62 protein-coding genes and 1 other RNA gene are annotated in these 55,951 nt (G+C 36.2%); 13 read left to right on the top strand and 50 right to left on the bottom strand.

The genetic code is table 11. From position 1 onward, the window contains the following. Positions 1–30: 30 nt before the first annotated feature. The 4 genes from ACFPVY_RS04140 to pyrR all read right to left on the bottom strand — a co-directional run bounded on the left by ACFPVY_RS04140 (position 31) and on the right by pyrR (position 2,970). On the bottom strand, positions 31–936 hold the full coding sequence (locus tag ACFPVY_RS04140) for a ribonuclease Z (RefSeq protein WP_379790502.1): 906 nt from the start codon (positions 934–936) through the stop codon (positions 31–33). A gap of 69 nt (positions 937–1,005) precedes the next feature. Further along, positions 1,006–1,338 carry a ribonuclease Z gene (locus ACFPVY_RS04135; protein ID WP_379790501.1) on the bottom strand — a complete coding sequence of 111 codons (333 nt, stop codon included), beginning with the start codon at positions 1,336–1,338 and terminating at the stop codon, positions 1,006–1,008. A gap of 79 nt (positions 1,339–1,417) precedes the next feature. Next, positions 1,418–2,347 carry an aspartate carbamoyltransferase catalytic subunit gene (locus tag ACFPVY_RS04130; RefSeq protein WP_379790500.1) on the bottom strand — a complete coding sequence of 310 codons (930 nt, stop codon included), beginning with the start codon at positions 2,345–2,347 and terminating at the stop codon, positions 1,418–1,420. Positions 2,348–2,430: 83 nt separating this feature from the next. Beyond that, the gene (pyrR, locus tag ACFPVY_RS04125) at positions 2,431–2,970 is read right to left on the bottom strand and encodes a bifunctional pyr operon transcriptional regulator/uracil phosphoribosyltransferase PyrR (RefSeq protein WP_379790499.1); all 540 of its coding nucleotides are present in this window, start codon (positions 2,968–2,970) and stop codon (positions 2,431–2,433) included. 200 nt (positions 2,971–3,170) lie between these two features. On the opposite strand from pyrR, the gene ACFPVY_RS04120 reads away from it, so the two are divergent. Further along, positions 3,171–3,335, top strand: coding sequence for a hypothetical protein (locus tag ACFPVY_RS04120; protein WP_379790498.1), 165 nt, complete (start codon positions 3,171–3,173; stop codon positions 3,333–3,335). 308 nt (positions 3,336–3,643) lie between these two features. Here ACFPVY_RS04120 and ACFPVY_RS04115 read toward each other — a convergent pair whose 3' ends face one another. Then, positions 3,644–5,260, bottom strand: coding sequence for an ABC-F family ATP-binding cassette domain-containing protein (locus ACFPVY_RS04115; protein WP_379790497.1), 1,617 nt, complete (start codon positions 5,258–5,260; stop codon positions 3,644–3,646). 224 nt (positions 5,261–5,484) lie between these two features. Between ACFPVY_RS04115 and ACFPVY_RS04110 the strand changes: the two genes are divergently transcribed. Next, complete coding sequence (locus ACFPVY_RS04110) at positions 5,485–6,897, top strand: TlpA family protein disulfide reductase (protein WP_379790496.1); 1,413 nt, start codon at positions 5,485–5,487, stop codon at positions 6,895–6,897. Between the two features lie 152 nt (positions 6,898–7,049). Here ACFPVY_RS04110 and fsa read toward each other — a convergent pair whose 3' ends face one another. The 4 genes from fsa to ACFPVY_RS04090 form a co-directional block, all read right to left on the bottom strand. Beyond that, positions 7,050–7,706 carry a fructose-6-phosphate aldolase gene (gene fsa / locus ACFPVY_RS04105; protein ID WP_379790495.1) on the bottom strand — a complete coding sequence of 219 codons (657 nt, stop codon included), beginning with the start codon at positions 7,704–7,706 and terminating at the stop codon, positions 7,050–7,052. Positions 7,707–7,746: 40 nt separating this feature from the next. Further along, positions 7,747–8,283, bottom strand: a complete 537-nt coding sequence (locus ACFPVY_RS04100) for a hypothetical protein (RefSeq protein ID WP_379790494.1) — start codon at positions 8,281–8,283, stop codon at positions 7,747–7,749. A 169-nt stretch (positions 8,284–8,452) separates the two neighbouring features. After that, the gene (locus ACFPVY_RS04095) at positions 8,453–8,965 is read right to left on the bottom strand and encodes a M15 family metallopeptidase (RefSeq protein WP_379790493.1); all 513 of its coding nucleotides are present in this window, start codon (positions 8,963–8,965) and stop codon (positions 8,453–8,455) included. Positions 8,966–8,975: 10 nt separating this feature from the next. After that, complete coding sequence (locus tag ACFPVY_RS04090; RefSeq protein WP_379790492.1) at positions 8,976–9,611, bottom strand: hypothetical protein; 636 nt, start codon at positions 9,609–9,611, stop codon at positions 8,976–8,978. A gap of 183 nt (positions 9,612–9,794) precedes the next feature. On the opposite strand from ACFPVY_RS04090, the gene ACFPVY_RS04085 reads away from it, so the two are divergent. Next, positions 9,795–10,166, top strand: coding sequence for a hypothetical protein (locus tag ACFPVY_RS04085; RefSeq protein WP_379790491.1), 372 nt, complete (start codon positions 9,795–9,797; stop codon positions 10,164–10,166). 16 nt (positions 10,167–10,182) lie between these two features. Here the strand turns inward: ACFPVY_RS04085 and ACFPVY_RS04080 are convergent, their stop codons facing one another. From ACFPVY_RS04080 to ACFPVY_RS03995, 18 genes are all read right to left on the bottom strand, one after another. Further along, positions 10,183–10,410 (bottom strand): hypothetical protein, encoded by a 228-nt coding sequence (locus ACFPVY_RS04080; protein WP_379790490.1) that lies wholly within the window; start codon positions 10,408–10,410, stop codon positions 10,183–10,185. Then, positions 10,388–10,885, bottom strand: coding sequence for a phage holin family protein (locus ACFPVY_RS04075; RefSeq protein ID WP_379790489.1), 498 nt, complete (start codon positions 10,883–10,885; stop codon positions 10,388–10,390). The genes ACFPVY_RS04080 and ACFPVY_RS04075 overlap by 23 nt, the downstream gene beginning before the upstream one ends. Next, positions 10,885–13,434, bottom strand: coding sequence for a hypothetical protein (locus ACFPVY_RS04070; RefSeq protein WP_379790487.1), 2,550 nt, complete (start codon positions 13,432–13,434; stop codon positions 10,885–10,887). The genes ACFPVY_RS04075 and ACFPVY_RS04070 overlap by 1 nt, the downstream gene beginning before the upstream one ends. Before the next feature lie 16 nt (positions 13,435–13,450). Further along, complete coding sequence (locus ACFPVY_RS04065) at positions 13,451–13,936, bottom strand: DUF6712 family protein (RefSeq protein WP_379790486.1); 486 nt, start codon at positions 13,934–13,936, stop codon at positions 13,451–13,453. Beyond that, on the bottom strand, positions 13,929–15,050 hold the full coding sequence (locus ACFPVY_RS04060) for a hypothetical protein (protein ID WP_379790485.1): 1,122 nt from the start codon (positions 15,048–15,050) through the stop codon (positions 13,929–13,931). The genes ACFPVY_RS04065 and ACFPVY_RS04060 overlap by 8 nt, the downstream gene beginning before the upstream one ends. Further along, positions 15,051–15,440, bottom strand: coding sequence for a hypothetical protein (locus ACFPVY_RS04055; protein ID WP_379790484.1), 390 nt, complete (start codon positions 15,438–15,440; stop codon positions 15,051–15,053). It lies immediately after the preceding gene. Positions 15,441–15,507: 67 nt separating this feature from the next. Beyond that, positions 15,508–16,068 (bottom strand): hypothetical protein, encoded by a 561-nt coding sequence (locus ACFPVY_RS04050; RefSeq protein WP_379790482.1) that lies wholly within the window; start codon positions 16,066–16,068, stop codon positions 15,508–15,510. Between the two features lie 79 nt (positions 16,069–16,147). After that, positions 16,148–17,023, bottom strand: coding sequence for a hypothetical protein (locus ACFPVY_RS04045; protein ID WP_379790481.1), 876 nt, complete (start codon positions 17,021–17,023; stop codon positions 16,148–16,150). Between the two features lie 13 nt (positions 17,024–17,036). Continuing rightward, positions 17,037–18,647 (bottom strand): XkdF-like putative serine protease domain-containing protein, encoded by a 1,611-nt coding sequence (locus ACFPVY_RS04040; protein ID WP_379790480.1) that lies wholly within the window; start codon positions 18,645–18,647, stop codon positions 17,037–17,039. A 46-nt stretch (positions 18,648–18,693) separates the two neighbouring features. After that, positions 18,694–20,871 carry a hypothetical protein gene (locus ACFPVY_RS04035; protein WP_379790479.1) on the bottom strand — a complete coding sequence of 726 codons (2,178 nt, stop codon included), beginning with the start codon at positions 20,869–20,871 and terminating at the stop codon, positions 18,694–18,696. After that, on the bottom strand, positions 20,834–21,019 hold the full coding sequence (locus tag ACFPVY_RS04030; RefSeq protein ID WP_379790478.1) for a hypothetical protein: 186 nt from the start codon (positions 21,017–21,019) through the stop codon (positions 20,834–20,836). The genes ACFPVY_RS04035 and ACFPVY_RS04030 overlap by 38 nt, the downstream gene beginning before the upstream one ends. 16 nt (positions 21,020–21,035) lie before the next feature. Then, positions 21,036–23,549 (bottom strand): fibronectin type III domain-containing protein, encoded by a 2,514-nt coding sequence (locus tag ACFPVY_RS04025; protein WP_379790476.1) that lies wholly within the window; start codon positions 23,547–23,549, stop codon positions 21,036–21,038. A 2-nt stretch (positions 23,550–23,551) separates the two neighbouring features. Continuing rightward, positions 23,552–24,541, bottom strand: coding sequence for a hypothetical protein (locus ACFPVY_RS04020; protein WP_379790475.1), 990 nt, complete (start codon positions 24,539–24,541; stop codon positions 23,552–23,554). 15 nt (positions 24,542–24,556) lie between these two features. Beyond that, entirely contained in the window at positions 24,557–25,024 is a 468-nt protein-coding gene (locus ACFPVY_RS04015) for a hypothetical protein (protein WP_379790474.1), read from the bottom strand. Then, positions 25,015–25,293, bottom strand: coding sequence for a hypothetical protein (locus ACFPVY_RS04010; RefSeq protein WP_379790473.1), 279 nt, complete (start codon positions 25,291–25,293; stop codon positions 25,015–25,017). Before ACFPVY_RS04010 ends, ACFPVY_RS04015 begins: the two co-directional genes overlap by 10 nt. A 274-nt stretch (positions 25,294–25,567) precedes the next feature. Further along, positions 25,568–26,230, bottom strand: a complete 663-nt coding sequence (locus ACFPVY_RS04005; RefSeq protein ID WP_379790472.1) for a hypothetical protein — start codon at positions 26,228–26,230, stop codon at positions 25,568–25,570. 26 nt (positions 26,231–26,256) lie between these two features. Further along, positions 26,257–26,832, bottom strand: coding sequence for a hypothetical protein (locus ACFPVY_RS04000; protein WP_379790470.1), 576 nt, complete (start codon positions 26,830–26,832; stop codon positions 26,257–26,259). Between the two features lie 713 nt (positions 26,833–27,545). Then, positions 27,546–27,890, bottom strand: a complete 345-nt coding sequence (locus tag ACFPVY_RS03995) for a hypothetical protein (RefSeq protein ID WP_379790468.1) — start codon at positions 27,888–27,890, stop codon at positions 27,546–27,548. 114 nt (positions 27,891–28,004) lie between these two features. Between ACFPVY_RS03995 and ACFPVY_RS03990 the strand changes: the two genes are divergently transcribed. Beyond that, on the top strand, positions 28,005–28,616 hold the full coding sequence (locus tag ACFPVY_RS03990) for an SOS response-associated peptidase (RefSeq protein WP_379790467.1): 612 nt from the start codon (positions 28,005–28,007) through the stop codon (positions 28,614–28,616). On the opposite strand, the gene ACFPVY_RS03985 is transcribed toward ACFPVY_RS03990, so the two are convergent. Genes ACFPVY_RS03985 through ACFPVY_RS03975 form a run of 3 tightly spaced genes read right to left on the bottom strand, consistent with a single transcriptional unit; the run spans position 28,608 to position 29,716 of the window. Beyond that, entirely contained in the window at positions 28,608–29,075 is a 468-nt protein-coding gene (locus ACFPVY_RS03985; RefSeq protein WP_379790466.1) for a hypothetical protein, read from the bottom strand. The two genes, ACFPVY_RS03990 and ACFPVY_RS03985, sit on opposite strands and share 9 nt — an antisense overlap. Before the next feature lie 37 nt (positions 29,076–29,112). Further along, positions 29,113–29,493, bottom strand: a complete 381-nt coding sequence (locus tag ACFPVY_RS03980; RefSeq protein ID WP_379790465.1) for a hypothetical protein — start codon at positions 29,491–29,493, stop codon at positions 29,113–29,115. Beyond that, on the bottom strand, positions 29,486–29,716 hold the full coding sequence (locus ACFPVY_RS03975; protein WP_379790464.1) for a hypothetical protein: 231 nt from the start codon (positions 29,714–29,716) through the stop codon (positions 29,486–29,488). The genes ACFPVY_RS03980 and ACFPVY_RS03975 overlap by 8 nt, the downstream gene beginning before the upstream one ends. Positions 29,717–29,951: 235 nt before the next feature. On the opposite strand from ACFPVY_RS03975, the gene ACFPVY_RS03970 reads away from it, so the two are divergent. Both ACFPVY_RS03970 and ACFPVY_RS03965 read left to right on the top strand, forming a co-directional pair. After that, positions 29,952–31,118, top strand: coding sequence for a hypothetical protein (locus ACFPVY_RS03970; RefSeq protein WP_379790462.1), 1,167 nt, complete (start codon positions 29,952–29,954; stop codon positions 31,116–31,118). Between the two features lie 69 nt (positions 31,119–31,187). Then, complete coding sequence (locus ACFPVY_RS03965; protein ID WP_379790460.1) at positions 31,188–31,958, top strand: hypothetical protein; 771 nt, start codon at positions 31,188–31,190, stop codon at positions 31,956–31,958. A gap of 233 nt (positions 31,959–32,191) precedes the next feature. Here the strand turns inward: ACFPVY_RS03965 and ACFPVY_RS03960 are convergent, their stop codons facing one another. After that, entirely contained in the window at positions 32,192–32,488 is a 297-nt protein-coding gene (locus ACFPVY_RS03960) for a hypothetical protein (protein WP_379790459.1), read from the bottom strand. A gap of 104 nt (positions 32,489–32,592) precedes the next feature. Here ACFPVY_RS03960 and ACFPVY_RS03955 point away from each other — a divergent pair, with 104 nt between their 5' ends. Then, the gene (locus ACFPVY_RS03955) at positions 32,593–32,961 is read left to right on the top strand and encodes a hypothetical protein (protein ID WP_379790458.1); all 369 of its coding nucleotides are present in this window, start codon (positions 32,593–32,595) and stop codon (positions 32,959–32,961) included. Between the two features lie 43 nt (positions 32,962–33,004). Further along, positions 33,005–33,544: a hypothetical protein gene (locus ACFPVY_RS03950; RefSeq protein WP_379790457.1), complete on the top strand. Its 540-nt coding sequence runs from the start codon at positions 33,005–33,007 to the stop codon at positions 33,542–33,544. Positions 33,545–33,550: 6 nt separating this feature from the next. Here ACFPVY_RS03950 and ACFPVY_RS03945 read toward each other — a convergent pair whose 3' ends face one another. From ACFPVY_RS03945 to ffs, 16 genes are all read right to left on the bottom strand, one after another. Continuing rightward, positions 33,551–33,883 carry a hypothetical protein gene (locus ACFPVY_RS03945; protein ID WP_379790456.1) on the bottom strand — a complete coding sequence of 111 codons (333 nt, stop codon included), beginning with the start codon at positions 33,881–33,883 and terminating at the stop codon, positions 33,551–33,553. Positions 33,884–33,936: 53 nt separating this feature from the next. Continuing rightward, positions 33,937–34,149 (bottom strand): hypothetical protein, encoded by a 213-nt coding sequence (locus ACFPVY_RS03940; RefSeq protein ID WP_379790455.1) that lies wholly within the window; start codon positions 34,147–34,149, stop codon positions 33,937–33,939. Positions 34,150–34,166: 17 nt separating this feature from the next. Further along, positions 34,167–34,454 carry a hypothetical protein gene (locus ACFPVY_RS03935; protein ID WP_379790454.1) on the bottom strand — a complete coding sequence of 96 codons (288 nt, stop codon included), beginning with the start codon at positions 34,452–34,454 and terminating at the stop codon, positions 34,167–34,169. Continuing rightward, entirely contained in the window at positions 34,454–34,777 is a 324-nt protein-coding gene (locus ACFPVY_RS03930; protein WP_379790453.1) for a hypothetical protein, read from the bottom strand. Before ACFPVY_RS03930 ends, ACFPVY_RS03935 begins: the two co-directional genes overlap by 1 nt. 157 nt (positions 34,778–34,934) lie before the next feature. Further along, complete coding sequence (locus ACFPVY_RS03925) at positions 34,935–35,327, bottom strand: hypothetical protein (RefSeq protein WP_379790452.1); 393 nt, start codon at positions 35,325–35,327, stop codon at positions 34,935–34,937. Next, entirely contained in the window at positions 35,314–35,826 is a 513-nt protein-coding gene (locus ACFPVY_RS03920; RefSeq protein ID WP_379790451.1) for a Panacea domain-containing protein, read from the bottom strand. Before ACFPVY_RS03920 ends, ACFPVY_RS03925 begins: the two co-directional genes overlap by 14 nt. 102 nt (positions 35,827–35,928) lie before the next feature. Next, positions 35,929–36,612 carry a recombinase family protein gene (locus ACFPVY_RS03915; RefSeq protein ID WP_379790450.1) on the bottom strand — a complete coding sequence of 228 codons (684 nt, stop codon included), beginning with the start codon at positions 36,610–36,612 and terminating at the stop codon, positions 35,929–35,931. A gap of 340 nt (positions 36,613–36,952) precedes the next feature. Next, positions 36,953–37,369, bottom strand: a complete 417-nt coding sequence (locus ACFPVY_RS03910; protein WP_379790448.1) for a hypothetical protein — start codon at positions 37,367–37,369, stop codon at positions 36,953–36,955. Positions 37,370–37,419: 50 nt separating this feature from the next. Continuing rightward, on the bottom strand, positions 37,420–37,764 hold the full coding sequence (locus ACFPVY_RS03905; protein ID WP_379790447.1) for a hypothetical protein: 345 nt from the start codon (positions 37,762–37,764) through the stop codon (positions 37,420–37,422). 1,246 nt (positions 37,765–39,010) lie between these two features. Next, positions 39,011–40,207 carry a PBSX family phage terminase large subunit gene (locus ACFPVY_RS03900; protein ID WP_379790446.1) on the bottom strand — a complete coding sequence of 399 codons (1,197 nt, stop codon included), beginning with the start codon at positions 40,205–40,207 and terminating at the stop codon, positions 39,011–39,013. A gap of 16 nt (positions 40,208–40,223) precedes the next feature. Next, entirely contained in the window at positions 40,224–40,541 is a 318-nt protein-coding gene (locus tag ACFPVY_RS03895) for a hypothetical protein (protein WP_379790445.1), read from the bottom strand. A gap of 689 nt (positions 40,542–41,230) precedes the next feature. Then, a complete protein-coding gene (locus ACFPVY_RS03890; protein ID WP_379790444.1) occupies positions 41,231–41,455 on the bottom strand; it encodes a hypothetical protein in 225 nt (74 codons plus the stop codon). Continuing rightward, the gene (locus ACFPVY_RS03885; RefSeq protein WP_379790442.1) at positions 41,455–41,910 is read right to left on the bottom strand and encodes a hypothetical protein; all 456 of its coding nucleotides are present in this window, start codon (positions 41,908–41,910) and stop codon (positions 41,455–41,457) included. The genes ACFPVY_RS03890 and ACFPVY_RS03885 overlap by 1 nt, the downstream gene beginning before the upstream one ends. A gap of 405 nt (positions 41,911–42,315) precedes the next feature. After that, positions 42,316–43,644 carry a tyrosine-type recombinase/integrase gene (locus tag ACFPVY_RS03880; protein ID WP_379790440.1) on the bottom strand — a complete coding sequence of 443 codons (1,329 nt, stop codon included), beginning with the start codon at positions 43,642–43,644 and terminating at the stop codon, positions 42,316–42,318. 156 nt (positions 43,645–43,800) lie between these two features. Continuing rightward, positions 43,801–44,604: an SDR family oxidoreductase gene (locus ACFPVY_RS03875; RefSeq protein ID WP_379790438.1), complete on the bottom strand. Its 804-nt coding sequence runs from the start codon at positions 44,602–44,604 to the stop codon at positions 43,801–43,803. A gap of 902 nt (positions 44,605–45,506) precedes the next feature. Beyond that, positions 45,507–45,605, bottom strand: an RNA gene (gene ffs / locus ACFPVY_RS03870) — signal recognition particle sRNA small type. Positions 45,606–45,693: 88 nt separating this feature from the next. Between ffs and ACFPVY_RS03865 the strand changes: the two genes are divergently transcribed. From ACFPVY_RS03865 to ACFPVY_RS03855, 3 genes are all read left to right on the top strand, one after another. Further along, entirely contained in the window at positions 45,694–46,755 is a 1,062-nt protein-coding gene (locus ACFPVY_RS03865; RefSeq protein WP_379790437.1) for a glutaminyl-peptide cyclotransferase, read from the top strand. 4 nt (positions 46,756–46,759) lie between these two features. Continuing rightward, positions 46,760–47,446, top strand: a complete 687-nt coding sequence (locus ACFPVY_RS03860) for a carboxypeptidase-like regulatory domain-containing protein (RefSeq protein WP_379790435.1) — start codon at positions 46,760–46,762, stop codon at positions 47,444–47,446. 101 nt (positions 47,447–47,547) lie between these two features. Continuing rightward, positions 47,548–48,381, top strand: coding sequence for a prolyl oligopeptidase family serine peptidase (locus ACFPVY_RS03855; RefSeq protein ID WP_379790434.1), 834 nt, complete (start codon positions 47,548–47,550; stop codon positions 48,379–48,381). Between the two features lie 35 nt (positions 48,382–48,416). Here the strand turns inward: ACFPVY_RS03855 and ACFPVY_RS03850 are convergent, their stop codons facing one another. The 3 genes from ACFPVY_RS03850 to ACFPVY_RS03840 form a co-directional block, all read right to left on the bottom strand. Then, the gene (locus ACFPVY_RS03850) at positions 48,417–49,055 is read right to left on the bottom strand and encodes a hypothetical protein (protein WP_379790433.1); all 639 of its coding nucleotides are present in this window, start codon (positions 49,053–49,055) and stop codon (positions 48,417–48,419) included. Between the two features lie 122 nt (positions 49,056–49,177). Next, complete coding sequence (dnaK, locus tag ACFPVY_RS03845; RefSeq protein WP_379790432.1) at positions 49,178–51,064, bottom strand: molecular chaperone DnaK; 1,887 nt, start codon at positions 51,062–51,064, stop codon at positions 49,178–49,180. Positions 51,065–51,651: 587 nt separating this feature from the next. Further along, complete coding sequence (locus ACFPVY_RS03840; protein ID WP_379790431.1) at positions 51,652–52,620, bottom strand: endo alpha-1,4 polygalactosaminidase; 969 nt, start codon at positions 52,618–52,620, stop codon at positions 51,652–51,654. Between the two features lie 302 nt (positions 52,621–52,922). On the opposite strand from ACFPVY_RS03840, the gene ACFPVY_RS03835 reads away from it, so the two are divergent. Both ACFPVY_RS03835 and ACFPVY_RS03830 read left to right on the top strand, forming a co-directional pair. Further along, on the top strand, positions 52,923–54,347 hold the full coding sequence (locus ACFPVY_RS03835) for an L-serine ammonia-lyase (RefSeq protein ID WP_379790430.1): 1,425 nt from the start codon (positions 52,923–52,925) through the stop codon (positions 54,345–54,347). A gap of 203 nt (positions 54,348–54,550) precedes the next feature. Beyond that, positions 54,551–55,903: a sigma-54-dependent transcriptional regulator gene (locus ACFPVY_RS03830; RefSeq protein WP_465254361.1), complete on the top strand. Its 1,353-nt coding sequence runs from the start codon at positions 54,551–54,553 to the stop codon at positions 55,901–55,903. The last annotated feature ends 48 nt before the right edge of the window (positions 55,904–55,951 follow it).

Below are 55,951 nucleotides of genomic sequence, written 5' to 3'. Positions count from 1 at the left end.
ACCAATTTAGTGTCTTTAAAACTTAGCGTCTTAAAAAGAAAAACTTTCCCCATCATTTCCCAATAAAACATTTGGGAAAACTGTTTCTGCTTCTTCTTTAAACTTTAAAATTGACTCGTATCGCGTGGAATAATGACCGAGAACTAAATTCTTGGCATTTGCTTTTAAAGCGATTCTTGCAGCTTCTTTTGCCGTGGAATGCATTGTTTTTTCGGCAAGAAGAGCTTCTGTTTCGAGAAAAGTTGACTCGTGATACAAAACATTTACGTCTTGAATCAACGGCAAAATATCTTCGTTATAAATTGTATCTGAACAAAACGCATAACTTTTTGCAGGTTCTGGATCAAAAGTCAAATCAGAATTTGGGATCACGCGCCCATCTTCTAAAGTGATGTCGCCCCCATATTTTATTTTTTGGTAATAAACTTGATCGATTTCATAATTTAAAACTGCGTTGATGTCTAATTTTCGCTCTTTGAATTTTTCTTTGAACAAAAAACCATTCGTATAAATTCGGTGTTTCAACGGAATTGTTTTCACGATCACATTATCATCTTCAAAAACAGTTTCTGATTCCGTTGAAGTCAATTCGTGAAAATATAAATTATAATTGGTCCAAGAATTTGACAATTTTAATTGAAGCGTGATGATTTCTTTGATTCCTTTTGGTCCATAAATATGAAGGTCGGCAACGCGCCCCAAAAGCATATACGTGGAAACCAAGCCCACCAAACCATACATGTGATCGCCGTGAAGATGCGAAATAAAAATGTGGTTAATCTTTGAAAACTTAATTTTATTCTTGCGCAACTGCACCTGAGTTCCTTCGCCACAGTCGATCAAAAACATTCTGTTTCTGATTTCTAAAACCTGTGAAGTTGGATTCGTGATTGTTCTTGGTGTTGCGGCATAACAGCCTAAAATGGTAAGCTTCAAAATAATAATGAGTTATGAATTACAAGTTATGAGTTGAAAATCTAGTTTCTAACTACTCAATTTAAAATACTAAAAACCTAAATCACGTTCAATTTCTTCCATTTCAATAATATCGTGCGCTTCCTGAACTGTTGGCACGACATTCATCTCATCTGGAACTTCATTAAAATCGAAATCTTTGACTACGATTACAAAAGATTTCTTTGCTTTTCTATGTTTGTTTGAAAGCGATAAAAAAGACAAAACATTTTCTAAAGTAACGCTTTTATCTTCTGAAATATCTAAAACCAAATTCTGATTTTTGAAATTTGCGTAGTCTTTTGTTATGTTTTCAAGGAAAGATTTTACGTTTCCTTCAGTTTCTTTTATTGTGGTTGTATGTGATTTTTTTTCTATGTTCATTTTTTAAAGTTTCTAATTACAAAGTATCTAAGTCGCTAAGTTCTCCACTTTTGCCTTTTGCCTAATTTCTCTTGCCTAATTACTGCTTAATCTTTGAAGCCAGTAAGTAAATCACCGCCATTCGAACAGCAACTCCATTTTCCACTTGGTTCAAAATTACAGATTGTTGTGAATCAGCAACGTCAGAAGAAATTTCAACACCACGATTTATCGGACCTGGGTGCATAATCACGATTTCTTTATTTAATGAATCAAGTAACGCTTTGTCCACGCCATATTGCTGTGCATATTCTCTTGTGGAAGGGAAATAATTCACGTCCATTCTTTCATTTTGAACACGAAGCATATTCGCAACATCGCACCATTCTAAAGCTTTTCTCAAGTTTGGTTCCACCGTAACTCCAAGTGATTCGATGTATTTTGGGATCAACGTTTTTGGTCCGCAGACTTTCACTTCAGCGCCTTGCATTTGCAAAGCATAAATATTAGAAAGCGCTACTCTTGAATGCAGAATATCTCCAACGATTACTACTTTTTTTCCGGCAACTTCTCCTAATTTTTCTCTAATTGTAAAAGAATCCAGCAAACCTTGAGTCGGATGTTCGTGTGCTCCGTCACCAGCGTTTACTATACTTGCATTCACATTTTGGGACAAAAAATAAGCCGCACCAGGATTGGAATGTCGCATCACAACCATATCCACTTTCATCGAAAGAATGTTGTTTACGGTATCGATCAAAGTTTCTCCTTTTTTAACCGAAGACTGTGCTGCAGAAAAACTGATTACGTCAGCAGAAAGTCTTTTTTGGGCAAGTTCAAAAGATAATTTTGTTCTCGTACTATTCTCAAAAAATATGTTGGCAATGGTAATATCTCGAAGCGAAGGCACCTTTTTAATCGGGCGATTGATGACTTCCTTAAAATGATCGGCAGTTTCAAAAATAAGGTCAATATCTTGTTTGTTGATATATTTTATTCCTAATAAATGATTTACGCTTAATTCTTTCATTTTTTGTTTAAATGTTAATTTGTAAATCGTTTAATCGTTAGCGTTGCGGTTAAACAAATTAACGATTTAGCGATTAAACGTTTTTAATTCGTTATTAAGTAAACTAAATCTTCGCCTTCTTGCTCTTTCCAGCTCACTTTGACTTTTTCATTATTAATGGAATCGACTTGGCGTCCGCGATAATCGGGCTGAATTGGCAAATGACGGCTAAAACGACGGTCGATTAAAACCAAAAGCTCTATTTCTGAAGGTCTTCCAAAAGATTGAATGGCAGTCAATGCCGAACGAATGCTTCGGCCAGTGTACAAGACGTCATCGATAAAAATGACTTTTTTATTTTCTACCAAGAAATTGATTTGGGTTTTATTGGCTTCCAAAGGCTTTTCGGTTCTTCTAAAATCGTCTCTAAAAAAAGTGATGTCTAAATAACCAAGTGCTATTTTTTCTACCTTATATTCTTGCTCTAAAATTTCTTTAAGACGTTCGGCCAAAAAAACACCACGAGGCTGGATTCCCACAAGAATCGTGTCTGAAAAATCAAGATGTTTTTCAATTAATTGGCAGGCCAAACGATGCAGAATGATATTGACTTCTTTTGAAGTAAGCAATATTTTTTGACTCATAATGAAGTGTTGTGTTTGGTTTGTAAAAGTAGCTAAAAAATGGTTTTGAGAAAAATTAAATGTTGCTTTTGACTTGAAATTATATGTTATTGGAATTATATAATCTAAAAATTAAATCGTGTAATCCTTTTCTTTGTAAAACAAGAGACCTTTATAAAACAAATAATAGAACATTTATAAACCTTTTAAAACCAAAAATTATGAACAAGATACAAAGAATGTGCGTTATTCTTTTGATACTTCTTTCTTTCTCAAGTTGTGAAGTTGTTGAAGGAATTTTTAATTTTGGCGTTGGCGTTGGCGTATTTATTGTAATTGCGGTTCTTGCCATCATCATTTGGATCATCAGCAGATTTAGAAAATAATATAAAAGAAAACCACCAAAAACCAACCAACTCTTTTAAACTAAAAAATCCCGTACTTGATTGTTACGGGATTTTTTTATTTTATAAATTTTGATAATCTGTGTTGCTAAAAGTTTTATTTTGGAACACGGATTCGAGAAATTTGTAAAATTTATTTTTTTATAATATAAAATTACTGCTGATTACTTCATCGATTTGAATTTGGTTCTCGGGTCGCAGATTGAAAGCGAAAAAAATCTGTAGATCTGCGGAAAAAAAATGCCACAAACAAACGTCTGTGGCAAAATATTTTTAAGATCTAAAGAAATTTAAGAATACATTTTCTTTCTCAATTCTTGTACTTTTTCATCATCAAGATAATCGTCAAACGTCATGTATCTGTCAATAGCACCTTTTGGTGTCAATTCAATAATTCTATTTCCCACCGTTTGCGAGAATTCGTGGTCATGAGTTGTGAAAATCACAGAACCCTTGAAATTTTTCAGAGAGTTATTAAAGGCCGTGATCGACTCTAAATCTAAGTGGTTTGTTGGTTCGTCAAGCATTAAAACATTGGCTCTTTCCATCATCATTCTTGAAAGCATACAGCGTACTTTTTCTCCTCCAGATAAAACGCGGCTGGTTTTCAAAGCTTCTTCTCCAGAGAAAATCATTTTCCCCAAAAATCCACGGATGAAAACTTCATCACGCTCTTCTTCGGTTTTTGCATATTGACGCAACCAATCTACCAATGTCAAATCATTTTCAAAAAACGAGTGATTCTCAACAGGTAAATACGCTTGATTTGTGGTAATTCCCCAATCAAAAGTTCCGGCGTCTTGCGTTTGATTTCCGTTTAAGATTTCATAAAAAGCGGTTGTTGCACGAGAATCTTTTGAGAATAAAACGATTTTATCGCCCTTTGCCATGTTCAAATCTACGTCTGTGAACAAAGCTTCTCCGTCAACCGAAGCACTTAATCCAACAACATTTAGGATTTGATCTCCTGCTTCTCTTTCTTGTTCAAAAATAATCGCAGGATAACGACGGCTTGAAGGCTTGATTTCAGAAATATTCAACTTGCTAATCATTTTCTTACGAGAAGTCGCTTGCTTTGATTTCGCTACGTTGGCACTAAAACGACGAATGAATTCTTCCAATTCTTGTTTCTTTTCCTCAGCCTTTTTGTTCTGTTGTGCTCTCTGTTTTGCCGCCAATTGGCTAGACTCATACCAAAAAGTATAGTTTCCAGAATAATGGTTGATTTTGCTGAAATCGATATCTGAAATGTGCGTACAAACTGCATCTAAAAAGTGGCGGTCGTGTGATACAACGATTACTGTATTTTCATAATTGGCAAGGAAATTTTCTAACCAAGCAATGGTTTCAAAATCCAAATCATTCGTCGGCTCATCCATAATCAGAACGTCAGGATTCCCGAAAAGCGCTTGCGCCAAAAGCACACGAACTTTCAGTTTTCCTTCTAAATCGCCCATTAAAGTATAATGATTGTCTTCGGTAATTCCCAAACTTGAAAGCAATGAAGCTGCGTCAGAATCTGCATTCCAACCGTTCATTTCTTCAAATTGAACTTGCAATTCACCGATTCTATCTGCGTTTTCATCAGTATAATCTAAGTAAAGCGCGTCCATTTCTTTTTTAACGGCATACAAAACTTTGTTTCCCATCATCACAGTTTCTAAAACCGTGTGTTCGTCAAACATATTGTGGTTTTGGTTTAAAACCGACATACGTTTTCCTGGTTCCAAGAAAACATGACCAGATGTGGGGTCAAATTCTCCGGCTAATATCTTTAAAAATGTAGATTTTCCAGCACCGTTTGCTCCAATAACTCCATAAATATTTCCGTCGGTAAAGACTGTATTTACTTCGTCAAACAAGATTCTCTTGCCAAACTGTACTGATAAATTATTTACTGTTAACATTGATTGTAATTTTTTATAAAAAGTTTTGCAAAAGTAGAAAATTTAGTGCAATTTTCGGCATTCGATTTGATATAGTTTTGAATCAAAAAGAATTAAAGTATTTGTTCAAATAAAATTCCCCTATTTAATTACATTCTAAATAAATACGCCATTTTACATTTAACTATGCCTTAACAGAGAAATCGTTTTCAACCTAATATTTTTGTTTACTAGATCCAAACTAAATGCACAATTTGAAAGTTATTAAAGTATTATCCTTTTCAATTTTGAACTTGCTACTACTTACTTCTTGCAATAAAAAATTTGATCGTGATGATTATAGCGCCTATTTTGGTGGCGAAGTCACAAATCCTTTGAATCGTTATGTTTTATTTTTGAAGGACAATAAAGTTATAGACACAATTCCGCTTGATAGAAACAATCGTTTTTTTAAGAAATTTGACTCTTTAGCTCCTGGTCTTTATACGTTTAAGCACGAACCAGAATATCAATATGTATACTTCGATAAGAACGACAGTTTGATGGTTCGGATGAATTCAAGCGACTTTGACGAGTCTGTGATTTTCTGTGGAAGAGGTGAAGAAAAGAACAATTATCTGATGGAAATGTACCTCAAAAACGAATCAGACAAAGATAAAATGTTTGCCGTTTTTGATTATGACGTAGTTAAATTTAACAAATACATCGATTCTTCGTTTGCTGTTCGCAAGAAATTTTATGAAGCCAAAAAAGAAAAAGCCAAGTGGAATGATGAGTTTGATTATTACGCACTTTCGGCTTTATACTTTCCTTATTATACCAAAAAAGAAATTTATCCGGTTGTTCACGAATTCAGAACCGGAGAAAAAATTACCGGTAAACTTCCAAAAGATTTTTATGATTACCGAAAAGAAATTGATTACAACAATAAGCAATTGACCAACTTTTCGCCTTTTGTAAAGTATCTGACATATATGTTGAACAACAGAGCTTCCGAAAAAATCTCTAACGAAAATTCCTCTCCTTCTGATAAAGCATTGGAATTAAATATTGCAAAACTAAATATAACCGATACTTTATTTGAAAGCCAAGAAATAAAAAATACGGTTTTAAATAATATTGCGTTCGCCTATTTACTTGAAGATCAACACATTATAAACAACAAGAAATTCCTTGATCGTTATAATGAACTTTCTACTGATAAAAGCAATCAGAACGAAATCACGAAAATTGGGAATTCCATCCAAATGCTTAAAGAAGGTAATCCTTTGCCAAGCGTGGAATTGCTGACTTTGAATGGTGAAACTGTTGATAGCAAATCATTAATCAAAGGAAAATCAGTAATTTTTTTCTGGACAGAAAATGCGGAATCTCACTTTGTGGCTGTTCACAAAAAAGTGATGGATTTGAAGAAAAAATATCCAAACTATAATTTTATCGCTATCAATGTTGATGATAATCAAGCAAAATGGACCAACGCTCTAGACAATTATAAATTCGAAAATGTAACTGAATTAAGAGTTAAAAATTTCGAAGATTTAAAAGAAAAATGGGTCATCACAAAAATCCACCGAGCCATAGTTACCAACGCAGACGGCACAATAAGCAACGGATTTGTAAATCTGTTTGATGTAAAATTCGCTGATAATTTAAAGTAAATTTTTAGGCGCTAAGTAAAGAGTTTCTAAGGCTCGAAGTCAAAAAAAATAAAAAATCCCGCTTAGTTTTAAGCGGGATTTTTTTATAATTTGAAATCTGAAAACTATTTACTGCAACTAAAAACTGATCACTGCAAACTGCGATCTGCCAACTATTTGTTTCCTTTTTCAAAATCAGCGACAAACTGCGCCAAACCAATGTCTGTCAAAGGATGTTTCAGTAAACCTTCAATCGCAGAAAGCGGTCCGGTAATGACGTCAGCGCCAATTTTTGCACAGTTCACAATGTGCATTGTATGTCTTACTGAAGCTGCCAAAATTTCTGTTTCAAAACCATAATTGTCATAAATCTCACGAATTTCTTGAATTAAGTTCAAACCGTCTGTTGAAATGTCATCCAAACGCCCGATAAATGGCGAAACATAAGTCGCTCCCGCTTTCGCCGCCAACAACGCTTGTCCGGCAGAAAATACCAAAGTCACATTTGTCTTAATTTCTTTATCAGAAAAATATTTTGCAGCACGAACACCTTCTTTTGTCATTGGCAATTTCACCACAATCTGCGGATGAAGATCAGCCAACTCCTCGCCTTCCTTGATCATTCCGTCATATTCAAGCGCATTAACTTCAGCACTCACATCGCCTTCAACAAGGTTGCAAATGTCCACATAATGCTTTAAAATATTGTTTTTTCCTGTAATTCCTTCCTTTGCCATCAATGACGGATTCGTAGTTACACCATCCAAAACGCCAAGCGATTGCGCTTCTTTAATTTGAGCTAAATTAGCCGTGTCAATAAAAAATTTCATCTGTATATTGTTTGTTTTGTTTTAATTATTTTGAGCTTTTTTATTTACGAAATATTTCTTTCAAGTTATTTTCATAATCAGCTCCAGCTTCAACTTTTGTAATTTCGTCAATATTTATCATAAGCATTTTTCGATCTAGCGAAGAATAGGTACCAAATTCATTAATCACAATTACATCTTCGTCCATTTCAACAATTTCTCCAATAAGAGAAATTCCAGAATCTAAATTTTGGACATTTATTGTGACATATCCAAATTTTTCGGATACAGATTTCAAAACTTCCGTAATTGACCCAACTTGAATTTCTTCTAAATTCTCTATTCTTTTTTCTTTCAAGGCAAATATTTCGGTAGTTGAAATATCATTTCCTTTCCATCTTATTCTGCTAATATCTTCTCTCTTAAAAACTGAAATTCCATTCACTTCACCAATATTTGTAAACTGTTCTAATAAAAGAAATTCGTCGCTAAACTTAACAATGAATCCAAAAGTAGAATCTTCAAATTGATCAGTGTAAATATCTACAAAAGTTTTATCATCTGTGAAATTCTTCAAATATTTCTCCTGCAAACTCATTACTAGTTATTTAAATTTTAAGTAACGAATTTACAATTTATAATGATTCATCAGCATACAACTATTTGAAAACCAATTAATTAATTGTATTTTTTCAGCATGGGTTGGCGTTTGGGTTGATATTTTATCAATACTTATTAACATCCTTCGTTACGCTATGCAAAGATAATTATAATTTGATGTATATAGTACCACTGATATAATCTTTCCTATTATATTTTTCAAAGCATTTTTGCCATGTCAGACCAAAGTCTTTTTGGAAATGAGGAAAATCCCATTTCTTGCCGTTGGTGATGAACCCATTTGTAAATCCAATTGAAGTCAGATACTTTGTGATTTCCAACCAATCAGCGATTCCATCCCCATCCCCATCCCTTTTCATATCCCACGATACTTCTTTGAATAAACCCGAACCATCATCATACAATAAGCAGATATCAAACGCCAACCCATAGTTATGCAGTGATTGACCACCTTTGGCATTTGACACCTTTGGTCCGGGTTTGGTTCGCCCCTGTGCGAAAAGTTCATCTTGTTCTTTAAAGGTTCGAAATCCTTGTGTTATTCGCATTCTAACGCCTTTTCCAAGGATGTTTTTATTTATGTGGTTGATTGCATTTTGCACTTCTAATCGTATCGCAGGATGTAGCAATAGGATTCTTTCATTTGATATTTTGTCCATGTAATATATATCAAAAAAAGTTGAGCGGATCCGGGTAATTTTTCTTCACATCAGATTGATAAACCGTTCTTGATTTGTCGGCAAACTTCTTCACCTCAAATCGCAATGGAATTTCGACAGTCCAATCTTTAATCTTACCACCAGCTTCAATGAAATCTAATTCGAAACTATCTTTATTAATCACATATCCGAATACCCTTTGACCGTCACCACCGTATTGTAATGAATGTTGGTATTTTTCATCTAGCAGTTGCATCAATTTTTTAGGTTCAATTATGAAAAAGTTTCGAGTTTGATACCTTGGTAAGATATATATGAAATAATCTGCTTCTGTGGCATATACACCACTTGGTGACTTGCTGCATGTTTTCTCAAAAAACAAATTTGAACTTTCATACTTGTCGCTTTTGATTTCGAATGTCAAAATCTTTTTGCGTGATGCGGTTAGCGTATCAATTATTTCAAATTTCGAGTCCCATTTTTTCATTTCTGAAACTTTTGTGCTTTCATTCATTTGCAGGAATCGAATTCTTTTTTCTGATGGATTTAAAACTTTATTGAAGCATTCTTGTATAAAACTAATTGATTCCCATTCCCAATACTTTCCCCACTCGCTGTCGCTGTCGAACTTTTTTGTATTTGCCATTTTTATATTGTCTTTTTCTTATATATTTTTTCAGAATGACAACTTTTCAAAAGGGTGGATTTTTTACAGAAAATAATAATTTTAAAATTGTGCGGGTTTTCTCACTTTAATTAAAATATTGCTCGTATGTTTGCTGTAATCAATGAGTTGAAAAATTAATATATACATAAAACAAAAAGGAATATGAAAAAAGTAATACTAATAGGAATCGCAATTTTGGCGATGGCAAGCTGTTCATCATCAGATGATGGGTTTGTGGAAGAAGTTCAAGGAGGCGTAGAAAACCCAACGGCTGGCAATCCAAACAGTGATGGCAATGGCGGGTACAACCAACCATCAAATCAAGGATTTTTAAACACAGGCAATTGTAACGTCAAAATCACAAAATATCGAGTTGATTATTTCAGACATCACAATGATACAACAGTAATAGATATTACGACCGTGCCAATAAATACCATTCCAACTTCGAATGTTCTGATAAGCTGCGGTCAGATAAAGACATCTACGATACAAGCCACTAACATGTTTCGAAAATATGATGCCAACTACTAACTGAAAAACCACTCAATTAGAGTGGTTTTCTTTTTTGTATTTCATCCCGAACTACGCATGCATAGTTATAAAGTTCTTCTTCAACAAAATATTCTAGCATGTTATCAAGCATTACATCGACATCCCTTGTCAAGGGTTGTGCTCCCAAAATTATTTGAAGTTCCCAATCATCAATCATTTCAACCAAGTCAGCTACTGGAACTTCATCAATCTTCACGGTATTAATTGTTAATTTTTTTTTCATCTTTCCCAATTATTTCTTCTACATCCCCTTTTATTTCCTTTGTTCGCATCAATAATTCTTTCAACATCTTCCAAAGATTTACGTTATATATTAATTCGAAGTTTTCCTTGATAGACTTTAATTCTATGTAAATTAGAGTTAAAGCAGCAGCCTTTGTACTAACATAAGGGATATTGAAAATGTGCATCCCTATGTCGTGAAGAACATGAAAATCGATGACAAACAATGAAATCAACACCATCTGATAAAGAAGCATTTTACTTGCTAATCTTGATAGCTTTCTTGATGTAAAAGATTTCCAACCGTTTAATTTTAGTGTTCGAGCAACCCCGAACACCGTGTCTAAAAAAATCGCTACACCCACCGCAATAAGAAGTGGTTTAATCGGTAAGAAAAAAATGAAAAGCGAACTACAAAAGTAGCTTATGCCAGCTTTGGATTTCGCCCAAAGTGCAAGCCAAAATAACTTGTCCATTATTCTATCACCCCCGAAAATGTTCCAGCGTCATCGATTCTAACTCTCCACCTTGTTCCATTAGGGGAAGTCATAATTATTTCATCTGTTGCGACCGAACCCGATGGGAAACTTACCACCCCTGTCGAATCTTTTCGCATTGCGATATTACCCTCACCATCAGCAATGACAACATTATTGGAAACATCACCTAAACCACGGACGGTTCCAACAATTGTATTATTATTTCCACCAATTATTCCAGAACCTTCGGCAATGAAATTACCTGCTGCCAAAACTAAATTCGATGACCCGGTTGTTATGTTTGCGCCTGCATTTCTTCCAACAAATGTGTTATTTTCGGCAGAAGTCAATTGGTTCCCGGCCGCCTGTCCAAGAATTGTTGAACCGTTTAGATGGGTCGCAATTTGCCCGGCACCCATACCTGCGATTAGGTTAAAACCACCTATGGTATTTGCGGAACCCGCATCAACACCAAGAAATGTATTTCTTGTTCCTTCGGTTGCATTTCTTCCAGCGCGATATCCAACTGCAACGTTATAAACGGCATTAGTTTGGTTTCTCAAAGCTTCCATTCCGATAGCAGTATTCCATTCACCAATAGTGTTTGTTCGCATTGCATCATATCCAACAGCAACATTGAAGCGCCCTGTTGTATTGGCACCCAGAGCATTATATCCAACTGCTGTTCCTTGCTGCCCTGTTGTATTGAAACGGAATGTGTTTTGTCCCAAAGCGGTGTTCGCTTGCCCGGTCGTATTTGCATTTAATGCTCTTATCCCCAAAGCAGTATTGAATCCACCTGTCCCACCTTTTAGGGCATCATATCCAAACACAGTATTATCGCCATTATTTGACAAACCGTTGAAAGTGAATCCATTTTTGTTCAGTTTCAATATTGAAGTGGTTGGCAAAGCTGGGTCAGTTGTATCAGTTGTTTGAATTCCTGTTGGTATTATTTCAGTTTTTGAAGTTTCTGATTTCGCTTCAAAAGCTTGTCCAAAAATCTTACCACTAAATTTACCATTACCATCCACATCCAATCTCTCGGTCGGAACTACGCCAAGACCAAAAAAACCGTTAGCACCATTCATCCTTGCATGTTCAGTGAATGATAGGTCAGCGGCTCTTGCACCAAACCTTACATTATCAAAAGTTGCGGAATAAATTTGTAAGCCAGCATCGGGCGTTCCTATCCCGTATCTCTCATTGAAAAAATTAATCGATTTCGAACTTGCTATAAGCTTATTATCTTGTATAGTTTCGACCCCGGTTTTATGCAAAACATCAGTATCATTAGCTAAAAATACCCAATTACTCCAAACACCACTTTGTTGTTTTCTTGTTGCTGTTCTTCCATTAACTACATCAACAGCCAATTGTGTGCATTCATCAAGGGCCATTCTTGTAGTTAAAATGGTACCAAAACTGAAAGGTCTATTTAATGTTGAGTCTGTAAACCTTCTAATACAAGATAAAGGAATGTCATTCAAATCAGATGATAGTATTCCTGTTCCCTGTTCCCATCCTGATATGGCCTTATGTACAACTTTTGCATCATTATCTGCAACAAATTCTTCGCTAGCAAGCTTATAGATTCCATCGACCGTCGGTTGAGGATATTGAATGGTTGAATTTGATAGCGGGTACGGTGTGGTGATGTTTGTTATTTTATTATTCCCACTCGTTTGAATCGTGAATGCTCCATCAGTCAATGATATTCCAGCATTTAATCCAGCTATTCCAGATGATAGCAATATATAACCAGGTTGCACATTAAAACCGCAACTCATGTCATAGCCAGGATATGGCTCAATATCACTCAAAAAAGTTATTCCCGGAACACTCCCGGCAACATCGATTTTCAAATTTGAATTTTGTTCATTAACAACTCCGCCAGCTTGTAACACTCGCCTTAAATTTGGTGCTGGGATGTTACTTAAATTATCATTCACAAATTGTTCAGTAGCCAAAACATAATCATTATCGATAGCTGGCTGAGGAAAGTATATTTTAGAATTTGAAATTGCTGGCTGGGTTGAAATTTCTACAACCTTTCGGTCTTGCTGCCTGATATCGCTACCAGTAGTCAATAAAAAACTACCATTCGCTAACTGCAAATTTGCAGTTTGATATAGGGATTGTGAAGCGAAAAAAACTGAACCCATATAAAGTTCCATGGCCGTTAAGTTGGCACCACCGTAAGCAGAAGATTCTGAACTTTCCGACCTATAAGAAACTATTGGGTAGTCATTTGAAAAATTGACTGTGAAATTGCTACGACCATCGGGTGAAAGGACTTGGTTTCCTTGGTTGACTACTTGTTGGAAAGTTGGAATTTCAGGTGCTGGAAGATTAGCGATTTGTTCGTTGATATCTTGAATCTGAATGTTGATTTCGTTTGAAAGTTCCACCAGATCAGCATTCAACGAATAATCGAAAAATTTGTCTTGTAGTTCCGAAAAGTTATCGTTAACGATAATCATAGCATCACGCAATTTTGCACCGTTGCCACTATTAGGCGTTGCGCCTACATTAATATTTTGCATTTAGGGTTAGTATTTTTTATAGTTGCCAAGGAAAGTTGAAAGAATCAGTATCCACACATCTTCGCTTGTATTCCGGAATACTTTTCGATTTCATGTATTCATAAAATTCCAACTCGAAATGTGCTCCCAAATCCCTGTAATGTTTGGAAATTCTATCGGTCTGTTTAAAGTCAGGAATTGTCGAATTTTCAGGGGTGTGGATGAAATTTCCACCGTTTGCAATCATTATAGTATTCTTCATTATGAAGTCGCTTGTAGCATAGAAAATCAGCATTTGCGAAACATAATCTTCGAAGATTTTTAAGTATTCACCAGCTAGATTGTTGTTATCAAAATCCGTTAAAATCTTGTCATATAATGGCTTGGTCAGAATTCGTTGAATGTCTGTAATTTGCGCTGTCCAAATGGAAGGTGTTAGCTTATCCATATCAACATTCCCACTTATAGCGGTCAATCGGTTCATTAGATTGTCGCCCGGCTGGATTAAAAGGGTATCAAGCATTTTCTATATCATTATTTTTGGATACTTTCAATTCCTCAAAATCATCAAAAACAAGCTCGGTGTTTGGGATGTCTGTATATTTGAAAAGTATTTGGAGTGAATCCAAAATATCCTCACGCATTGGATTTATTGACTGTCGGTAAAGTATTTTTAAAGCCTGTTGCATTTCATCGCTGTTTGAACCTGAACCCAAGCCATTCCCGGACCTATCTCCAAAAAGGATAGGGGAAACGACTTCATGGGCCGCAAATAATTTCTTCTGTGCTTCAAGACTGAAATAGTCAAGTTGAGCATCCAATTGACCTACTTCAATGTTTTTTACTTCTATATCAGTGCCACTATCCATACCATTCGAAAAAGAAACAATGACCTTATTATTATTGCTACTACCTGTAAGTTTTTTAAGAATTTTGTTCTTGTATTCTTCGCGCAGTTCCTCGGTTGGCGGGACACCTCCCCGGCAGTTTATAATCTTTCCTGCACTGAAACCATTCAAGATGTGATTGATTGCAGAATTGGACATTTCTTCCTCGATATGAGCCCATTGAAGTCCAGATAAATAGTCAGGATTTGCGAAATAATCTTCATCAGAAGTTCTTGAAAATGTGATAACCTCAATTGGGTTATCCTTATAAATCCCATCGAATTTTGGATAGAATTTAGGCTTGTATTTGGAAGTGTTTTCCCAATCGTAAGAGTAAAAATAACCATCCACCTCACCGATGGTGTTTAGTGATAAACCGATTTTCGCGGTGTTCATGTACTTAAACTGAATAGGCTGTGGCTCTTGCTTTAACAGTTTGGAACCCTGTGACCAAATCACTTGCAATGTGAACTGACCATACATCTTATAACTTTCGCATATCAACTTCACATCTTGTTTAGATATGAACTTATGGATGTTATTACCTTTCAAATCAGCTAGACCATTACCGTATATGTATTTGGAATAAGCTTTTATGATTCCAGCATTTGTTGGTGAGCCATTAAACCTTTCTTTGATGTATTTAAAGAACGAATTTTGCTCACCATTCAATGTCCATTTTTTTCCAAACTGTGGGGATATTTCAGGAAGAACATAGTTGTTTAAGTTGAATATTTCAATATCATTCATTTAGAATTTTACCTTATTTTGCGTGGATGTATTCAGTTGATAATCCTGAACATCCTTGGTCGTGTGCATCCCGGCACCAAACCAGATGATGCCACCCGGTCCAGACAATGTGATTTCGTATCTTGTGTCTGCGATTGGTTGAAAATCTCCCATCGAAACGTGCAAAATTCCCCTTTGCGTAATTGCATCCAGTTCAAATTCTTGCACTTCATTGGTTATCATTTCACGGATTTTTGCAGTTACTGTTGATGCGTAATATCGTGGTACAACTGCCAGGAAAAACAAATTATCATAAAGTGTCATATCCACAGTAATTACATCTGAATCACAGGTGATTAATGTGCTATCGATAGTCAAATCAAGTCCGAAATCTACATCTAGTATTGTCATATCCTATATATAAAAAAATGACAACCCCATAGGGATTGCCATTTTAAGAAAAAAAGAAAAAAGATTTTTATGAACCAGATGGAAACCCAGTACCCGGCGTGATGACATCAGTAGAGTTGATTGCATCTTGGTAAGCTGTTATTCCAGCAGGCCCAACGAATACCAAAGGTTGTTTTTCTTCGGTGTTAAAAGTCAAGGTGATACCGTTCATATCTTTCCTTGCCCCACCTGTCGCAAACTTCGCAGAAGTCAATTCACATCCGTGTTCAAATCCAGCAATAACCACCTGACCATCGAAAAGTTCAAGGAAGATTTGCGGACGGCCATAAGCCATTTTTTTAACTTCATCCCTTGTTGCCCGGTCCAAAAGTGGAAGAACAATTGTCAATGCTCCTGTATAGACAGTAGTTGAAGTATTTCTGTCAGATACACCATCTTCTTCATAGGTGTTTCCGTCATTTTTTAATTCGTATCGATAGATTTCTTGTGTCGCAAGACCAAGACCATTGTAGATATCTTCCGATGCTAGTGTTAGCGGGGTGTAGTTCAAAAACCCTACTGCTTTTATTCCAGAAAATCCTATCTTGCAAGGAAGATTTCTTGAACGTGATAAACTTTCGCATGCCATGTTGTTTTAAATTATTTTTATTAAAAAAAGGTGGTGATTATAATGCACCACCTTTTTGTTTTTTTTTGCTTGGTTAAGATTAGACCGTTCTGTAATAAACGATTTCTAAACCGCTTGCATATCCTTGACCCATAACAGTTTGAAGTCTGTAACGAACCATTCCATCCAAGTTTACGTCATCAGCAATTTCGATATTTGTTGAATCACCATCTGCCCCAAATCCGAAAACCACGTTAGATTTTCTGTAAGCCGCGATTGTTCCATTTGGCCATGTTCCAATAGATTCAAGTCTTTGACCCATGTAGTCCATTTCTTTATCACCGACAGTTGTGTTCACACCCATCGAAGCTTGTGCAGATTTATATCTTTTCATAACATCACGTGATACAACTATTAGTACATCATCTTTGTCATCAAGTTCAGGTATGATTGCATCATAAACTTTTTCGATTTCATCAACTACATTTGCTTTTGTGATTGTAGTTCCTGCAATTTTCTGAACTGTTGCATCAGCTTCCCATTGGTCGAAAAGACCAGTTGTAGTTGAATTCCAGATGTACTTGTCGATAGCCAATGCAGAATTTTCAAGAATCGCAACAAGAATTGCTTCTTTAATTTCAGTTGGTATTTCTCTGTTTGCAGAAAATAATCCTTGGTTAGCCGCTTGGTGCGTAAAAGCAAAATCTTTTTTACAGAATTCGTGTTTGATTTCTTTATCCGCAACGTAAAGTTTTCTTTCGGTTAATGATAGACTTCCAGAAGGAGCCCATCCGCAACTTGCATCTGAAAATTCCGCAGAATAATTCATTTTCGGGATGATAGTCGCTCTTAACACACCCGGCATAGGTGTGATTAAGTCTTTCGCTAACGTGTCAGCGCTTTGGAATAACTGAACGAATAATTTAGCATCGTTTCCAGCGTCATAAGAACTTGTGATAGTTGTGCTTGTAGCCATTTTTAGTTAATAATTATTTTTTTAGGGTCGCCCTAACTACGTCTAGCGTAGATTGAGGTTTTGAAGTGTCAACTTCGTTTTTTAGATTGATTGGTTCCACTTTCGGTTGTTTCGACAGGGCCACAGCTTCCTCCTTTACAGAAACTAATTCTGCTTTCAAGGCTTGGTTTTCGATTTCCAATTCTTCTATTCTTTTCTTTGCTTCGTCAAGTTCTGCTTGGATAGCGGAGTTGTCTGCTGCTGGTGCTTCTGCTTCTTCTGCTGCTTCAACTTCCGCTGGTGCAACATCCTCGACAGAAACGATTTCACCTTGTTCACCTGTTTTGATAGACTTTCCATCGTAAACGAATTCAGTATTCGCTAATGGAGTGTTTTCACCATCAAAAACAACGTAATCAAGTTCAAGTACTTCGGCAAAAACAGTTAGATTTTCATCTATTTTAAACTCTTTTAAATCTGTGTTTAAAAGAATCTGTTTCATCACCTCTGCTTTAACTTTCGATAAATTCATTCGTTGATTTTTATTTTTTTGTTTTTTGACCCCAAGTCGGGAATCGATTGAAAAGCCTTTCACCTTCCCAGTTTTTATGTAGTCATTCCAAATTTCATCGGAATCTATTTTCATGGACATCATCCAAGTTCCTGCTGGAACATTGAAACCAAGTTCTTTTGCTTTATCGTTTTCACTATTTTTTACTATCCAGCTTTCGAAGAAAAAAACACCCTCAATAATTTCGTTATGTTCAAGCGTTGAGTTCTTTTGATATTGGTTTTTAAAGAAGTTTTGTTGCAGCTGTTCGATAGTGTTTGCTGTGAAATACACGTTGCACTCTTCACCGTTAAAATTTCTATATATGTCTTGTTCGGGTAGTAAAACTGGACTTGTCAAAATCCTTTTTTCTTCATTTGAAAGTTTTACATCAAGCTGTTCGGATGATAATTTCCAGTAGTTGTTTGATGCACTTGCAACTTGTCCAACTTCGGGTGGGTTATTCCCTATGTTTGCTTTTTTAGCAGTTTCTTTATCAAGATTTCCGATGTATTTAAGTGCTTCGAAAACAGACATTTTTTTATTGTTCTTCTGTAAATAGATTTTTCTTAACCAAAAATGTTTGCAATTCACACCACCCTTAAATTTAAAAATCGAATAGCTTCTTGCACCACCTTCCCCGAACCCCGGATTAGCATTGGAAAATTCTAAATCTTCCTTTTTGTATGACAGTCCAGCATTAACCATTTTTCGGCAAAACTCACGACTGTTCCCAGATGCATAATCGGGTGAATATTCATATCGAACACGCAAAACTTCATTATCTTGTTCGCTTGAACCTTCACTTGGAATGATTACAGAAGCAAAATTCATTTGGAAATCTTCTTCACTGTTGATTGCTTTTTCATCTATTAATTCCCATTGTTCCATATCAACCTTTTCACCTTTCCCAATTAATTGGTCGGTTAGTTCAATACTTATATCTTCATGTGAAAAGTTGCAGTCGTGTGTGGTGTGTTTAGAAAATCGGATTGCATCTATTTCGATAGCTGGATTCTCAACCAGTGAAACGCCATAAACACCTTCCATTTCTTCGGAGTTGAAAATCAACTCATAGCGTGGTAAATCTTGCATTATGGTATATATTATTTTTTACGCTTCCCCTTAAACTTTTTCGTTTTTAGTTGTAGCGGGCATTTGAAATCGTTTCACTATCGACACGTTGTGCGTTTGTGATTTCGTTCGATGAAACTTGAACCTGAATCGGTTGTGCATTTCGATTAGCAGAAGTTTGTTGGATAGATTCCGAAACCTGCCCCTGTTGGGTATTTTGGAAACTAACGGATGGTTTTGCGATTGAAACTCCACCACCTGTTGCTGCACCGCCACCGCCTGCACCACCTGCTCCGCTTTTACCTACCCGGACTGATAAAATCTTCTTTACGGTAGCAAAACCTGATGCAATACTGGCAGCAGCAGCAACCGCTCCCGCTGCGATTCCGACTGGGCCAGGTACGGCCGCAACCATCCCTTTATAGGCACTTATCGAACTTTGATATGTGTCAATAGTTGTAGCAGCAATTGCCATAGCCTTACCAGCAACTGTGTGCTCACCGAGTAGGCTTGCGGCGGTTGCCAAAGTGTCTTTAATTGCGGATAGTTTCTTTTTACGTTCTTGGTCTTCCAAGTCAGAAATTCTTTTATTCGAATCGGCTGCATCTTCATTATTAGCAATCTCTTGGTCTTTAAAATTTGTGTGGATTGATGCTATTTCTTCTTCTGATGCCCCAAGTTTTTCGGCCGCAAGTATATCATCGTTTTCTTGCTGAATCAATTTTTGTTCGTTTGCATACCTTATTGCTTCAACCTCCGCAACTGTCTTTGCATCTGCAAAAACTTTTTCGACAGCATTTTTATCAATTAAATCTTGGATAGCTTTTTGCCTATCTTCCTCCTTTTTCGCAGCTTCTTCCTTGGTCTTTTTATCCAAATCAGCTTGGCGAATTTTGAATTGTTCATCCAATGATGCAATCAGAATTGCTTTTTCTTCTGCGGTTTTTCCTTTAAGGGCGTTGATTTCTTCAACATACCTAGATTTCATCCTGTCCAACTTCTGCTGGTCAGTCGTGTCTTGAAGGTCTTCTAATTCCTTGTTTAATTTTATTTGAGCGTTTTTGTATGCTTCATCATTTCTTTTCCTTTCGGCAAGTTCATCTGCGGCTGCTTTTTCCCTTGCAGCTTTTCGGTCTGCTGCGCTTTTCTTGGCATCTTCGACGGCTTTATCCCTTGCTTCTTTTGCCTTATCTTCCGCAATTTTCTGTACCCTTAAATCCGCAAGAATTTGGTCATTTTTGGTCTTATTAATAAGCTCCTGATTGGCGTTCCAAGCCTTGATTTGGTCTTGGGTTGCCTTTCCAGAATTGATAAGTTCCCGGTTCAAGTCGTTGTAAGCTTTTGCAGTATTAAGAATCGCTTCACGCTTAACTTGTTCTAGTATTACAGTATCTTTTCCAAGTGCATTTGCTTTGGCAATTTCGAAGTCCATGTAGTCGCTGATGACCTGTCTTTGTTTCATCACAGCCTTGGTTGCTTCTGCATTTCGCTTTTGTCTGTCTTCCCACGCTTTTCTTGACTTTTCCTCGGCTTCTGTTTCCATTATGCCAAGCATTTCCAAAGCTTTTATAATAAGGTAAATCGGGGGTGCTATGAACATTAAGACATTTCGCCAACCACCGAACTTATCGGTGATATTTGACACCCATTTGGATACAGTTTCAAAGTTCATAATTAGCATCGTTAGGCCGACGACCAACAATCCCACCCCAGACGCGGCCATGGCAATTCTGAACGCCTTCCACGCACCTGTGGAGGTTCCGACGACTGTGGTCATTATTGCTTGTTGTATGGATTGCAATTTCAATTGACCTGTGAATAAGGAAGACATTTCCCATAAATCACGCAGACTTGTGGCCATTCCATTGCTCAAACTATCAAGGATGGCGATAGCGCCACCATTCGAAGCAATGGCATTAGTATTCTCATGTGTGATTGATGTCCCCCTTGCTTGACTTGCTGTTAATTCTTCTAGCTTTTCAGTTTTTGCAACCACTGCCAGCCTTGCTTTGGCAACGTTATTTTCCATATTTTGGATGGCAGTAGCAGTATGATTTGAAGAATCTGCAACTGCTTTTTCTGCCAGTTCAAGCTTGTGTTGTGCTTCCGCTAATTCCCGAATTGCAACCTCATTTGCTAATGCAGCTTTTGAATTCGAATCGAGGGCTGCATTTAGATTTTGTAATTCTGCTTTCGCTTCGTTTGCATTAGTGTTGATTTGGATTTCTGCTGTCCGTTTTATCATTTTTAGGGGTTAGTAATTTTCTTTTGACCATTTTGAAAACTTCCGTAAAAGTTTCAGGGTATCGGTCTATCCCTTTGGCGATGTCGATGGCCTTGGATTCTTTATAAAAATCATCCAGTTGCAACATTTGGTGTATTATTTTGAACATGTCTTTTTTCTTCTTTTTAGATTCTTACCTCAATGGCAAGTGGCATCCCATCGTTCTTGTAAAAATCCTGAACGGTAATCTTATAGGTATATATTTGTTTTTCGTCTATACCTTCATGGACATACTCCCCGAAAGGTTCATTCGTTCGAATAAATGCCAACTTTTCATATTCCTTTTCATCGACTTTAAAATCGATTTGATATCCAAATATTCCTTTTTCCTCCGACTGACCATCCCACGATATTTTGATGTTATTTCCATACCGGCTTGCGGAAAAGATTTCAGGTGGTGGCACCAACCTTTGTGCATTTGCAGAAGTATCTTCCACAATGTTGGATTCTTCCACTATATTGTTGAGTTTCAATTTGCATTGCCCGGTAATTAAATTCAGGGTGATGTCAGTAATCGAATAGCGTGCGTCCTGAATGATAAGGGTGGTTCCCAATGAAAGATTTGTATAAATATTTTTCGGTAAAACAGCTTCAATTTCAAATTCCCTTGCATAAGAACTATAAACACCGCTTACAAGATTTTTATAATAATTAGCATAAAGGGTGTTTGCATATACACCATTCCCAAACATATTTTCTTCGGAAAAGGTCAATGTCGTTGTGTAGTTCAAAAGGTTATCGATATTAGTCATTGCATTAAACCGATACACAGGCTGGTCGGTGCCATTGGAATTTACATACGACAAGTATCTTTGGTCAATCGGCGCAACTAACCCGGATTTGAAAAAGACAATAGGCTTGTTGAATACGCCTTTTGTGTAATCTTCGTTCAAGGCATCCGCTGTAATCCAATACTGGTTGTCAAGGGGATTACCTGAAAATTGAACATTCGCCAATTCATGCCAGATCAGCAGACCAAACTTGGTTTCAACTTTAAATTCATTGGTTCCGTTTGGAAATTCTTGCAAGGTTGAACCATATTCACGTGCTGGAAGTTGGGCATTTTTGTAGTCAATGTTTGTCCCAAATTGGCTGTCTGCGTGTTTGAACTCGATTTTTTTAAACGTTGGAATCTTGTTGATTTTCTTACCAAGTTTGGTGTATTTTGTGATGTCAAGCGTGTTTGTTGAACCGTAATAAACGTTGAAGTATTCCAACTTGTATATGTTCTGCGTTCCATATTGGCTTGCCAAAAAAGGGTCGTAAATTGGAATAACAACCAAGTTGAAAAGCTTCATCAAAGATGACATGAAATCAGCTACTGATAAATCGGGCAGACTTTTTGGAACGTTAAAACGTGCCACCAAGGTGTTATCAACTGGACTTTGAAGTCTATGGACAACCGTGTTCGATGTGAAATTAGCGTTCGAAAGTAAATAATGTTGAACGGTGATATCCAAATCTGTGAAAGTAATTCCACCCTGTGATTCCCCAATTATTCGAAAATATTTAGTCGTTAAATTTGGCTCATTGGATTGCAAATTCCACACGTAGTTTGCGGCATTATCTTGCGTTCCAGAAACCCACTCTAATGTACCACCAACAAAACCATTATTTTCTTGATTCGATGTTGCTGGCTCATTGACTGTTAAGTCGGTATTTAAAATAATTTGCTGTAAGAAAATCTTATAAGGTGTATTATTATTCGGAATAGAACGAACATTCAACCTAAATTTCATGTTTATATATGCGCCAAAATTCCGCTTTGTCAATTTGATAAGGTTCCTACCAATATCGAAATAGCAATCCAAGTTGGATGAACCCCAGTTTGGCGATGAAATAGTTGGCGTTCCTGATAAGTCTAATATCTGCCCCGCATTTGAATAGGCTTCTTCATTTTTGTTTAGCCAAATATGAAGCTTATTTAATGGTGAAGATTGGTTGTCTAAAATATCGCCAATAAATTTTATCCCATATTCCTTTTCGATTGTACTGATGATTTGGCGACATCTTAACGCTGGTCTTAATTCTTCCTTCTTAATTCCATTCGCATTTGTTGAACCATTAGTATATTTTAGCGTTTGAAAATCGTTCCAAATTCTTTTAACACTCACCAGTGGCATTTCAATTCCTGTGTTGTTGGAACTGTGAAACATGTTCATTATTTTGGAATCACTATACTCAAATTCCGTGTTTGTTAAAAGTGTTGTTGTGTAGTCTAATGCACCAATTAGCTTATCCCCATAAAGGTCTTTTAAGCTTTTTAGGTTGGAATAAAATTGAACGGTGAAATTTTTTAAATTTCCGTTGTCATCAAAGTTTGCGTTATCAATTTTCAGAACTCCCATTCGAAAAAGGATACCATCAACATCAATTCTTGCTGGGATTTCAACATCGTTTGGCCATTGGTCATCGTTCTTTACGTCATTCCAATATTTCAAAGCACGCTTATTTACACGACTTGCAGGTATGGTAAATTTCTTTGTATAATCTGCGTAATTCGCTGATAAATCCCGTATGTCGGTCTGTTTCAAAGTGATTTCGATGTTTTCATTTCCATCAAGGTCAAGTGCAGTTCCGTTAAGGATTATATTTCTATTGTTGATGTCATTTCCGACGTATAATTTTATTCCATTCATTTCTATTTTACATTGTTTATATATTCCGCTGCTTGTTCGAACTTAACCGTATATTGCATTTTTGCCATATTTCTGACCGATGATTTTTCTTCGAAATCGTCATCTGTAAGTGTCAATGGTATGAATCGTTCGTTTTCGTAATCTGCAAGCCAATGGCGACTGGATGCAAGCAATTCTTCTATCAGATACACATTCGACTCGTCTAATAAATCCGTGTTAAATTCCCATACGACCTTGCCATTTCGATTTTGCAAAATTGTGGTGTGCCGGCGGATGTCATGGTTATAAGGGTGTGTTGGTAAAACGCTGTATTTTTCCCCCGAAAATTTAATGTTCCTTTTTGAAGCTTTTGGAAAGTTAAAAGCGTCCATTATTCCATTTTTATTTAGAAATAGAACTTGATAGGGTTTGTTGATGCCGGGACAAGATATTTTACCTGTATTATCTGTGAATCGAGTAAGCATATCGGCTGTGCCTTGCTGTTGGAAATTGGAAATTTTGGCGTAATAGGTATTCATCCCCTCAACCTTGTATTTGACCCCACCCTTAACCACATCTTGTGAGGATAATTGAGGATTTGAACCTTGGTCATAATATCCATAACCCAAAGTAGCCATCGCACGTGGTGATTCGTATTCTTGAAATAGCAGGTCTGCTTCGCCGGGCGTTCTTTTCCAGCTTTGGACTTTCCATTGAACATGAACAAACTCCTTGCAATCGATAAGATTCGCTTGTGCGGAATTAAACCAAAAAGGACTTGGGATAGGGTCTAAATAGTCGGAAATGTAGTCTTGGATGTTTGCATAGACGGTCTGTTGGTCAGCGGTTGCGCGTGATGATGTCAATGTATAAGTCGGTAGAACTGGTTTAGAAAGAACAAGACCGTCCCATACCCAAAGTTCGATGGTTATATAATCAAAATCCGTAGTTGCTGCGGTGTATGTGATGTAAAACGGTGAGCCCGAAAGTATTATATCGCTGTAAGTAATCATTCATAGTAGTTATTTTTAGTCGTTGTCATCGAAACCATTCAAAAGGGCATCCGCTTGTGCTTCTGCCAAATAATCGAGCAAATGTTTTTCTTCTTCAATCATGGTTTTTTCCAAAAAGTAAATTGGTTTTATACCTTTCATGTATATCGACCTTTGAACTGCATAAGGGTTGATTCCTTTACTATCAGCCCAAGGTTTAATGGCACTTATAGGCGGCATCTTATCACGGAATGAGAATTGGGAACCACGTCGTGTTTTTTTACCATTTACACCTTGGTCTAGGTAGTGTGCGTATTCTTCCGCGTCTAACTCGACAAAATATCCTTCACCATCCCGCAAAATGCTCCCTTCGATACTGGCAAGCATTCGGCCTGACCATACCCCACGCTTGCTTTTTCGAAGTTTATCCCCTGCTTTTTTCTTGAAGCCAGCAACGAATAATTCGAACGCTTTTTTCATTTCAGCATCAGTAATTATTGACATGTTTCTATGATATTTTGAATAGATAGAACAAGCGTGCATTCGAATCCATCAAGCACATTCTTATCAGCATAGATTATCGGTTGCGCTGGTGTTGAACTTGCAATTGTGATGTCAAAATCGTTGTATTGCATTTCGATTTTCGTTATTTCCTGTGTAAGGATTGCAGAAGTCAGATTTAAGTTATCAATCAGGTTATTACCAAAGATTTTATCCGTTTGGGTATGATTTGGTGTTTGTCTTTGATTTACAACTGCTATTTCGAATGACATTTCAAGTCGGTTTTCATTCAAAGACATTTCACCGGGAAAAATATGCACCAGTGGAAAGATATTAGTCTTGTTTATGTCCATGTCCGCACCGAAAATCACCGTATTAACCAATGGATTAGCTTCGAAAAGTTCGGTAAGAAATTTGGCTGTTATCGCATAAGAATTAAGCATTAGTAGTTGTTATTTTTATTTCGGGCGTTTATCAGTTTTTGCTTGTCTATTCGGAAAGCAGACCAATAAAGGAAGTCATGGCAATTGAACTTGTAGATTTCCCTTATTTTGAGGACATCGCCATCGGAAAGAAGGAATAAAAGTTCGGTATATCCACCCCATTTAGCAACGAATTGACTTTCTCGGTCAAGGCCAAGTCCTGCACCTTCATTTTCTTCATTAATTGGGGGATACACCTCAGGGAAGCTGCTATGCAGTCTCTGTACAAAAGAAAAAAAAAACCTATAACACCCTCGAAAATGTCGTATCTGATGTTCAAAAAGTTCGTGTGTGTAGCTGAATAGGGTTCGATTTGGTATAGTCCTGCTTCTTCTTTCGTAATTGGTCGGTAAAGAATGGACAAAAGTCTTGGATAGTCCTTTATTTCTAGGTATTTATCGAGGTCAATCAGTTCGCCAGCAGTGATATTTTTATCGAAATCAGGAATTAAACCATATTTTTTGCCCTCAAAATCGAAAGTCTGATGCAATTCTGACTTGGTTCCAAGTACCTTGTTCAAATATCCAAGAATTTCATCAATTTCAACCTGCTTCATTTTGGAACTAACTTCATATTTGAGGTCGCAAAAGATTTCCAGCATTTTCTTTTGTAAAAAATCCGGGTCAATATCTTCTTGGGTTGCGATTTTTTCGAATTTCAACCAAGTTTCAAGTGTGATATCCGATTTTTGGTCGGGAATCGAGTAATTAATTTCTATTTTTTCCATTCTCTATATATTAAAAAGTGAATGGTCTAATTCAATTTGATTCCAAGCTTTATACCTACCTCGGGTTGCTTTGTATTTGAATTATAACCAGCTGAACCACCGATTATGACATTCCCATGGACTATGTCCAAATTAACCCTGTAAGTGGCTTGATTTAAGCTAATTGGACGTATGTATTCGCCCGACAAGAACAATCCGCCTGCGTTCTTCACAATGGTTTTTTCGATGGTTGTTGTTTCGGTTATATAAGCAGTGGAATCGGCTTCGATGATGGTATAATCCATGTTTTTGATGTTTCCCCAACCTTCCACTTTTACATCGATTCTAAATCGGTTGTCCTGGCCGTAGATTGACCTTTGATAAGTGTAATCGTAATAGGTTGAATCGATGTCGGTCCGGGTGTCGGATGTCGTGTGAAGTGTTCTATTGACATAGCGTACTTCCGGGTATGATATCGAAATGGTATCAGTTGTAGTTTTTATTTTCCACTTTGTTTCAATTTTAGTGGTAGTTTTTTCAGAAGGGATTGATGATCTGGAACACGTGAATAGTAATCCAAAAAGAACACCAACAATAAAAATAATAATGTATCGTTTAGTCATACATTATATATTCCAATAAGCTATCTTGACTTTAAAATAATGCTTATATTGATGTTTTCATGCAATATAATGTTTATTTTTTCCTAAAAGGATATACCAAAATTGATATATTAAATTTAATGTGCATATATTTGTGCAAGTATAATTGCAAATATATTTGTAAAAGAAAAGACCCACAGTTGTGTGAGTCTTTTGCTAAATTAATTTTTCAGTTCTGCTATTTTTAGTATTATGCACAGTAAGTAATATACCGCCTGTGCCAATAAAATAGTCTTTTGTACAATAATTCTTGATTGTCTTTTCATCCGTTCCGGGCTTGAAAGATTAATTGTTTATTATAATTGAGTTCAGACAAAATTGCTGAACCGTTTCTTACACAGCTATTCGAGTAGCTGTTAACATTCTTAAAGTCCGAGCCTGCAAGCTTGGACTTTTTTGTTTTCCAACATTACTACAAATGTAATACAACCTTACGGGGCTACCAAGTTTTGAGTTAATGTATTAATATAGGATTAACAAAAACATTACCTTATTGCCATCTAATTTGTAATTCTTAACAAAGATACCGCTATCAACGACATCACAACTACACATTTCATGAAATCTATTAGTTGTTTTTGTTGATAAGTAGTCTTTTTTTGTTTATAAATGGCATGGTTGCCAATGATTTAGGAACTATTGAAATACGTAAAAGCGAAATAAGTGTTGATACCTTATCTGTCCCTTTCTCTTAACTTTCGTTCTATACTCGGAATCTTTAATGGTGTGCTGGCCCTGCGCGCGTATTCTGCTTTTCGAACTTGTTCAGTAAGTTGTGCCAGCTTATCATTCCAATCCAAATGCATTTGCGCAAGATGGACGTGGGTGTGCTTGCCATAATACGTTTTTTGGTGGATAGTTTTTTCACCAAATCTTATCGAAGCAACTATTTTTTCCTTCACGAATCCCCAATGAAGTGTTAGGCGTAGTCTTGTGGCAACTTCAATGTTGGACTCAATCATCAATGATACATCTTTCAGCCGCATTTCCAACATAAGTTGTTCGTTTGTCCCGTTCATGTGTGTAATTTTTAGGTTATAAAATTAAACATTAAGACAATACGATTTGGTTATAAATTGTAACATTAACTTTTGTTTCAAATTTTTTATATCTTTAAAGTAAAAAGGCGTAAAATGTGCTATTCATATAAAATATCCCTTGGAAAAAAACAGTTGGAAATGGCTTTCGCTGCCATCTTGGATTCTGATGAAGATATTTTCAATGGTGCTGTCAGTGGCTTCACCCATCCAAGAATGCCAATAATACGGAATGAAAACCCGAAGGAAATTGAACTATCTACTTGGGGACTTATACCAAATTTTATTAAGGATGACCGGAACGATTTTTGGAAAAAGACAAATACGCTTAACGCAAAAATTGAAACTTTAAAGGAAAAGCCATCATACCGACAATCAGCAGAAAATCGTTGCTTGGTCCTGGCGACCGAATTCTTTGAATGGAAACACATCGGAAAAGAAAAATACAAACACCGCATCTGGACAAAAGATGAAAAACCGTTTGCGTTCGCTGGAATTTATCAGGATGATTCTTTTACCATTCTAACGACCGAAGCAAATGAACTGATGGCTGACATTCATAACTCTAAAAAACGAATGCCTGTTGTACTTCGAAAAGAGGAAGAAGAACTGTGGCTATCGGGCGAACCATTGGAAAACTATCATAATAGAAAAGAGGTTGAACTACTCGCCCAACCCCTTGATGATATGCCAATGGAATTATTTTGATTTTGGTGTTCTTTTGAACATGTCTATTTGCTTGTTTTCCACTTTCTTTGGTGCCACCTTTTTTTCGGTTGTTGCTGGTTCGATGAAGTTTTCGAAAATGAAATGACCTGTACTAACATGGATGCTTTTTTCATCTTCCCAAATATACAAATAGCCATTTTTCTTTTCCAATTCTTTGTCGATGTAAAGGTAAAAATCACTTCCCCTTTCAGCTTGTTTTTCAGTTAGCAAAGTTGAAAATTCAACGTAGATGTCTTTACCGACTTTTGCTTTCCATTCTGGGAAATTTCCATGTCCATTAGGCTTTTCGAATGTGTCATCTTCATTCATTTCGAACACGGTGATTTCCGCTTTTTTTCCAGCAATTAAATCGCGGATGTTTTTCCATTGAACATCTTCATCCCGAGTCTTTTCCAATAGCTTTTTCGCTATCTTGAACTGTATATTATAGTTTTCCATATTTTTTATTTAGAGCGCATCCGCTGGGGCGGTGCTTTTAATCATAGTCATTGATGAAATAATAGTTGGCAACGTTCTTATACACGCTGAATGTCCGCAAATTTAATTCATGTTCGCCTAATGCCATCAACACCTTCTTCTTTATTTTTTCTTTGTTGTGGCGCCAATCAAAAATGTCAAATTCAGAAAGTCGAATTGAAACGGTTAAGTTTGTCCCTTCCATTTCCCATCCTTCTTCATCTTCTTCTATTTCACCATGATAGTCATAAACATCAACAATGTTAAGCACACCAGCATCAATCATTTTTGACATCTGTTGGGTGATGTTTTCGATTGCAGATTCTTCGGGAAAGGCACGGTCTTTTATCACCAATTCCGAGTTCAGTTTCACCAATGCGTATGTAGTTATTCTAGTCAATGACAATATATGGTTTAGTTATAGATTCATTTTTTAGTACTTGATATAAATGCTGGTACTGGGCCCACTCAACTTCCAAAAAATAAAACGTATGAAAGATGTTATCTGTTGGTTCGAGTTTTCTTCCAAGGTATGTTTCCACCAAATCGATTATCCGGGCAATATCCTTGTCCTGCTCTGGTGTAGTTGTCTTTTTAACTTTGAAGTTTAATGGTAATGCCATAAGATAAAGATATAAAATAATTAGATATAAGACAATTAGAAGTATATAATTATAAGAAATATAGAAGCATACTTTTTTTTCACAGAAACCTTGCGAAGCCTTACTATCACTGACCTTACACGTTTTCATTTTTTCACTTATTCTTTTTTTAAACTTTTTTCAAAAAAAGCCTTAAAACAGGATATATCAGTTTTCGAAACTAATATATACAGTAAGAAAAAAAGTAATAATAAAAATGGAAATATATGAAGTAATCGCACTCAACGATAATGACATCGCAAAGGAAATAAAGAAACAGACAAATGTGTATTGTACTGGTATCGATTTTCTTGGGAACTTGTTGGCGCTGGAAAAATACCCGATAGCAAATAAACGAATAGCAGTAAAAAACATCCTTTCATTCCTTGCGCACCTCGATGAATCACTTAAAAAAAATAGCACAACGGTTGTCGCAATAAATCAGGAAATTTTAATAAAGTATTTCTCACGTGATAAGTACGTTGATTATGTCAATTTATTAAAAAAGATGAAAGTTATGACGGCCGTTCCCTATGAAAATGGCACATTCTACAACTTTGTGGATAAGAAGAAAAGCAAACAATACAGAATTCATAGCGAATTCTTGAACCAAGACCTGGCCCTGCTGATAATAAACGCAAAAAATGACATTGAAGTAACTATTGATGGGAAGTTTGACAAGAAAATGGTGAAAACAATCCTGAATATCGAGGTCGATTTAAAGGCGGCGATTTTAGATGAAGTGGCAAACAAGCAATCTAACAACTCTTTGCGTTGCAGGCTGTCAATTTTGCTTCGATTGTACAGTGTAAGATGGGTTAAAACTGGGCAAAATGTGGATAGAATCTACCATTCACTATCGAATGTATCAAGAATTAGCCGAAAACACATCCATATAAAAGGAAATCACTTTCATAATATAGATATAAAAAACTGCCAACCGCTTTTGCTATGCTACCTACTACTTAAAAACGGATTGGAAGTAGATGAATCGTACAAAAAAGATTGCGAAAACGGACGTTTATATGAGCGATTTATAGAAGAAGGGGCGTCAAGGGAAGAAACGAAAGTTCTTCTTTATAAAGCCATCTATTTCGCTTTTAAGCCTAAAAGGGACATCGCTTTAAAGTTCAAAGAATTATATCCAGCAACCTTTAAAAGTTTGCAAGTTATTTCAAGTGATGAAATTAAAATGGCAACGAAATTACAGAATCTGGAAGCTTCGATTTTCAACAAATTAGCACCACAAAAGTCAAAGAATTATTTCACCCTTTTTGATGCGATTTACTTCACCGATGGAAATGACATCCTGCATTTGACAAAGGATATTGAAGATAAGTTTGCGGCATTTGGTATCAAGCCAAAATTGTCAATTAACGAATAAGTGATGAAAGACATTAAAAGTGCAGAAAATCACTTTTGAAAATTAATATATAAAAAAAAGAAAAAAGAAATGAAAAGACTACAACTATTATTCACCAAAAAGGAAATTAAGGAAATGCAGTTAGATGAAAAAAATCTGACTACTTTTCTACCATCTGATTTTTCACGACAAGATTATCCCTTTGGAAAGGATCTGGAATTTAGAAATAAACGTGTTTATATAGAAACAGAAGGTATGAGTGATGAACACCGTGATGAACTTATTGAAGAATACAAGAATAACATTTATGAAAAGCTTACTGGAAGCCTTAATAGAAAAGTCATTGTATCATTCGCCAACCTAAACGAAATCGAAATCGAAATCACGCCCGATAGGTTTAAAAAATATTGCTCGAAATACCATCTACCATTTGCTATTTATAAAGATGATGATTTGGAAAAATACAGATATTTCGCCAAGCTAGAACCTGAAATAGATTTATATGGCGATTGGGATTTTCCAATTATAAAGACCAATCCACCAAAACTTTCAACAGATGAAGAACAACAGGAACTTATGGAAAACAAAAAATGGCAAATTAGTATGCAATACGACATCGTGTATAAAAAAGAATTCGAAAATTATCTGTTTAAAATGGAGTTTGAAGGTAGTGTTTGGGAAGATATATTTTCAAAAGATACATTTAAAACAACAGTGTTTTATCCATCAAAGGAATGCATGACATTTGAACAATGGATGAAATTCAAAGGAAGTCCTATAAGACAATGGACTGATGAAGAACGGCAAGAATTTATGAATTTAGCGAAAGAAACACCACAGAAAAAATGGTGGCACATCTGATAAGTTGAAAATCTACTACAAACACCTATTGCGGAACGATGCCACTTCCCTATTCAAATACACCAAGCATGGCATCATCCTAAACAGCGGGGGAACCACTTGGAACCTGTCCGAAAAAAGCCGGGATGATCTGGAATTCACTTTGGACTATTTGGAAGAAATGCTCGATGGTGAATTGACATTCCAGCAAAGACAAGATGTCATTGAAATAATAGAAGAATTAAAAAACCCAATCAATTGATTGGGTTTTTCGTGTTTAAATATTCTTGATGTAAAATTCCTTGATAGTTAATCATATCATTGTACATTTCGCCGAAATTTGATAATATGATAACTCCGTTTTTTTGAGTGGCGTACATGTCTAAAACACCGTGAAAGTTGTGGTGGAAGTAAAGAAAATCGTTTTTAAATTCTTCATCAATTAAATCAGTAAAATTTTCCTGTTCTTTCACATCTTCAAAGAAGTCCCTGATTTTCTTTTTCGTGGTTTCATATACATTGACCATCTCCTTATTTTCTACATTTGTCATAATTTAAAAATTCAATTGGTTATCAGACAAATATAAAAATAAAACGTAAGAAATATTTTAATACTTATCAACATTTATTTTTAAATTTGGAAAAAAACTACACCATGGAAAGTTTCAAAGCATACTATAAAATTAGATTTCGTAAAGACTACGTTAGACAAAGGGAAGAAATTGCCAAAAAATTAGAAGTCGATGGATTTGTGAATACTGTTGACTTTTTAAAAGCCCTTGCTGGTGAAAACTTGTTGGACACCGAACACAACATTAGATTGAAGTTCGACACATCAAAAATAATTGATGTTGACCCTAAAAATTTTGCAATTTATGAATATCCAAGCATTTCGTATACGCTGGAATCTGAAAGGTTTGAAGTCTTAAATTTCGGGAATCACGTGACAATACTTCGTGAAGATAATTCGATATTTTTTCTTGATTATTTCTACCACATGCATAAGGTCGTTGATAGCGAATAGTTAATGGATTTTCCTATATTTGGAAACTAAACGATTGTAGGCTATGGAATGGTATATAATGAAGGATGAACTGCCAACTTGGACTGATGTGGCTCAAACTGTCATTGGTACCCTAGGAATCGCGGCGACCGTTATCACGTTATGGAAGCTGATGAAAAAGGATAAGGAAAGGGAATCGGAAATTGCAAATTTGACTCTGATAGCACAGAAATTCGCTGAACTCACAGAACTTAATAATACTCGTTATAAGGAGGGAAAAATGCCTATCATGCAGATTATTACTTCGACTGATACTGATGGCTATTATCTTATTGAAATCAAAAATCTTAATAAAAATGGCAAGGTCACAAATTATTCAAAAATGGATAGCAGAGGTTTAAAAAATACACTTGAAACTGGCCTTATTGAAAACGAAGGTGAACAGGAGTTTGCATTTTACATTGACACATCCGATGATGAACCTTTTATATTGATTATGAGTTATACAGTCGAGCATAGATTGCTTTATAGTCAAAATTTAGAGGTATATAAAAGTAATGGTAAATGGATTGCATCACCGGGAATAATCACCCTTTTAAACTAGAAAAATTTAGGATAAAATATCTGAAATAATTGCATTTCTTTCCTCGGTGTGCATAGTGTGAATGATCTGGAAATCACATTCGGGATAGAAGTTGATGTAAAACTTTGTATCAAATTCCAATTGATGTACAAAAGAAGTTCCATTAAGATAGTCATCTGGTGCATCACCAAGGTAGAATTCTATCCTGCTTTCAAGCGGAACTGATACGGCAACCGCACCAAGTCCGAATCCTAAACTTTGCATTTCGCGCGTGTATTGCTCTGCTATTTCACCAAGATATAATTTCCTTCGCTTATATACTTTTAAAGCATCAAACTTCTCGTAATTAGGTTTCTCCATTATGATAAGATGTTTTTGATTATTACATTACGTCGATGTGCTTCAAGGCTATCTCAGACATCGAGGATACATTTTAGATTATCATTCTTGCCACCATCAATGAATTGTTTTAAAAGATTTACACAAATGTTTTTATTGTCTTCATCCATTTTCAAAAGTTGCATTCGCAACTCGATAAAAGTCAGTTCAACATCATCTTGCTTTATATTTCCTATTTTACCTTTGTCAATATATGATTGAATAATGGTTCCGCTAGAATACCTCATGAAATTCGGCTTTACCATTATGATAAGATATTTTTTATCGTGAAATCACGCTTGCCACGGGTCAGCTGGTCTTTGATAAGTTTCATAATTGCATCCCCTTTTTCTTCTTCAAGTCCATTAATATATTTCTCTTGTGCGTAACATTCCATTTCAAGCTTTCCCAATTTTTCACGTGCTTCACGTAATCTTTGGCTAAACTTTTCATCCTCTAATCTGACTTCTTCTGCCCTCGCTATTTTTAGTTCAGAACTATTCCACCATTGCATAAACTTGTCATTGATAATGTAGTCATCATTTTCTTCCATTACACTAAATTTATTTTTACACCATACCAATGCTGGTATTGTTCAAACGCTTTTTCGAATCCGGGTACTTGGTTCCACAAGTCATAACTTTCTTTGTCCAAATCCCAAGCATCCCAACGTGAATAATAGTACCACGCTTTTCCATTTGGATGCTGTCCGAAATATTCGACTGTATAATAATCATCCATTGAATAAACCATGCAGTCGTATGGGACGTCCCCAATTTGGTAATTTATGATAATGTAGCCGTTGTAAAAGATGCATTCACCATAAGGGCATTTCTTCTGAATGCGTTTGATTTTTGCTTTTAAATTGTTATCCATCTTATTTTTTTCTTTTATGTATATATATACTTAAAATAATGGGGTAAGTTGATGGTGGATTTTTTATAGGCTGCATCTTTTGGAATCGTTGGACCGGGTGGCATGATCTGGAATCTTGGAAATATAGGGCATAAAAAAACCACTCGGTTTGAGTGGTTTAAGATTCTGCTTTTTTATTTTTCGACTTGCCTTTAAATAAATCGTTCAAAACGATTATCATCAGACCAAGTACATTGATAGTAGTAGTTGTTAATAACGCTATCACAATATTTTCACTTAACTGATATTCGTTAGTGTTCCTTGTAAGAATAATGATAACACATAAAAGCCAAAGACTTACAAGTGTTGCAGCCCAAACAACAAGACCATTTCTGTGGTTGGTATCTTGTTCGTAACGATGTAATCTTGTTTCCCGTTTCCGTTCTTCATAGGACTTTTCTTGCCTTGCGGCAAATTCCAAATCCTCTGGCTTAAAGTTAAATGTGGATTCATCTCTTTTTTCCGAACTACTTACCGCACTTAAAAGTTGTTCAAAGCTATCCTCCAACATGTTCAGTTTTTTCGGTTACTGCATTATTATCTCCAATCAATTCATTCATTAGCGTTGTGTAGTGCTGCTGGATTAAAGAGTTTGGGATTTCAAGGTTAGTTCCTTTTGGATATGTTTCAGACCATGGAGTGCCTTGTGTGTGCGTGATAGCACTCAATTCCATTCCAGTGAATTTTCCATACTTTCTCCAAATGAAGTCAAGAAAATTAGAGTCAATTTCAGTAATAGTTTTTTCTTCAAATCCGGGCGGTAGCTGTATCGGTTCCGCAACTTTATTACCTCTGTTTATTTTCAACTTTCGATATAATGTTGGCATGACAGGCCCTAAATCCCAAGCTTGTGCCTTTTCGGAAACTAGCTCTTGCTTACCTTGGGTTAGTGCCAAATACCATCCATACGCTATATAAGTAAGTTTTATAATCTTCATAGGAGTAAGACTAGAATCCTCACATGCGTACTTCTTAATAAAATAATTCGCTATTGTTATTGGGCTATACATACGACAAAAGTACAATTTAATTACGAGTTTATAACGCTAAAACATGTTATAAATTGTTAAGGTTAAGGTATTCCATAGATACTGATGTTCAGTTACATAATCCTACCCTTTCAACAGTCTCATGGTCTGCGTATGGTGGTAATCCTTACCTGTGGATGTCTTGAAACCGTTTTCATTCAACAAGGCTGTTATCTGCACACCGTTGAAGTTACCACTTGCTTTCAATGATAGTGCGAATGCTTTTGCTTTCATAAGGTTTGGATTGGATGCCACACGTACTTGGATAGCTTGTTGTCCTTTCGCCCAATATTCCTTTTTGAATTCTGATTGACCCAATTTGGTTATCCTGTTGCCCTTCTTTGATATGTGGAACCCATTCGTATCAATATTGGTTTTGATGACCCGTAAAGCCGCTGTCGTGCGCTCCTTAACCATTTCAACTTCACGTTCTGCAACTGCCGCTATAATTGAAATGGTGAAGTTATCCATGAAAGGCATGTCGCAACATTTGAATGGAACTTTTGATTCCATTAGCGATGTGATGAAATGTAGATTACGGGACAACCTATCCAATTTCGCTATTAATAGTGTGGCATCTTGTTTCTTTGCGTACTCGATTGCTTTGGTCAGTTCTACTCTGTTGTTATTCTTTCCCGAATCCTTTTCCACATAGGTCGCTAATATGGTATCATCGTGTTGAATGAACCGTTTTATCGCTTCGCTTTGGGCATCCAATCCAAGGCTTTGATTTTGGGTGGAAACCCGCATGTATGCTATATATTTCATAATATTTTATTTTAAAATTTAACTCTCTTTTCTTGCGCATGTCGCCAGAATTTACGTACTTTACGTTGGTCTCTTATACTGAAATTTTGAGGCCGATATGAAAGGGGCTCACGCCCCTTTTTTTAAACCCATAATATCAGTGATACCACGATACCAGTTATTAATATTCCTGCCATCAGCCCAACACATAGGCTAATTTCAATTACTTCCCGGACTCCTTTGTCTGTCAAATATCCATTTGATTTGTCGATGTGGATTCCATGCAACTTTTTAAAAATGAATCCTGCTATATCTACCTTCATATCGAATAATAAGGGGGTTTTTACGCCCCCATTTTTTGTTAGTCCCTATTTATTATTTCTTCTGTAAGTTCCTTATAAACTCGGGTGTTGTCCCACCAGTACAGCCATTTACCATCCTTAAAAAGATATGCGTAATTATCATGTCTTAACGTACTCATTTCGGTGTGGGTGTGTGGTTCCGTTTCGTTCCACTTATCACCCCGGTCCCGATGGTAAAAAACCGTTGTATCATCATCGGGTTGCATGAATTTGTGATTGTCTGTACTAGCTTCAATCTTTGCACCAAGTGATGATATATCACCATGCGATATGAGTTCCTTAACTTTTTCCAATGTGTTGTAATTGTGGTAAAGAATCTTACCAACCCAACTTGGGTAGCCATCCCAATGTGAATAAACATCCGTGTAAGTTTCTGTCTGTTCATCATAATAAGCTATAAAACAACGTGTTGCCATAATTTCAAAGATTTTAAATTAGGGGGCTGGCGCCCCCATTTAGATTAATGTTAAAATGTGTACCCTTGGATAAATTCGATTTCCTTATCGATGGTGGTTTGAAGTGAATCAAAATATACTTCACGTATGACTTTGATTTCTTGGTAATCCTTATCCAGCAGTCTTACTGTGTACGTATCGTTCCAAGCCAGTGTAATAAGGACAAAATCTTTGTGATGGTGTCCATCAACTTTTAATAGCAACGCTTTGGTGTAGCCATCTGCATCGGGTTCCAGTGCGAGGTGATGTGATACGCCCCAAGTCCAATAAACTGTTAAAGGACTTTTTAAAACCTGCATGGTTTCTAACCAAAAGAAATCCCTTTCAAGGAATCCCTCAATTTTTTCTTTTTTCATAATGTCAAAGAGTGTTAATTAATATTCTACTGACGTAAAGATACGAGCAAATAAACACTTTACAAACGAATGTATGATAATTGTTTATATCTCTTTTTTATTCTCTATCAACACTTTATCAGCTTTACTTATAGTAATACTTTAACATAATTTGAGCAAATGATATCACAAAATAAATATGTGAGTTATAAAAATATGCGGGCGCATTCCTACAATCTCGAATACTCCGCCACTCATGCCTGTGTGAGGTTGGGGCATTTTAAAGGGCTGTAATGAGCGATAATGAAATAGATGTGGATTTTGATTTCCTTTGGGAATTATGCGTTTAAAATCAATGGAAATTATGGGTATTTGTCCCATAAGACCTACTAGATACAGTCCGAATTTATCGATTATTTGGGCCTTTTGGGATATTTGGGAACGATTCTGGCGACAAATCCCCATTTTTCCCAATGAATTGAATTATTTGAATAGTTTCATGTGAATTGGGTCTAATTGTTTCTTGTAGGAAAAACCATTGTTGGCAAAGCCATAGCGATTCCGCCCCTAAATAGAAATTGTTTCAGTTGTGGATAAATGGGAGGTTTGTGCAAGGAAATATCTTGCAAGCGATAGTGTTTCTGCATCGCCATTGAAACTTGGAAGCTACATTTTGGCTTGCATAAAGCAAATACTGGTATATTCAACTTGAAAAAGTGGCACGAAAGAAAAAAAATAGATAGAAATATGGGGTATTGACGGAACTTTATTCGTATTAAGAATCCTATATTTTGCAGTATTTTACAAAGCTATCTGTTTTGTAATACGCTGATTTACAAACATATAAAAATACACTAAATTTGATACACCAAGTTTAGTGTTGTTCAAAACTATGTCCAATTGTGGATAAGTTTGGCTTTTTTAAACCGCAAGAAATGACAATCTTTGTTGTACAGAATATCCGAAGATTCTGCTAAAAAGAAAACCCCTCGGATTGCCGTCCAAAGGGTTTAGTATAAACATCTAAATCAAGCAAAATGATAGACATTATTAGTTTAGTGTTGGTCTTCCTGATAGTTCGGGAATCCAACAAGTAGAATTCACATTTAGTTATCTTAAATTTACTGACCCTGCGAAAGCGGGGTCTTTCTTTTCGACATAACAAAATTAAACTTTTTATACATACGCGCGTATCACGTGCGCAATATTTTTCTAACTTTATTTGTTGATAACCTCTACTTCCTGCATCATCACTACCTTTATGTTGTTAATGAATATAATAAACTCCATCACTATCTTTTAATTTATCAGTAATTGCATATCGAGCGGCATCAATAATATGGTTCCATTTATCAATTGGGGTTTCATCATCTTTCCAGGCGTAGTTGTTCAATTCCATGGCAAGGTTTTCGCCCTCAATTATTAGCTGGTAGTCCTTCATCAGCATGATACCTTCTTTAACTGACCCAGCACCCTTCTTACATCTTCGAATATTCAAACCCGAATCTTTCATTTCATCAATCAATCTACCTTCACTGCTATCACCTACAATTGTTCCAGATCCTGCAACATCGTGAAACACCTTTGTTAATTGGGATGTGTTCAACCCTTTCTTATATAGATGTTCTTTGAGGTATATTTTCCTTTCTATCTTATCCACGTAAGTTTCAACCAAAGTCGATGGGTCAATACTATACCCCCAATCGGCGCCATATACTGAATCAACATCATGGGGAAATGTTCCAAACTCCCAATTGGTGAAGATTACACCTTCCGACTTGTCCAGCCATCCGCCCATGACTACGTGTTGATACTTATCATGGTGGTTCAGCTTCATCAGTCGAATTTCTTCCAAGAAATCCTCCGAAAGGTGTGGGTTATCTTTATATGTACTATGGATATAACATGTGTTGCCTTTTATTCCGTTAAACCCTTCTTGGACATTTCTTTCTTGGTAAAACTTTCGATATATCCAATGGGTTTTCGTTGCAGGATTCAGAATCAGTATCACCCGGTTCTGCTTTGTCCGCTGTCTGATGGAAAGATTTATTTTATCGAACGTTGCTTCATCGGTTAGCTCCTCACCTTCTTCGACTACCAATGTAGTTATCCCGGCGATAGATTTTAGTCGGGCGGTGTTGTCCCCATTGGATGAACGAATACCCATGAAGATTATTGATGAACCTGATTGGATGTTTATGATTTCGCCCTTGGTTATTCTGAAATGTTCGGACAGCCCAAGCAGTTCAATCTTTTCCAAAATTTCGGGAATAATCGAAATATTTGCAGACACCATTGTAAGTCTTGTAAAAAGAATCTTATGCCCGGCTTCGAAAGTTAATAGTATAAGGAAAATGGTTGCACTCCACGACTTCCCGGACCCACGACCGCCATTTATGATAGTGTATCTTCCTTCGTGTTTAAATAGGTTTTGGTATTTCGGATGGATTTTTATTTGGTTCAATAATCGGCAATTATTTTTAGAGGTCATCAAAGTCGATGTCATCGGTGGGAAGAACATCAAAAGAAATGATGTCTTTTAAGTCAATCGAACTTACTGTGATATTACTTTCGGTTTCGATTTTCTGCTTGGGTGTTCCATAGACGTAACTGAACCAAAGCTTTAAACATTCGACATTGCCCCCACGAATTTTTCCCTGCAAAACAGCAATAGCTTCATCAGTGAAATTGTCAGCAGTTAGCTTTTCGAGCATTTTGATTTCTTCGGGTTTCGGTGGTCTGCCCGCACCTGCCCTTACACCACCGTTGTGTTTCCTACCATCGGGTTTATTACTCATTTTGTTTGGTTATTTTTGATTGTCGATTAAGTTCATCCACTATCGACTTATAGCTTGTAATAAGGCTTTTTAAGGTGATGTCCTTGCTCAACTTATAGTTTTCATCGCTTATGATATTCTGTTGAATAGCAACGATATAAATAAGCTTAATCCTTACATTTATTTCACCATCTGCCACATACTTTTTATATCGGATTATTGCGCCGTTATGATAGATAAAACCAAGGTTGAAAAGTTCCAGGACCCAAATGATTTTACTTTTTAGCATGCTTCGGGTTTAGATTAAATAGGATGATTTTCACCCAGAAGGACAAAGCGAATGCCTGCCCGATGGTTATGTATGGTAGTTCTGTTAAGTAGTCAACCAAGAATAACCCGGTTAGCCAGATGATGGCTGCGTGAAAGCTGAATTTCAATAAGTGAAATATTAGATTCATTATCACGAATGTTGTTCGGCTTGCCGTTATCATTCGATTGGCATACCATCTTTGTAGTCTTTTCATTTTAGTATCTTTTCTATTTTTTCTTGTCGGTCAATAAGGATTTCCGCGATTGTCAATCTTCGGTGTTCCCGGACCATATCATTTTTTACTTGTTCCAGATGCTTATCACTTTCGTGAAATGATACACGCCTTTGCAGGTCGTTAAATTCTATAACATAGCAGTGGTTGGCGTAATCCTCATAAATTTCAAACATGCTTTGCTTTAAGGATTTCCGCTTCTTCCATGGCTTTTTGAATCAGGTCACTGTACTGAATCGTGTAAGTCTGACCAAGGTGTTCAAACTCGAAGTGCAAGTATTCAGATTCTTGGTTGAATTCCAGTTTGTAATGCTTAATGAAATCACAGTAGTATTTAAGCAACTCCATGTGGAAGTATTTGCCAAATGTGTCGATAGTGTTTATATCTTCCATTAGATTTCATCTATGTTTTGCGAGTATTCGGCCAGGTATAAATTCCAAAGTTTTTCACGCAGCTGGATGATTGTACTAGGACACTGGCACGGTGTAAGTCGAACGCCAAATGTCCTATTAGACAAATAGAAAATTTCATTTCTATCTTCTGCACCAATAGTATTAGCGTGTCTGATTCGTTTTAGGAATTTTATATCATCATCGTTCAAAGGTTTTGCGCGCTTGATGAATGGGAACATTTTGTTGAGCTTTGCTTGACGTTCTTTGCAAGCATCGCACTGTTTGATGCCTAGTAATTGTGTTCCTTTTTTAATTAAGTCCCCGAATCCTTTTATTGAATCATCGTCAATCATTTCTTCGGGAACTGGTTGAACAAGTTGTTGTTGTTCTTCTGCTCTTTTCTTTTCTGCCCTTGCAAGTGCAAGTTCGACAGGTGTTAGTTTCTTTTTCTTCATACACTATATATTAATTTGAATGAAGTCCCATTTGGTGGAAATAAAAAGACCAGCAAATTAGCTGGTCTTTCCAAAAAAAAATTAAATAATAAGTTTCACAATTCACACCAACCTTTCAAGGCATTTAATTCTAACAATGTAGATTCGAACCCCAAGACATCTTCTGTTTTTGATGTCGATGAACAAGCCTTTCAATGTTGGTGCTACATTGATTATATATTTTTTTAAGGAGGAAGTTGTGAAAAAGATTTTCATTTTGGTAGATTTATTTTATTTATATATAAATCTTCCATAATGTTTTTTAAGTGTGGTGGATTTTTTATAGATTTGTATTTATACGTTCAAAGAAATTTGAGTTAGTATTCTACTAAAAAAAGGGACAGTTTCGGCTGTCCCTTTTTGATTTTACTGAATTAACTTGCGAAGCTTGTTTGCGATGTCAATTTTCTTATCCATATCAAAATTCTTTGATAAGTACCCTTCCGTTATTTTGACAGAAGAATGCCCAAGCGATTTACTTATATCATAAATGGACAGGTCAGCTTTTATCAATAGGCTAGCATAAGTATGTCGAAAGGTGTGAGTCGATAATCTCTTACAATCTAAATTAAAATCCTTTCTGACATGTGCGAACTGTCTCCGCAACTTGTTTGAAGCTACTGCAAACTTCTTATGTTGTTCCGCCGTAAATTCCATCTTTTTATCGTAGTCCGCTAAAATTTCGCGGCTTTCCAACCAAGGCATCACGAAATCTTTTTTCTTCCTTGACTTTATATGTTTACGCACGGCAGCCAAATTATTTTCATAAGACATTTGATTCCTTTCCTCCTGCGATAGGACTACGGACTTTGGGAACGGTGTCGGGCGGTGTGGATTAAATTCAATGACTTTGGGCATTTCGTAGCGTGGCAAATTCCATATCCATAATAGCGTGTTCACCAGATCGGGCGACCAAGGAACATCTAATGTTTTTGTATTTTTTTTAGTCACATAGGTAATTCCGTATTCATCGAAATTTTCAAAACGCATCAGAAGTGCATCACTTATTCTTGAACCGTTTGTAAAAAGCTGGAACAATCCAATTTTAATTGGTTGAATGTATAGATAGTTGTCATCTGCTTCCATCAATTTTCGGATGTCGGCAATAGACAGCAGTTCCTTTACCTTTTTTTCTGTTTCCACCTTCACCTTTTTATTGAGTGAACGTAAATTGTGATGGTAAAGATTAGATTCTTTCGCATTTTCCAAAATGGATTTCAAAACGACAAAATACATTTTGATTGAATTTCCTTGGACACCTCTCGCTACAAAATAGTTTTTGAATCCGACAAGGAAATCCATGTCTGCCATATCGAAAGTTAGTACGGAAATCTTTTGCTGACCCATATATTTTTCCAGATTAAAAAGCAGTGAAGTGATGTTTTGCTTGCTATTCATATTGGCGACAATTTCTCGCCTTTTTTTTATGTAAGCAATTAAATCATCAGTCTGAATTTTTCCGAATGGGTCGTCGCCAAGATTTTCCGAAATAGTTATGTTGATTTTGTTATAATCAATTTCAGTATTTTTTCGGAACGCTTTAAAATCTTTGTTGTAGTATAATTTGAAATGCTTCTCTGAAATCTTTATACCGAGCGATTTCTGTTTCTTTTTTCCTTCACCATTGTAAAAAGAAATTTGCAATATACCATCCTTATCGGATTTGTTTTTTTTATGCAGAATTACTGTCGCCATATTGTATCATTTTATTCCGCTAATGTATGAAAAAAGATTGGCGTTTAGGCTGATATTTTAATCAGGTTGGCGTTGGGTTGGCGTTTTTGAATTAAAATAAAAAACCCTAAACCATTAATTTATAATGGTTTAGGGTTTTTGAATACATGCTCTAACTTACAATTTATAATGATTCATCAGCATTTTTTCATAGACTTTATCAGGCAAGATTCGCTTTAAAACAATTGAGAATTTCTGCATAAAAACGCCTACTTTATAATGTACTTTTGGAACCGGCGTTTCAATGATTTTGTGAATTGCAATTGCCATTTCATTTGGATTACTACCAGAGTTTACATGTTCGTCCATCATTTTTAAGGTGTTACCATATGGTTTTTCATAAGCGGAACCTTTGATTAACGGCGCATGAAATCTACCAGAAGCTATATTTGTAGCAAAATCTCCCGGAGCCACGTTTGTGATATGAATTCCGAATTCTTTTACTTCCATGCGAAGTGCTTCTGTGATTAATTCTAACGCACCTTTTGAGGCCGAATAAACGCTTCGGTATGGCAATCCCATATAACCTGCAATCGATGTGATGTTGATTATTAATCCCGATTTTTGCGAACGCATTTGTGGCAAAACGGCTTTCATGACCTCAATTGGGCCGAAGAAATTAGTCTCAAAATTATTTTTAATTTCTGATGTCGGGATTTCTTCTAAAGGTCCGGTTATGCCGACTCCTGCGTTGTTAATTACCACATCAATTCTTCCTGATTTTTTGATGATTTCAGCAACAGCATTTTGGATGGATTCTCTGTTTCTGACGTCAAGCGCGACTAACGGAAATTTTGAATCTGAGATGCGTTCTGGATTTCGGCTGGTTCCATAAACGGTGTGTCCTTTTAAGGTTAGATATTCGCCTATCGATTTCCCGATCCCTGAGGAACCGCCAGTTATTAATATTATTTTTGACATTTTTTTATTTTGGATTTTTCGATTGTTCGAGGATTCGATCGTTCAAAATTTGCGGGTAAATTTAGTGATTTTTGGGGAATGTTTTGCTTGGATTTTAACGCAAAGTTTTGAAGGATTCCGCAAAGTTTCGCAAAGTTTTCCAGAGAGATTCGCGGAGGTTTTTGAATAGTAACAGGCTTTAGCCCGTTTGAGATATTTAAGTTGTAGAGTTGGCTTTAGCCTAAATTTTGTTTGTCGGTTTTAACGCAAAGTTTTGAAGGTTTTCGCAGAGTTTTTTCTCGCAAAGGCGCTAAGACGCAAAGTTATCATCGATAGGAACGGGCTTTAGCCCGTTTGAGATATTTAAGTTGTTGAATTGGCTTTAGCTGAAATTTTGATTGTGGATTTAAACGCAAAGTTTTGAAGGTTTTTGCGGAGTTTTTTCTCGCAAAGGCGCTAAGACGCAAAGTTATCATCGATAGGAACGGGCTTTAGCCCGTTTACAAATTGACGTTATGCAAATTGGCTTTAGCCGAAATTTTGTTTGTCGGTTTTAACGCAAAGTTTGGAAGGTTTTCGCAAAGTTTTTGTGAGAGTTATTTCTCGCAAACGCGCTAAATCGCAAAGCTAAAAGAAGGAAAGAAAAAGAAAGAAAAGACAAATCGCTTTGCATCTTAGCGCCTTTGCGAGAATATGTATTTCAAAGTTTGTCGACAACGATTGGTCCATCCCGATGAGTCGGGAGTTTAAAGAAGGCGAAAAGTGTTTAACTAGCCCCGATTGGTTGCAGTAGCTTTTTCTTCCGTTTTCGGAGAAAAACTACTGCAGAAAGCGGGAATTACATTTAAAAAATGCCTTGGGTTTGGCTTCGGAAAATCGAAAGTTTTGGGCAAAAAAAAATCCTCCGAAGTGGAAGATTAAAAAAATGGCAAGCGACCTACATCGCACCGCTACAACCGCTTACCCTTGCTGCGTTCCCACCCTGGGGGAGTCTGCAGGAGCTGGTCGTGTAGGACTTGCCGGTGCAAATATACAATCTTTTTATATTTTTGCAAGCGAATTGGCAGATATAAAATATCGTTGTATATTGCTATAATCAATTTTAAAACAATGAAAAAACATAAGTTATTAGCTTTCATTTTATTAGGGAGCATAATTATTTCTTGCGGGGACAGTGAAAGTGATAAAAAAAATTTATTCAGCATTGATTCGGCGGGTTTAAAAGCGGTTTATAAGCCGGAAGAATCGGTTTCTTTGCTACTGAAAAATGAAAAGGCGAAGGCGATTGATTCTGTAATTTATTATCTGAATGAAAAAAGAGCTGGTGCGGTGAAAGGAAATGCAAAGTTGGATTTTGCTTTGGCCGAAACTAAATTGGGTTATCAAACCGTAAAAGCGTTGGTGTATTATGAAGGTCAAAATGTGGAAATTGACACAAGGATTGAAGTGGTTTCGAGCGTAACTCCAAAGTTATTGAAATATACGATTGTAAATACATATCCGCACGATGAGACTTCTTACACGCAAGGTCTAGAGTTTTATCGCGATACATTATTTGAAGGAACAGGCCAAAGAGGTTCTTCTAAATTGATGAAAACCGATTATAAAACCGGAAAAATCTATCAATCTGTAAATATCGACGGAAAATATTTTGGCGAAGGAATTACGGTTTTAAACAATAAAGTGTACCAATTGACTTGGCAAGAATTAACAGGTTTTATTTATAATGCGGATAATTTAAAGCAAATCAGCACTTTTGAATATCCTAAAAAGGTGGAAGGCTGGGGATTGTGCAACGACGGAAAAGTGTTGTATCAATCTGACGGAAGCGAAAAAATTTGGGTTTTGAATCCTGAAACTTTAAAGGAAGTAGATTATGTAAATGTGTATTCTGAAGCAAGCAAAGTGAAAGCCGTGAATGAACTGGAATGGGTGGAAGGAAAAATCTATGGAAATGTGTACCAAAAAGATGCCGTTGCGGTGATTAATCCGAAGTCTGGTGCGGTGGAAGGAATTATCGACTTGAGAGAATTGAAGACCAAAATTAATATGATTGGCCACGATCCTGGAAACGACGTCTTGAACGGATTGGCATATAATCCAAAGACAAAAACGCTTTTTGTGACTGGAAAAAAGTGGAATAAAATGTTTGAAATCAAGATTACGGAGTAATTAAATGAGTAGTAAAATCAACATATCGATACCAAAGCCTTGTCACGAAAACTGGCAGAAAATGACTCCTTTGGAAAAAGGAAGGTTTTGTGATTCGTGCCAAAAGCAAGTGTTTGATTTTACAAAATCTTCTGATACTGAAATTCTTCAAAAATTTAATTCAGAAAAAAATATCTGCGGCAGATTTTTAAAGACGCAATTGGAAAGAGACATTGTTTCCCAAAAGAAAAAAAGTAGTTTTTGGATTGCTGGCGCTTCTGGAATTTTGAGTTTTTTAAGCTTGGGAAATCAAGAAGTTTTCTCTCAGGAAGTTAAGATCGAACAAACTGAAAATACTACAATTTCTCAACAACCAACTTCAGTTTCTAATGATAAAATAAGTGGAAATATTAGAGATAGTTTAGACATACTTCCTGGTGTAACTATTACAAATAATAGATCAAAACAAACAACTAGTTCAGATTTTGATGGGAATTTTAGCATTAAGGCTTACATTGGCGATACGTTAACATTTGAATACATGGGAATGGAAAGCCAAACTCTAACTATACAATCTATGGAAAATATTTCAATTTTTATGAAAGAAGATCCTGAAATGATTGATTCAATAATTTATACGGTTGGTGGCGCCTTTAAGTCACCAACTTTCTTCGGAAGAATTTTTCGCTCCATTGGAAATATTTTTAAATAACAGAAACCGAGCCAAGTGCTCGGTTTTTTTATACTTAAAAGTTAAAAAGAATTTCTAGCATTAAAATTTTTCCGAACTTCATAGAAACAAAATCATTGGCTATGAAAAGTTACATCTTATTATTATTTCTAGCGATTTTTTCAAGCTGTTCGCCTGATGACGCTGCTCCTGTCTCTTCAAACTTGAATGCAGAAACGTTGCTGAATGTTTCGTATGGAAATAATCCACAGCAATTAATTGATATTTATTTGCCAGCTGGAAGAACTTCTTCCACTACAAAAGTCTTGTTTTTGGTTCACGGCGGCGGTTGGACAAGTGGTTCAAAAAACGATATGACTGCACTTGCTTTTGGACTTCGGTCTCAGTTTCCTGATTATGCGATTGTAAATATTGGCTACCGTTTGGGAACTTTAGAATTGCCTGCTTATCCAAATCAAATTAATGATATTCAATCGGTCGTAAATTATATGGAAAGCAATAATTTCAATGTTTCAAAACAATACGGATTTCTAGGAGTCAGTGCTGGTGCGCATTTGTCGCTATTGTATTCCTATAAATTAGATACAGAACATAATGTGAAAGCAATTTGCAGTATCGTTGGCCCGACAGATTTTACTGACCCAGCTTATGAAGGACACGCTGGCATTGAAACGACTTTGCCTTACTTGGTCGGACAAAATCCGCCAGAGAGCATTTATGCAGAAGCGAGCCCGATTACGTATGTTTCAGCACAATCTGCAAGCACCATTCAATTTGCCGGAAACCAAGATCCGCTGATCCCAACGTCACAAGGAACGCGCTTAAAACAGAAATTAGACGATTTTAATATCACGAATAAACTTCACGTTTACAACGCTGGCCACGGCGATTTTAATCCCGTCGATGCACAAGATATTAATGTGAAACTGATTGCTTTTTTAACGGCACATCTTTAAATAAAAAACCGAGCAAGTTGCTCGGTTTTTCGTTTTTATGCTTTCTTCTTTTTTGCCGGAGCTTTCGCTGGAGCCGAAGTAACAACTGGTTTCCCTTCCACATATTTTTTGTCGGTGGCATTAAATGCAAAACTATTTTGTTGTGTTTTATTCTTTTGCTGAATGTCTCCGTCTGGAGTTAAGATAAATTCAAAGCCTTCTCTCCTAACTTTTTCTTGCGTTTCAGAAGCATTTTTTAATCGGTCTAAAAATACTTTTTCGGTGATATTTGTAGTGGACTGTTGGTTTGAGAAAAGTTTTGTTTTGGTAGAAACATCGTAAACTTCTGAAAATAATGTAGATTTTATTTCTGTTTTTAAATCAGTTTTATTGGTCGTTTCTTCCGTCCACGTTAAAAGATAAAGTGGCGTTCCTTTTGCCATGAATGGTTTGATGGCGCAATCTTTTGGAGAACTGTTTGCATCAACGGTTTTGATTCCGATGGTATCTTTTTTGGCTTTATTGTTTACGAATAAATAGAAATTTCCTTTTACAATTTCTGCTGTGAGATTATCGGCTTTCGCCAAAGCTGTTGAAGTCGTCTTTGCAGGAACTTTACCTTTGGCTTTCTTTTTTTGTCCGTAAGAAATTATCGTGCAAAGCAGTATTAAAATGAGAAGTGCGGTCTTTTTCATATCTTATTTTTTTTAGAATGCCTAAAATACGAAAAATATGAAAGTAGAATTGTTAAAGTATTGAACAAAAAAAAGCCCTGATAAAAATATCAGGGCTCTTAAAAATATAATCTAAAAAGTGATTATTTCACTTCTTCGTAGTCAACATCTTGAACGTTGTCTCCTTGATCACCTTGTGGTTGTGCATCTTGTGGAGCACCTTGAGCATCACCTTGCTTGTACATTTCCTCAGAAGCATTTTTCCAAGCTTCGTTGATTTTGTCTAAAGCTGGTTGAATTGTAGCCACATCTTGGTTAGCGTGAGCCATTTTCAATTCAGTCAAAGCATATTCGATAGCTGTTTTGTTTCCATCAGATAATTTCTCTCCGAATTCTTTCAATTGACTTTCTGTTTGGAAAATCATGCTGTCAGCTTCGTTCAATTTCTCGATTTTTTCTCTTGCAGCTTTGTCAGAATCAGCATTTGCTTCTGCTTCTTTTTTCATTCTTTCGATTTCTTCTTGAGTCAATCCAGAAGAAGCTTCGATTCTGATATCGTGAGATTTACCAGTCCCTTTGTCAGTTGCAGAAACTTTGATGATACCATTAGCATCAATGTCAAAAGTTACTTCAATTTGTGGAACACCTCTACCTGCTGGTGGAATTCCATCAAGGTGGAAACGACCAATAGTTTTGTTATCTGCAGCCATAGCTCTCTCACCTTGCAATACGTGGATTTCCACAGATGGCTGGTTGTCAGAAGCTGTCGAGAAAACTTGAGATTTTTTTGTTGGGATTGTTGTGTTAGACTCAATTAATTTTGTCAAAACACCACCCATAGTTTCGATACCTAAAGATAAAGGTGTAACGTCTAATAACAATACATCTTTAACGTCTCCAGATAAAACTCCACCTTGAATTGCAGCACCAATTGCCACAACTTCATCAGGATTAACTCCTTTTGATGGCTTTTTGTTGAAGAATTTTTCAACTTCTTCTTGGATTTTTGGGATTCTTGTAGAACCTCCAACCAAGATAACTTCGTCAATATCAGACACATTCAAACCAGCATCTTTCAACGCTTTTGCTACCGGAGCCATTGAACGTTTTACTAAAGCGTCAGTCAATTGGTCAAATTTAGCTCTTGACAATTTTTTAACCAAGTGTTTTGGTCCTGTTGCAGTAGCTGTAACGTATGGCAAGTTGATTTCAGTTTCTCCTGTAGAAGACAATTCAATTTTTGCTTTCTCAGCAGCTTCTTTCAAACGTTGCAATGACATTGGATCAAGACGTAAATCTAAACCTTCTTCAGCTTTGAAATCTTCAGCTAACCAGTCAATAATTGTTTGGTCAAAATCATCTCCACCTAAGTGAGTATCTCCATTTGTAGACAATACTTCAAAAACTCCATCTCCTAATTCAAGGATAGAAATATCAAAAGTACCACCACCTAAATCATAAACTGCAATTTTTTGATCTGTACCTTTTTTATCCAAACCATATGCTAAAGCAGCGGCAGTTGGCTCATTGATGATACGCATCACTTTTAAACCAGCGATTTCACCAGCCTCTTTTGTAGCCTGACGTTGCGCATCGTTAAAGTAAGCAGGAACAGTAATAACTGCTTCTGTAACTGTCTGACCTAAATAATCTTCAGCCGTTTTCTTCATTTTTTGAAGCGTCATTGCTGATAATTCTTGTGGCGTGTAAAGACGACCATCGATATCCACACGTGGCGTATCGTTATCACCTCTTACCACAGTGTAAGGTACATTTTTAGCTTCAGTAGCGCTTTCAGAGAATTTATTTCCCATAAAACGTTTTACAGAAGCAACAGTTTTTGTTGGATTGGTCACTGCTTGTCTTTTTGCAGGATCACCAACTTTGATTTCTCCACCTTCAACAAATGCAATTACTGATGGCGTTGTTCTTTTTCCTTCAGCATTAGGAATTACAACTGGCTCGCTTCCTTCCATTACAGAAACGCAAGAGTTTGTTGTTCCTAAGTCAATTCCGATTATTTTACCCATTTTATTTTTATTTTGTTTCTATTCTAATTTTTTGAACTCGGATAGTCATTAGACAATCTTTGTGCCAAGTCAGAAAATTTTAAAAATTGTCAGTTTTTGTAAAAAGTGACATTTATTGATATGACAAGATGACATTTTTTTATTTAGAAGCGAAACAGCAGTAAGTTATCAGCCATCCATTTTCCCGCTGGTGGCACTCGCTTTCCACGGCTTGATCAGCCGTGAAAGAGCTCAAACAAAGCCACCATCGGGGCTATTCGAGAAACAAAAGGCATTTTTTTAAACTCCCGACTCATCAAAACGGACCAATATTGTCGATCTTTTAAAAGGTTTTCAAAACCTGTTAAGTATATTTTAAAAAACAAAACCTAACAGGAGAAATACCTGTTAGGAAAAAATCCTTGTCATCCGTGTTCAAAAAAAAACATTTTCGACATTGTAATCCCGAGCGCAGTCGAGAGAAAGTAACGAAAAGAAAATTCTTGAAAATTTCTCAAATCCGTGTCATCTGTGTGCAAAAAAACACAATCAAATTAAAAAATTCGAGCAAATCAGCGAAATCCGCCAAAATCCGCGTTCAAAAAAGTCTATTCAAAATATTCAAATCCATCAATAATATCCAAATAAACCCCATCAAAATCAGCCGTCAAAATCTTATCCAAATAAGAGTCAGAACCTCGAAAAATAATATCCTGCCAATCGGCATTCCAATATTTAACTTTAAAATTCCCCGTCCAATCCGGATTTTCAGCCACAATCCAACTTGGTTTCGAAGCATTCCAAGAATTTTCCCAATAATAACGGTAATCTTCCACCTCGCCAATTGACATATAACAAATCACGATTCGCTTGCCACCATTCGCTTTATTCCGAAGCTGATTGATTTCAGAAGCCGTAAAAGCTTCGTCATTCAAAAACAAATCCATAATTATAGCATCATAATTCGTAGCCGTAACCGCATTGATAAAAGCACTTTTCGAAGCAAAATTCACCGGATTCACCAAATACAAAAAGTTTTTTGCCTGAGATAAATTCGCAATCACATCCGCATTCACATTATAAGGATTCCCACTCGGAATAACCGTCAAATTTCGATCTGGCGCTGCATAAGAAATATAACCGCCGGCAAAATTCTGCTGATAAGAAGTGACCATTTTTGAAGGTGTTGAACAATAATCTGTTACTAAAATCTTCTTGCCATTATTCTTTGAAACATTTAAAAGCCCTTTCAAATAGTTAGAATCTTCCGTTGAAGTGGCTTGGTCATCATTATCATAGCCAAAAAGCAAATCTTCCTGACCATTTCCATCGATTGCATTCAAATAAGCATGCGAAATTGCGCCACCTTCTTCTCCATTTTCAGTCACCAATTCAATTCCGTTCTGCGGAATCACTGCAAAATTCGGCTTCACTCCTTTCGCCTTTTGGCTGATTCCAATCACAAAATCGCGCATATCTTGATGGAAATTTCTATCCTCAGAATTCGACGAATTTTCATCATCAGAATTGCAACTTAAAACGGCAAAAGCCAAAAACAGAAATAAGATTTTTTTCATAATAGGGAAATTTATAAGAAGAACGCAAACTAAATCATTTTAGTTCGTACAGTCGAGACAACACTAGAAAAAAAATCTGCGAAAATCCGTCTAATCCGTGTCATCCGTGTTCAAAAAAAAATAACGCAATCAAATAAAATTCAACCAATACGTAACAAAACAAGTCTGCCAATTTGTACTAAAAAAACCAATAACTTTACCACATTTTCAAAATAACAATCAAATACTACAGAATTAATAATTTTACAACGTTTGCGAAGCCTTAAAAAATATATATTTGCACAAATTTGCGTTATAGATTTATGGAAGAATGTATCTCGGTTTTTGACATGCTTAAAATTGGTGTTGGCCCTTCAAGTTCCCATACTTTGGGACCTTGGCGAGGCGCCGAACGATTTTTAGAAGAACTTCGTGACGAAGAAATTTTAAGCAAAGTCATCAGAATTAAAGTCGATTTGTTCGGTTCGCTTTCACTTACCGGAAAAGGTCACGCCACAGATTTGGCCGTGATGCTCGGTTTGACTGGTGCTGATCCAGAATTTATTCCAATTAAGAATATCGACAAAATCATTGCTTCGATTAAAAAAAATAAAGAATTGAATTTGGCCGGAGAAGTTATGATTCCGTTTAATATGGATGCCGATATTATCTTCAACAAAAACTTCCTTCCCTTTCACTCCAACGGATTTTCGTTTACAGCTTATACTTCTGAAACCGAATATGAATCAACATTCTATTCTATCGGAGGCGGTTTTGTGGTGAAAGAAGAACGAATCAATGCAAAGAAAAAACTCGAAATAAAATGCGCTTTTCCGTTCCCAATCCAGCGTGCGGATGAGCTTTTAAATTATACAATTCAAGAAAATAAGAGCATTTCAGAAATCGTTTATGAAAACGAAATCTCGATGCGAACGCCTGAAAATGTGCATTCTGAGTTGATGCGCGTTTGGCACACGATGTTAGAATGTATGTACATCGGCTGTCATTCTGAAGGAATTCTTCCGGGAGGATTGAACGTTCGTCGTCGTGCTTTTGACATGCACCAAAACCTTATTGGTTTAGCCAATTATTCAAATCCACAAGAATGGCTAGAATGTATCAGAAAAACGGAAGTAAAATTTCGTCAAATCTTGAAATGGGTTAGCTGTTTTGCTTTGGCAGTCAATGAAGTAAACGCCGCTTTGGGAAGAGTTGTGACGGCTCCAACTAACGGAAGCGCGGGCGTAATTCCTGCGGTTTTAATGTATTATTTGGTTATTGAAAACCATGATGCTGGCGAAAAAGAAATCAAGCAATTTTTGATGGTTGCCGGCGAAATCGGTAGTATTTTCAAAAAAGGAGCTACAATTTCAGCAGCAATGGGCGGATGTCAGGCAGAAATCGGAGTTTCATCGGCAATGGCTGCGGCGGCTTTATGTGAATTGATGGGCGGAAAACCGGCTCAAGTTCTCATGGCCGCTGAAATTGCGATGGAACATCATCTTGGTTTGACTTGCGACCCGATTGGCGGTTTGGTTCAAATTCCGTGTATTGAAAGAAATACAATGGGTGCGATTAAAGCGATTAATGCGGCAGAATTAGCGTTAGAAACTGATCCAAAAAACGCAAAAGTACCTCTAGATAAAGTAATTAACACAATGTGGGAAACCGCAAAAGACATGAATACGAAGTATAAAGAAACTTCTGAAGGCGGTTTGGCAATTAGCGTGAATATGGCGGATTGTTAAATTGGGTTAAGGGTTTGTTTATCTTGCAAGGTTTGAAAACCTTGTAGGTATATTTTTAAGTAATCTTTCACGCCTAAAAGTAAAAAAATCATTGCAGGATGGTTTAACATTATCAATAATGTGGGATTAATTTTCGATAAATAAATATCCTCCAATTTTACTTTCAATTATTCAAAAGACTAATTTTGCTTAAAATTACTGCTTTGAAAAAAATCCTGATTATTGACGACGAAGAAAAATTGCGCAGTCTTATGGCGCGAATTATTGGCTTGGAAGGTTTTGAAGTTATTCAAGCTGGCGATTGCAAATCGGGATTAAAAAAATTAGACCAAAATTCTTTTGACGTCGTGCTTTGCGATGTAAAACTTCCGGATGGAAACGGTGTTGATTTGACAATTTCTATAAAAGAAAAATATCCTCAGATTGAAATTATACTTTTAACAGCTTACGGAAATATTCCGGATGGCGTTCAGGCTATAAAAAATGGTGCTTTTGACTATATTGTAAAAGGTGACGACAATAATAAAATCATTCCGCTTCTTCATCGCGCTATCGAAAAAAGTGGTCTCACACAGCGAATTGCTCAACTCGAATCAAAATTAGAAACTAAGTATTCGTTTGATGGAATTGTTGGAACTTCAAAAAATTTACTTCAAGCTATTGATTTGGCAAAAAAAGTTTCAGTAACTGACACAACCGTTTTGCTGACAGGTGAAACCGGAACCGGAAAAGAAGTTTTTGCTGCAGCGATTCACCAATCAAGCTTGCGAAAAGACCAAAGTTTTGTGGCAATAAATTGTTCCGCTTTCAGTCACGATTTACTGGAAAGTGAAATGTTTGGCCACATCGCAGGTTCATTTACCGGCGCTTCAAAAGATAAAAAAGGGTTGTTTGAAGAAGCCAATAACGGAACTATTTTTCTAGATGAAGTGGGTGAAATGGCGTTAGATTTACAAGCAAAATTACTTCGCGTGATTGAAAATGGAGAATATATTAAGGTTGGAGAAAGCAAGCCAACAAAAGTAAATGTCAGAATTATTGCTGCGACAAACAGAGATTTAGCTAAAGAAATTGAGATTGGGCATTTCCGCCAAGATTTATTCTATCGTCTTTCGGTTTTTCAAATTCAATTGCCTTCGTTGCGTGACAGAACTATTGATATCGAACCTTTGGCTAATTATTTTCTGAATTTTTTCGCTTTAAAAACCAACAAGAAAATTAAAAATTTATCCGGAGAATTTGTGCAGCTTTTAAAATTGCACACCTGGCCGGGAAATATCCGAGAATTGAAAAATGTCTTGGAACGAAGCGTGATTTTAGAAACTGAAAATGTTTTGACAACAAGCTGTCTTCCTTTAGAAATTCAAAATTTAAAAGCATCAAAAACTAATGGCGAAACTCCTGTATTGTCTGCTTTTTCATTGGCTTCCGCCGAAAAAATTCATATTCAAAAAGTATTGAATTATACAAATCACAACAAAACTGAAACTGCAAAATTGCTTAATATTGCCTTGACAACTTTATATAGAAAGCTTGAGGAATATAAAATAAGTTAGAAAATCTGCAAAAACCATATCGTTTTAAAAGTCCCAACCCTATCGTTT

The organism is Flavobacterium qiangtangense (assembly GCF_042658345.1).
Taxonomy (GTDB): Bacteria; Bacteroidota; Bacteroidia; order Flavobacteriales; family Flavobacteriaceae; genus Flavobacterium; species Flavobacterium qiangtangense.
This window is presented reverse-complemented; position numbering and strand designations above follow the sequence as displayed.

What these genes read in the sequence shown, in the direction of transcription:
- ACFPVY_RS04135 (WP_379790501.1), bottom strand. Translation starts at nt 1,338, where the DNA reads ATGAACATAGAAAAAAAATCACATACAACCACAATAAAAGAAACTGAA.
- ACFPVY_RS04130 (WP_379790500.1), bottom strand. Translation starts at nt 2,347, where the DNA reads ATGAAAGAATTAAGCGTAAATCATTTATTAGGAATAAAATATATCAAC.
- pyrR (WP_379790499.1), bottom strand. Translation starts at nt 2,970, where the DNA reads ATGAGTCAAAAAATATTGCTTACTTCAAAAGAAGTCAATATCATTCTG.
- ACFPVY_RS04120 (WP_379790498.1), top strand. Translation starts at nt 3,171, where the DNA reads ATGAACAAGATACAAAGAATGTGCGTTATTCTTTTGATACTTCTTTCT.
- ACFPVY_RS04115 (WP_379790497.1), bottom strand. Translation starts at nt 5,260, where the DNA reads ATGTTAACAGTAAATAATTTATCAGTACAGTTTGGCAAGAGAATCTTG.
- ACFPVY_RS04110 (WP_379790496.1), top strand. Translation starts at nt 5,485, where the DNA reads ATGCACAATTTGAAAGTTATTAAAGTATTATCCTTTTCAATTTTGAAC.
- fsa (WP_379790495.1), bottom strand. Translation starts at nt 7,706, where the DNA reads ATGAAATTTTTTATTGACACGGCTAATTTAGCTCAAATTAAAGAAGCG.
- ACFPVY_RS04100 (WP_379790494.1), bottom strand. Translation starts at nt 8,283, where the DNA reads ATGAGTTTGCAGGAGAAATATTTGAAGAATTTCACAGATGATAAAACT.
- ACFPVY_RS04095 (WP_379790493.1), bottom strand. Translation starts at nt 8,965, where the DNA reads ATGGACAAAATATCAAATGAAAGAATCCTATTGCTACATCCTGCGATA.
- ACFPVY_RS04090 (WP_379790492.1), bottom strand. Translation starts at nt 9,611, where the DNA reads ATGGCAAATACAAAAAAGTTCGACAGCGACAGCGAGTGGGGAAAGTAT.
- ACFPVY_RS04085 (WP_379790491.1), top strand. Translation starts at nt 9,795, where the DNA reads ATGAAAAAAGTAATACTAATAGGAATCGCAATTTTGGCGATGGCAAGC.
- ACFPVY_RS04080 (WP_379790490.1), bottom strand. Translation starts at nt 10,410, where the DNA reads ATGAAAAAAAAATTAACAATTAATACCGTGAAGATTGATGAAGTTCCA.
- ACFPVY_RS04075 (WP_379790489.1), bottom strand. Translation starts at nt 10,885, where the DNA reads ATGGACAAGTTATTTTGGCTTGCACTTTGGGCGAAATCCAAAGCTGGC.
- ACFPVY_RS04070 (WP_379790487.1), bottom strand. Translation starts at nt 13,434, where the DNA reads ATGCAAAATATTAATGTAGGCGCAACGCCTAATAGTGGCAACGGTGCA.
- ACFPVY_RS04065 (WP_379790486.1), bottom strand. Translation starts at nt 13,936, where the DNA reads ATGCTTGATACCCTTTTAATCCAGCCGGGCGACAATCTAATGAACCGA.
- ACFPVY_RS04060 (WP_379790485.1), bottom strand. Translation starts at nt 15,050, where the DNA reads ATGAATGATATTGAAATATTCAACTTAAACAACTATGTTCTTCCTGAA.
- ACFPVY_RS04055 (WP_379790484.1), bottom strand. Translation starts at nt 15,440, where the DNA reads ATGACAATACTAGATGTAGATTTCGGACTTGATTTGACTATCGATAGC.
- ACFPVY_RS04050 (WP_379790482.1), bottom strand. Translation starts at nt 16,068, where the DNA reads ATGGCATGCGAAAGTTTATCACGTTCAAGAAATCTTCCTTGCAAGATA.
- ACFPVY_RS04045 (WP_379790481.1), bottom strand. Translation starts at nt 17,023, where the DNA reads ATGGCTACAAGCACAACTATCACAAGTTCTTATGACGCTGGAAACGAT.
- ACFPVY_RS04040 (WP_379790480.1), bottom strand. Translation starts at nt 18,647, where the DNA reads ATGCAAGATTTACCACGCTATGAGTTGATTTTCAACTCCGAAGAAATG.
- ACFPVY_RS04035 (WP_379790479.1), bottom strand. Translation starts at nt 20,871, where the DNA reads ATGATAAAACGGACAGCAGAAATCCAAATCAACACTAATGCAAACGAA.
- ACFPVY_RS04030 (WP_379790478.1), bottom strand. Translation starts at nt 21,019, where the DNA reads ATGTTCAAAATAATACACCAAATGTTGCAACTGGATGATTTTTATAAA.
- ACFPVY_RS04025 (WP_379790476.1), bottom strand. Translation starts at nt 23,549, where the DNA reads ATGAATGGAATAAAATTATACGTCGGAAATGACATCAACAATAGAAAT.
- ACFPVY_RS04020 (WP_379790475.1), bottom strand. Translation starts at nt 24,541, where the DNA reads ATGATTACTTACAGCGATATAATACTTTCGGGCTCACCGTTTTACATC.
- ACFPVY_RS04015 (WP_379790474.1), bottom strand. Translation starts at nt 25,024, where the DNA reads ATGTCAATAATTACTGATGCTGAAATGAAAAAAGCGTTCGAATTATTC.
- ACFPVY_RS04010 (WP_379790473.1), bottom strand. Translation starts at nt 25,293, where the DNA reads ATGTCATTCGAAATAGCAGTTGTAAATCAAAGACAAACACCAAATCAT.
- ACFPVY_RS04005 (WP_379790472.1), bottom strand. Translation starts at nt 26,230, where the DNA reads ATGGAAAAAATAGAAATTAATTACTCGATTCCCGACCAAAAATCGGAT.
- ACFPVY_RS04000 (WP_379790470.1), bottom strand. Translation starts at nt 26,832, where the DNA reads ATGACTAAACGATACATTATTATTTTTATTGTTGGTGTTCTTTTTGGA.
- ACFPVY_RS03995 (WP_379790468.1), bottom strand. Translation starts at nt 27,890, where the DNA reads ATGAACGGGACAAACGAACAACTTATGTTGGAAATGCGGCTGAAAGAT.
- ACFPVY_RS03990 (WP_379790467.1), top strand. Translation starts at nt 28,005, where the DNA reads ATGTGCTATTCATATAAAATATCCCTTGGAAAAAAACAGTTGGAAATG.
- ACFPVY_RS03985 (WP_379790466.1), bottom strand. Translation starts at nt 29,075, where the DNA reads ATGGAAAACTATAATATACAGTTCAAGATAGCGAAAAAGCTATTGGAA.
- ACFPVY_RS03975 (WP_379790464.1), bottom strand. Translation starts at nt 29,716, where the DNA reads ATGGCATTACCATTAAACTTCAAAGTTAAAAAGACAACTACACCAGAG.
- ACFPVY_RS03970 (WP_379790462.1), top strand. Translation starts at nt 29,952, where the DNA reads ATGGAAATATATGAAGTAATCGCACTCAACGATAATGACATCGCAAAG.
- ACFPVY_RS03965 (WP_379790460.1), top strand. Translation starts at nt 31,188, where the DNA reads ATGAAAAGACTACAACTATTATTCACCAAAAAGGAAATTAAGGAAATG.
- ACFPVY_RS03960 (WP_379790459.1), bottom strand. Translation starts at nt 32,488, where the DNA reads ATGACAAATGTAGAAAATAAGGAGATGGTCAATGTATATGAAACCACG.
- ACFPVY_RS03955 (WP_379790458.1), top strand. Translation starts at nt 32,593, where the DNA reads ATGGAAAGTTTCAAAGCATACTATAAAATTAGATTTCGTAAAGACTAC.
- ACFPVY_RS03950 (WP_379790457.1), top strand. Translation starts at nt 33,005, where the DNA reads ATGGAATGGTATATAATGAAGGATGAACTGCCAACTTGGACTGATGTG.
- ACFPVY_RS03945 (WP_379790456.1), bottom strand. Translation starts at nt 33,883, where the DNA reads ATGGAGAAACCTAATTACGAGAAGTTTGATGCTTTAAAAGTATATAAG.
- ACFPVY_RS03940 (WP_379790455.1), bottom strand. Translation starts at nt 34,149, where the DNA reads ATGAGGTATTCTAGCGGAACCATTATTCAATCATATATTGACAAAGGT.
- ACFPVY_RS03935 (WP_379790454.1), bottom strand. Translation starts at nt 34,454, where the DNA reads ATGGAAGAAAATGATGACTACATTATCAATGACAAGTTTATGCAATGG.
- ACFPVY_RS03930 (WP_379790453.1), bottom strand. Translation starts at nt 34,777, where the DNA reads ATGGATAACAATTTAAAAGCAAAAATCAAACGCATTCAGAAGAAATGC.
- ACFPVY_RS03925 (WP_379790452.1), bottom strand. Translation starts at nt 35,327, where the DNA reads ATGTTGGAGGATAGCTTTGAACAACTTTTAAGTGCGGTAAGTAGTTCG.
- ACFPVY_RS03920 (WP_379790451.1), bottom strand. Translation starts at nt 35,826, where the DNA reads ATGTATAGCCCAATAACAATAGCGAATTATTTTATTAAGAAGTACGCA.
- ACFPVY_RS03915 (WP_379790450.1), bottom strand. Translation starts at nt 36,612, where the DNA reads ATGAAATATATAGCATACATGCGGGTTTCCACCCAAAATCAAAGCCTT.
- ACFPVY_RS03910 (WP_379790448.1), bottom strand. Translation starts at nt 37,369, where the DNA reads ATGGCAACACGTTGTTTTATAGCTTATTATGATGAACAGACAGAAACT.
- ACFPVY_RS03905 (WP_379790447.1), bottom strand. Translation starts at nt 37,764, where the DNA reads ATGAAAAAAGAAAAAATTGAGGGATTCCTTGAAAGGGATTTCTTTTGG.
- ACFPVY_RS03895 (WP_379790445.1), bottom strand. Translation starts at nt 40,541, where the DNA reads ATGAGTAATAAACCCGATGGTAGGAAACACAACGGTGGTGTAAGGGCA.
- ACFPVY_RS03890 (WP_379790444.1), bottom strand. Translation starts at nt 41,455, where the DNA reads ATGGAAGATATAAACACTATCGACACATTTGGCAAATACTTCCACATG.
- ACFPVY_RS03885 (WP_379790442.1), bottom strand. Translation starts at nt 41,910, where the DNA reads ATGAAGAAAAAGAAACTAACACCTGTCGAACTTGCACTTGCAAGGGCA.
- ACFPVY_RS03880 (WP_379790440.1), bottom strand. Translation starts at nt 43,644, where the DNA reads ATGGCGACAGTAATTCTGCATAAAAAAAACAAATCCGATAAGGATGGT.
- ACFPVY_RS03875 (WP_379790438.1), bottom strand. Translation starts at nt 44,604, where the DNA reads ATGTCAAAAATAATATTAATAACTGGCGGTTCCTCAGGGATCGGGAAA.
- ACFPVY_RS03865 (WP_379790437.1), top strand. Translation starts at nt 45,694, where the DNA reads ATGAAAAAACATAAGTTATTAGCTTTCATTTTATTAGGGAGCATAATT.
- ACFPVY_RS03860 (WP_379790435.1), top strand. Translation starts at nt 46,760, where the DNA reads ATGAGTAGTAAAATCAACATATCGATACCAAAGCCTTGTCACGAAAAC.
- ACFPVY_RS03855 (WP_379790434.1), top strand. Translation starts at nt 47,548, where the DNA reads ATGAAAAGTTACATCTTATTATTATTTCTAGCGATTTTTTCAAGCTGT.
- ACFPVY_RS03850 (WP_379790433.1), bottom strand. Translation starts at nt 49,055, where the DNA reads ATGAAAAAGACCGCACTTCTCATTTTAATACTGCTTTGCACGATAATT.
- dnaK (WP_379790432.1), bottom strand. Translation starts at nt 51,064, where the DNA reads ATGGGTAAAATAATCGGAATTGACTTAGGAACAACAAACTCTTGCGTT.
- ACFPVY_RS03840 (WP_379790431.1), bottom strand. Translation starts at nt 52,620, where the DNA reads ATGAAAAAAATCTTATTTCTGTTTTTGGCTTTTGCCGTTTTAAGTTGC.
- ACFPVY_RS03835 (WP_379790430.1), top strand. Translation starts at nt 52,923, where the DNA reads ATGGAAGAATGTATCTCGGTTTTTGACATGCTTAAAATTGGTGTTGGC.